This window comes from Mycobacterium sp. 663a-19 (assembly GCF_035616495.1).
Classification (GTDB): Bacteria; Actinomycetota; Actinomycetes; order Mycobacteriales; family Mycobacteriaceae; genus Mycobacterium.
Genome location: NZ_JAPJAV010000005.1, coordinates 229803 through 286857 on the forward strand (window position 1 = coordinate 229803; position 57055 = coordinate 286857).

Annotated in this window: 52 protein-coding genes, 1 tRNA gene and 1 pseudogene (2 of these 54 only partly in view); 27 read left to right on the top strand and 27 right to left on the bottom strand. The window is 68.1% G+C overall.

The window, feature by feature from the left end; translation table 11 throughout:
* The 4 genes in view from OQ968_RS11405 to infC are tightly spaced (at most 46 nt apart) and all read right to left on the bottom strand, a layout consistent with a single transcriptional unit that may run on beyond the window.
* Window positions 1-490: the 5' portion of an RNA methyltransferase gene (locus tag OQ968_RS11405; RefSeq protein ID WP_324677749.1), read on the bottom strand. Its footprint begins 302 nt before the window's first position; only the first 490 of its 792 coding nucleotides appear in the window; it begins with the start codon at window positions 488-490; its stop codon lies beyond the left edge, outside the window.
* 26 nt (window positions 491-516) lie between these two features.
* Entirely contained in the window at window positions 517-906 is a 390-nt protein-coding gene (gene rplT / locus OQ968_RS11410; RefSeq protein WP_324677751.1) for a 50S ribosomal protein L20, read from the bottom strand.
* 46 nt (window positions 907-952) lie between these two features.
* The gene (gene rpmI, locus OQ968_RS11415; protein ID WP_324677753.1) at window positions 953-1147 is read right to left on the bottom strand and encodes a 50S ribosomal protein L35; all 195 of its coding nucleotides are present in this window, start codon (window positions 1145-1147) and stop codon (window positions 953-955) included.
* A gap of 14 nt (window positions 1148-1161) precedes the next feature.
* Window positions 1162-1770, bottom strand: coding sequence for a translation initiation factor IF-3 (gene infC, locus OQ968_RS11420; protein WP_324678008.1), 609 nt, complete (start codon window positions 1768-1770; stop codon window positions 1162-1164).
* Window positions 1771-2227: 457 nt separating this feature from the next.
* On the opposite strand from infC, the gene lysX reads away from it, so the two are divergent.
* The 4 genes from lysX (at window position 2228) to OQ968_RS11440 (ending at window position 7803) form a co-directional block, all read left to right on the top strand.
* Window positions 2228-5569, top strand: coding sequence for a bifunctional lysylphosphatidylglycerol synthetase/lysine--tRNA ligase LysX (gene lysX, locus OQ968_RS11425; protein WP_324677755.1), 3342 nt, complete (start codon window positions 2228-2230; stop codon window positions 5567-5569).
* Window positions 5570-5645: 76 nt separating this feature from the next.
* A complete protein-coding gene (locus tag OQ968_RS11430) occupies window positions 5646-7139 on the top strand; it encodes an alpha/beta hydrolase (RefSeq protein ID WP_324677757.1) in 1494 nt (497 codons plus the stop codon).
* 7 nt (window positions 7140-7146) lie between these two features.
* Window positions 7147-7563 (top strand): DUF6653 family protein, encoded by a 417-nt coding sequence (locus OQ968_RS11435; RefSeq protein WP_324677759.1) that lies wholly within the window; start codon window positions 7147-7149, stop codon window positions 7561-7563.
* Window positions 7564-7572: 9 nt separating this feature from the next.
* Entirely contained in the window at window positions 7573-7803 is a 231-nt protein-coding gene (locus tag OQ968_RS11440) for a hypothetical protein (RefSeq protein ID WP_324677761.1), read from the top strand.
* Window positions 7804-7872: 69 nt separating this feature from the next.
* Here the strand turns inward: OQ968_RS11440 and uvrA are convergent, their stop codons facing one another.
* The gene (gene uvrA, locus OQ968_RS11445) at window positions 7873-10797 is read right to left on the bottom strand and encodes an excinuclease ABC subunit UvrA (RefSeq protein WP_324677764.1); all 2925 of its coding nucleotides are present in this window, start codon (window positions 10795-10797) and stop codon (window positions 7873-7875) included.
* Window positions 10798-10919: 122 nt separating this feature from the next.
* On the opposite strand from uvrA, the gene OQ968_RS11450 reads away from it, so the two are divergent.
* Complete coding sequence (locus OQ968_RS11450) at window positions 10920-11606, top strand: MBL fold metallo-hydrolase (protein ID WP_324677766.1); 687 nt, start codon at window positions 10920-10922, stop codon at window positions 11604-11606.
* A 14-nt stretch (window positions 11607-11620) separates the two neighbouring features.
* On the opposite strand, the gene OQ968_RS11455 is transcribed toward OQ968_RS11450, so the two are convergent.
* Window positions 11621-12064 (bottom strand): universal stress protein, encoded by a 444-nt coding sequence (locus OQ968_RS11455; protein ID WP_324677768.1) that lies wholly within the window; start codon window positions 12062-12064, stop codon window positions 11621-11623.
* Window positions 12065-12393: 329 nt separating this feature from the next.
* Between OQ968_RS11455 and OQ968_RS11460 the strand changes: the two genes are divergently transcribed.
* Entirely contained in the window at window positions 12394-13974 is a 1581-nt protein-coding gene (locus OQ968_RS11460) for a hypothetical protein (protein WP_324678010.1), read from the top strand.
* A gap of 7 nt (window positions 13975-13981) precedes the next feature.
* Here OQ968_RS11460 and OQ968_RS11465 read toward each other — a convergent pair whose 3' ends face one another.
* Both OQ968_RS11465 and uvrB read right to left on the bottom strand, forming a co-directional pair.
* Window positions 13982-15382, bottom strand: a complete 1401-nt coding sequence (locus OQ968_RS11465) for an MFS transporter (RefSeq protein WP_324677770.1) — start codon at window positions 15380-15382, stop codon at window positions 13982-13984.
* Window positions 15379-17547: an excinuclease ABC subunit UvrB gene (gene uvrB, locus OQ968_RS11470; protein ID WP_324677772.1), complete on the bottom strand. Its 2169-nt coding sequence runs from the start codon at window positions 17545-17547 to the stop codon at window positions 15379-15381. Before uvrB ends, OQ968_RS11465 begins: the two co-directional genes overlap by 4 nt.
* A 266-nt stretch (window positions 17548-17813) precedes the next feature.
* On the opposite strand from uvrB, the gene OQ968_RS11475 reads away from it, so the two are divergent.
* The 6 genes and pseudogenes from OQ968_RS11475 (at window position 17814) to OQ968_RS11500 (ending at window position 21092) form a co-directional block, all read left to right on the top strand.
* The gene (locus tag OQ968_RS11475) at window positions 17814-18254 is read left to right on the top strand and encodes a DUF402 domain-containing protein (protein WP_324678012.1); all 441 of its coding nucleotides are present in this window, start codon (window positions 17814-17816) and stop codon (window positions 18252-18254) included.
* 36 nt (window positions 18255-18290) lie between these two features.
* Entirely contained in the window at window positions 18291-18875 is a 585-nt protein-coding gene (locus OQ968_RS11480) for a DNA polymerase ligase N-terminal domain-containing protein (protein ID WP_324677774.1), read from the top strand.
* Window positions 18872-19870, top strand: coding sequence for a non-homologous end-joining DNA ligase (gene ligD, locus OQ968_RS11485; RefSeq protein ID WP_324677776.1), 999 nt, complete (start codon window positions 18872-18874; stop codon window positions 19868-19870). Before OQ968_RS11480 ends, ligD (OQ968_RS11485) begins: the two co-directional genes overlap by 4 nt.
* Window positions 19867-20769 (top strand): non-homologous end-joining DNA ligase, encoded by a 903-nt coding sequence (gene ligD, locus OQ968_RS11490; protein WP_324678014.1) that lies wholly within the window; start codon window positions 19867-19869, stop codon window positions 20767-20769. Before ligD (OQ968_RS11485) ends, ligD (OQ968_RS11490) begins: the two co-directional genes overlap by 4 nt.
* Window positions 20762-20884: pseudogene (locus tag OQ968_RS11495) on the top strand (Fpg/Nei family DNA glycosylase); the annotation flags it as partial. The gene ligD (OQ968_RS11490) and the pseudogene OQ968_RS11495, both read left to right, overlap by 8 nt.
* Before the next feature lie 55 nt (window positions 20885-20939).
* Window positions 20940-21092: a hypothetical protein gene (locus tag OQ968_RS11500; protein ID WP_324678036.1), complete on the top strand. Its 153-nt coding sequence runs from the start codon at window positions 20940-20942 to the stop codon at window positions 21090-21092.
* On the opposite strand, the gene OQ968_RS11505 is transcribed toward OQ968_RS11500, so the two are convergent.
* Entirely contained in the window at window positions 21050-21358 is a 309-nt protein-coding gene (locus tag OQ968_RS11505; RefSeq protein WP_324677778.1) for a hypothetical protein, read from the bottom strand. The genes OQ968_RS11500 and OQ968_RS11505 overlap by 43 nt on opposite strands.
* Before the next feature lie 172 nt (window positions 21359-21530).
* Window positions 21531-21908 carry a DUF732 domain-containing protein gene (locus tag OQ968_RS11510; protein ID WP_324677780.1) on the bottom strand — a complete coding sequence of 126 codons (378 nt, stop codon included), beginning with the start codon at window positions 21906-21908 and terminating at the stop codon, window positions 21531-21533.
* A 1144-nt stretch (window positions 21909-23052) separates the two neighbouring features.
* Here OQ968_RS11510 and OQ968_RS11515 point away from each other — a divergent pair.
* From OQ968_RS11515 to OQ968_RS11525, 3 genes are all read left to right on the top strand, one after another.
* Window positions 23053-23502 (top strand): hypothetical protein, encoded by a 450-nt coding sequence (locus OQ968_RS11515; protein ID WP_324677782.1) that lies wholly within the window; start codon window positions 23053-23055, stop codon window positions 23500-23502.
* Between the two features lie 314 nt (window positions 23503-23816).
* A complete protein-coding gene (locus OQ968_RS11520) occupies window positions 23817-24488 on the top strand; it encodes a DNA-formamidopyrimidine glycosylase family protein (protein ID WP_324677784.1) in 672 nt (223 codons plus the stop codon).
* Between the two features lie 29 nt (window positions 24489-24517).
* On the top strand, window positions 24518-24910 hold the full coding sequence (locus OQ968_RS11525; protein WP_420715890.1) for a hypothetical protein: 393 nt from the start codon (window positions 24518-24520) through the stop codon (window positions 24908-24910).
* Here the strand turns inward: OQ968_RS11525 and coaE are convergent.
* The 3 genes from coaE to polA form a co-directional block, all read right to left on the bottom strand.
* Window positions 24907-26121, bottom strand: a complete 1215-nt coding sequence (gene coaE, locus OQ968_RS11530; RefSeq protein ID WP_324677788.1) for a dephospho-CoA kinase — start codon at window positions 26119-26121, stop codon at window positions 24907-24909. The genes OQ968_RS11525 and coaE overlap by 4 nt on opposite strands.
* 24 nt (window positions 26122-26145) lie before the next feature.
* On the bottom strand, window positions 26146-27591 hold the full coding sequence (gene rpsA / locus OQ968_RS11535; RefSeq protein WP_324677789.1) for a 30S ribosomal protein S1: 1446 nt from the start codon (window positions 27589-27591) through the stop codon (window positions 26146-26148).
* 203 nt (window positions 27592-27794) lie between these two features.
* Complete coding sequence (polA, locus tag OQ968_RS11540) at window positions 27795-30455, bottom strand: DNA polymerase I (protein ID WP_324678016.1); 2661 nt, start codon at window positions 30453-30455, stop codon at window positions 27795-27797.
* A gap of 136 nt (window positions 30456-30591) precedes the next feature.
* Between polA and OQ968_RS11545 the strand changes: the two genes are divergently transcribed.
* On the top strand, window positions 30592-31098 hold the full coding sequence (locus OQ968_RS11545; RefSeq protein WP_324677791.1) for a Zn-ribbon domain-containing OB-fold protein: 507 nt from the start codon (window positions 30592-30594) through the stop codon (window positions 31096-31098).
* On the top strand, window positions 31095-32291 hold the full coding sequence (locus tag OQ968_RS11550; protein ID WP_324677793.1) for a lipid-transfer protein: 1197 nt from the start codon (window positions 31095-31097) through the stop codon (window positions 32289-32291). Before OQ968_RS11545 ends, OQ968_RS11550 begins: the two co-directional genes overlap by 4 nt.
* Before the next feature lie 72 nt (window positions 32292-32363).
* On the opposite strand, the gene OQ968_RS11555 is transcribed toward OQ968_RS11550, so the two are convergent.
* Window positions 32364-32975 carry an ANTAR domain-containing response regulator gene (locus tag OQ968_RS11555; protein WP_324677795.1) on the bottom strand — a complete coding sequence of 204 codons (612 nt, stop codon included), beginning with the start codon at window positions 32973-32975 and terminating at the stop codon, window positions 32364-32366.
* A 112-nt stretch (window positions 32976-33087) separates the two neighbouring features.
* Here OQ968_RS11555 and OQ968_RS11560 point away from each other — a divergent pair.
* Window positions 33088-33164 (top strand) — tRNA-Leu (locus OQ968_RS11560).
* Window positions 33165-33313: 149 nt separating this feature from the next.
* On the opposite strand, the gene OQ968_RS11565 is transcribed toward OQ968_RS11560, so the two are convergent.
* Window positions 33314-33946, bottom strand: coding sequence for a DUF732 domain-containing protein (locus OQ968_RS11565; RefSeq protein ID WP_324677797.1), 633 nt, complete (start codon window positions 33944-33946; stop codon window positions 33314-33316).
* A 192-nt stretch (window positions 33947-34138) separates the two neighbouring features.
* Here OQ968_RS11565 and OQ968_RS11570 point away from each other — a divergent pair, with 192 nt between their 5' ends.
* The 7 genes from OQ968_RS11570 to cydC all read left to right on the top strand — a co-directional run bounded on the left by OQ968_RS11570 (window position 34139) and on the right by cydC (window position 42601).
* The gene (locus OQ968_RS11570; protein ID WP_324677799.1) at window positions 34139-34636 is read left to right on the top strand and encodes a DUF488 domain-containing protein; all 498 of its coding nucleotides are present in this window, start codon (window positions 34139-34141) and stop codon (window positions 34634-34636) included.
* Window positions 34637-34676: 40 nt separating this feature from the next.
* On the top strand, window positions 34677-36008 hold the full coding sequence (locus tag OQ968_RS11575) for an adenylate/guanylate cyclase domain-containing protein (protein ID WP_324677801.1): 1332 nt from the start codon (window positions 34677-34679) through the stop codon (window positions 36006-36008).
* Window positions 36009-36044: 36 nt separating this feature from the next.
* Window positions 36045-36653: an HdeD family acid-resistance protein gene (locus tag OQ968_RS11580; RefSeq protein WP_420715891.1), complete on the top strand. Its 609-nt coding sequence runs from the start codon at window positions 36045-36047 to the stop codon at window positions 36651-36653.
* A gap of 95 nt (window positions 36654-36748) precedes the next feature.
* Entirely contained in the window at window positions 36749-38221 is a 1473-nt protein-coding gene (locus OQ968_RS11585; protein ID WP_324677805.1) for a cytochrome ubiquinol oxidase subunit I, read from the top strand.
* Between the two features lie 33 nt (window positions 38222-38254).
* A complete protein-coding gene (gene cydB, locus OQ968_RS11590) occupies window positions 38255-39295 on the top strand; it encodes a cytochrome d ubiquinol oxidase subunit II (RefSeq protein ID WP_324677807.1) in 1041 nt (346 codons plus the stop codon).
* A gap of 56 nt (window positions 39296-39351) precedes the next feature.
* The gene (gene cydD / locus OQ968_RS11595; RefSeq protein ID WP_324678018.1) at window positions 39352-40974 is read left to right on the top strand and encodes a thiol reductant ABC exporter subunit CydD; all 1623 of its coding nucleotides are present in this window, start codon (window positions 39352-39354) and stop codon (window positions 40972-40974) included.
* Window positions 40961-42601: a thiol reductant ABC exporter subunit CydC gene (gene cydC, locus OQ968_RS11600; RefSeq protein ID WP_324677809.1), complete on the top strand. Its 1641-nt coding sequence runs from the start codon at window positions 40961-40963 to the stop codon at window positions 42599-42601. The genes cydD and cydC overlap by 14 nt, the downstream gene beginning before the upstream one ends.
* Before the next feature lie 138 nt (window positions 42602-42739).
* Here cydC and OQ968_RS11605 read toward each other — a convergent pair whose 3' ends face one another.
* The 11 genes from OQ968_RS11605 to OQ968_RS11655 form a co-directional block, all read right to left on the bottom strand.
* A complete protein-coding gene (locus OQ968_RS11605) occupies window positions 42740-44158 on the bottom strand; it encodes a bifunctional lysylphosphatidylglycerol flippase/synthetase MprF (protein WP_324677811.1) in 1419 nt (472 codons plus the stop codon).
* Between the two features lie 144 nt (window positions 44159-44302).
* A complete protein-coding gene (locus OQ968_RS11610; RefSeq protein ID WP_324677813.1) occupies window positions 44303-45178 on the bottom strand; it encodes an acyl-CoA thioesterase II in 876 nt (291 codons plus the stop codon).
* 35 nt (window positions 45179-45213) lie between these two features.
* The gene (gene pyk / locus OQ968_RS11615) at window positions 45214-46632 is read right to left on the bottom strand and encodes a pyruvate kinase (protein ID WP_324677815.1); all 1419 of its coding nucleotides are present in this window, start codon (window positions 46630-46632) and stop codon (window positions 45214-45216) included.
* 47 nt (window positions 46633-46679) lie between these two features.
* Window positions 46680-47117 carry a DUF2752 domain-containing protein gene (locus tag OQ968_RS11620; RefSeq protein ID WP_324677817.1) on the bottom strand — a complete coding sequence of 146 codons (438 nt, stop codon included), beginning with the start codon at window positions 47115-47117 and terminating at the stop codon, window positions 46680-46682.
* The gene (locus tag OQ968_RS11625; protein ID WP_324677818.1) at window positions 47107-47487 is read right to left on the bottom strand and encodes a TM2 domain-containing protein; all 381 of its coding nucleotides are present in this window, start codon (window positions 47485-47487) and stop codon (window positions 47107-47109) included. The genes OQ968_RS11620 and OQ968_RS11625 overlap by 11 nt, the downstream gene beginning before the upstream one ends.
* 70 nt (window positions 47488-47557) lie before the next feature.
* On the bottom strand, window positions 47558-49378 hold the full coding sequence (locus OQ968_RS11630; RefSeq protein WP_324677820.1) for a prolipoprotein diacylglyceryl transferase: 1821 nt from the start codon (window positions 49376-49378) through the stop codon (window positions 47558-47560).
* Window positions 49375-50187, bottom strand: a complete 813-nt coding sequence (gene trpA, locus OQ968_RS11635) for a tryptophan synthase subunit alpha (protein WP_324677822.1) — start codon at window positions 50185-50187, stop codon at window positions 49375-49377. The genes OQ968_RS11630 and trpA overlap by 4 nt, the downstream gene beginning before the upstream one ends.
* Entirely contained in the window at window positions 50184-51458 is a 1275-nt protein-coding gene (gene trpB, locus OQ968_RS11640) for a tryptophan synthase subunit beta (RefSeq protein WP_324677824.1), read from the bottom strand. The genes trpA and trpB overlap by 4 nt, the downstream gene beginning before the upstream one ends.
* 68 nt (window positions 51459-51526) lie before the next feature.
* Window positions 51527-52345 (bottom strand): indole-3-glycerol phosphate synthase TrpC, encoded by an 819-nt coding sequence (gene trpC, locus OQ968_RS11645; RefSeq protein WP_324677826.1) that lies wholly within the window; start codon window positions 52343-52345, stop codon window positions 51527-51529.
* 80 nt (window positions 52346-52425) lie between these two features.
* The gene (locus tag OQ968_RS11650; RefSeq protein ID WP_324677828.1) at window positions 52426-53094 is read right to left on the bottom strand and encodes a TIGR02234 family membrane protein; all 669 of its coding nucleotides are present in this window, start codon (window positions 53092-53094) and stop codon (window positions 52426-52428) included.
* The gene (locus OQ968_RS11655; RefSeq protein ID WP_324677830.1) at window positions 53087-54637 is read right to left on the bottom strand and encodes an anthranilate synthase component I; all 1551 of its coding nucleotides are present in this window, start codon (window positions 54635-54637) and stop codon (window positions 53087-53089) included. Before OQ968_RS11655 ends, OQ968_RS11650 begins: the two co-directional genes overlap by 8 nt.
* 50 nt (window positions 54638-54687) lie before the next feature.
* Here OQ968_RS11655 and OQ968_RS11660 point away from each other — a divergent pair, with 50 nt between their 5' ends.
* On the top strand, window positions 54688-55152 hold the full coding sequence (locus OQ968_RS11660) for a peroxiredoxin (protein ID WP_324677832.1): 465 nt from the start codon (window positions 54688-54690) through the stop codon (window positions 55150-55152).
* 19 nt (window positions 55153-55171) lie between these two features.
* Here the strand turns inward: OQ968_RS11660 and OQ968_RS11665 are convergent, their stop codons facing one another.
* Window positions 55172-56266, bottom strand: coding sequence for a calcium:proton antiporter (locus OQ968_RS11665; RefSeq protein WP_324677834.1), 1095 nt, complete (start codon window positions 56264-56266; stop codon window positions 55172-55174).
* Window positions 56267-56340: 74 nt separating this feature from the next.
* Between OQ968_RS11665 and OQ968_RS11670 the strand changes: the two genes are divergently transcribed.
* Window positions 56341-57055, top strand: the 5' end (the start) of a protein-coding gene (locus OQ968_RS11670; RefSeq protein ID WP_324677836.1) for a serine/threonine-protein kinase. The gene runs 761 nt beyond the window's last position; only the first 715 of its 1476 coding nucleotides appear in the window; its start codon is at window positions 56341-56343; the stop codon falls past the right edge of the window.

A 57055-nucleotide genomic window follows, 5' to 3' on the forward strand; every position in this document is an offset into this window, starting at 1 on the left:
GGATCGAGAAGATGCTGCCGGCCGAGGCGCGCAGGCACTTGCCGTTGTACGGGTCGACGCTGTGTCCGGCCAGGATCACCGCCGCGGCGCCCATGGCGTCGGCGATGCGGATCAGGGTGCCCGCATTGCCCGGCTCGCCGATCTCGACGGCGACCGCGACCAGCCGGGGCGGGCCGGCGAGCGCGTCGTCGAGCCCGGTGGCCGGGATGTCGCAGACCGCCACCAGGCCCGCCGGAGTGACGGTGTCGGACAAGGCTTTTGCGGCCCGCTCGGTCACCAGGTGGACCGGCGGCCCGGTCAGGGAGGCGAGCAGCGACGCGTGCCTTTCGGCGGCGAACTCGGTGACGAACACCTCGCGGACCAGCCCGCGCGCCGCCGCGGCCTCGACGAGGTTGGGCCCCTCGGCCAGAAACCGCCCCGCCCGCCCGCGGCCGACGTGGCGATGCAATTTGACCGCCGCGGACACCCGGCCCGAGCGTTCGGTCAGCACCGAATCCCCCGGCCGGGAACGCGAACTCAGGCAGCCTCTCCCGAGGGGGCGTTGACGTCGTCGGGCAGCGCCGCCCGGGCGACGTCGACGAGCGCGGTGAACGCCGCCGGGTCGGTGATCGCGATGTCGGCGAGGTTCTTGCGGTCCACCTCGACGCCGGCGGCCTTGAGACCCTGGATCAGCCGGTTGTAGGTGATGTCGTTGGCGCGCGCCGCCGCGTTGATCCGCGAGATCCACAATTTGCGGAACTCACCCTTGCGGGCGCGGCGGTCGCGGTAGGCGTAGTTCAGCGAATGCAGTTGCTGCTCTTTGGCTTTGCGGTAGAGCCGGGATCGCTGGCCGCGATAGCCTTTCGAGGCCTTCAAGACGCTGCGCCTCTTCTTGTGGGCGTTGACCGCCCGCTTCACGCGTGCCATGGATGTTCCTACTCTCGTCAGACGTAAATGGTCGGGTGGGCCGCTGTCAGCCGTTCAGCAGCGACTTGATCCGCTTGGTGTCGTTGGCGGAAACCGTGGTGCGGCCGTCCAGCCGCCGGGTCCGTTTGGTGGGTTTGTGCTCGAGCAGATGCCGGCGATTGGCCTTTTGCCGGACGATCTTTCCGGTCCCGGTGCGCCGGAACCGCTTCGAAGCCCCACTGTGGGTCTTGGCCTTGGGCATATGTCCTCTGTTCTCTAGTTGGCCGACGGCTTGGTGTCGCCGGCCGCATCGGAATCGCGTGCCGGGCCGGCACCCGGGCCTTCCGGGTGACGCGCCCTGGCGCGAGTCTTCGCGCCGCGGTGCGGTGCCAGCACCATCGTCATGTTGCGTCCGTCCTGCTTGGCCGACGTCTCGACGAAGCCGTAGTCGGCGACGTCGGCGCCCAGCCGTTGCAGCAATCGGTAGCCCAGCTCGGGCCGGGACTGCTCACGTCCGCGGAACATGATGGTGACCTTTACCTTCGATCCCGCCTCCAGGAAGCGGACCACGTGGCCCTTCTTGGTCTCGTAGTCGTGATCGTCGATCTTGGGCCGGAGCTTTTGCTCCTTGACGACGGTCTGCTGCTGGTTGCGACGGGATTCGCGCGCCTTCTGCGCCGCCTCGTACTTGTACTTGCCGTAGTCCATGATCTTGCAGACCGGGGGCCTGGCGTTCGGGGCGACTTCGACGAGGTCGAGATCGGCGTCTGCGGCCACGCGCAGTGCGTCTTCGATACGCACGATGCCTACCTGCTCCCCCCCTGGGCCAATCAACCGGACTTCAGGTACGCGGATGCGCTCGTTGACGCGGGTCTCAGTGCTGATGGGGCCTCCCTTGTTGGGCTTCTGGTGTCCAATCACGACCAGTGCCCTGGGCCCGTCCGGAGTCAGCGGTGGAATCGCCACACCACCAGCAAAAAAGCCCTGCGCAAGCAGGGCCCAATGCCGACCGGTCGCGGCTTGACGCTTCGTCAAGCCGCCCGCGCCGCGCGCGGGGCGGGCATCGTGGCGATGCCCGCGACCGGACCGTGTCGCCGTGACAGGGGCAACAAACCCCTTCGTGGCTAGCGGTGGGAGTGGGACTCCACTTAACTGTCCCTGGCTTTCGCCGGGATGGTCGCGACGGCAAGTCTAGCAGCCGCGGCTCGCCTTCCAGCACTTCAGCCGTCGGGCGGCGACCGCACGGTGCGACGGCGGGCGCTTCGCGGCCCCGCAGACCCGGCCGACAAACTCTGCCCCATCGCCAGGCATTTCCCGGTCTGAGGGCTTATCCTCGCGGTCTGTGACACTCGCTTCTGCTGGCTCGGGGCCCCGGTCGGGCAGCCGGCCGCGCTCCCGGTATCACTGGGTACCGGCGGCGGCCGGCTGGACCGTCGGCGTCATCGCCACGGTGTCACTGGTGGGCAGCGTGTCGCCGCTGATCCGCTGGCTGATCAAGGTCCCGCGGGAATTCATCAACGACTACCTGTTCAACTTCCCCGACACCAGCATCGCGTGGTCGTTCGTGCTGGCCCTGCTGGCCGCGGCCCTGACCGCGCGCAAACGCATCGCCTGGCTGGTGCTGCTCGGCCAGATGATCCTCGCGGCGTTCTGGAATGCCGCCGACATCGCCGCGGGCGACAACACCGCGGCCGAGACCTTCGGCGAGAACCTCGGGTTCGCCGTGCACGTCGTGGTGATCGTGCTGCTGGTCCTGGCCTACCGGGAGTTCTGGGCCAAGGTCCGCAAGGCCGCGCTGTTCAAGGCGGCGGCGGTGCTGGTGGTCGGGGACGTCATCGGGATCCTGCTGTCCTGGGGTCTCGTCGAGCTGTTCCCCGGATCGCTTGCGCGCCAAGACCGCCTGCCCTACGTGGCCAACCGGGTGGTCGGATTCGCGCTCGCCGACCCCGACCTGTTCACCGGCAAGCCGCACGTATTGCTCAACGCGATCTTCGGGCTGTTCGGGGCGCTCGCGCTGATCGCCGCGACGATCATGCTGTTCCAGTCCCAGCGCGCCGACAACGCGCTGACCGGTGAGGACGAGTCGGCCATCCGCGGCCTGCTCGAGCTGTGGGGCAAGAACGACTCCCTGGGATACTTCGCCACCCGTCGGGACAAGTCGGTGGTGTTCGCGCACAGCGGCCGCGCCGCCATCACCTACCGGGTCGAAATCGGCGTCTGCCTGGCCAGCGGCGACCCGGTGGGCGACCCGAGGGCGTGGCCGCAGGCGGTGGACGCCTGGCTGGGCCTGTGCCAGACCTACGGCTGGGCGCCCGGCGTGATGGGCGCCAGTTCCGATGGCGCCCAGGTGTTTCGGGAGGCCGGCCTCAACGCCCTCGAGCTGGGCGACGAGGCGATCCTGCGAACCGCCGATTTCAAACTGTCCGGCCCGGAGATGCGCGGGGTGCGTCAGGCCGTGACGCGGGCCCGCCGGGCCGGGCTGACGGTGCGCATCCGGCGGCACCGCGACCTGTCCACCGAGGAGATGGCCGACACCATCTCGCGCGCCGACTCCTGGCGCGACACCCAGACCGAGCGCGGGTTTTCCATGGCGTTGGGCCGGCTGGGCGACCCGGCCGACGGGGATTGCCTGCTGGTGGAGGCGATCGATCGCGACGGCCGGGTGGTTGCCATGCTGTCGCTGGTCCCGTGGGGCACCACCGGCGCGTCCCTGGACCTGATGCGCCGTTCCCCGCAGTCCCCCAACGGCACCATCGAGCTGATGGTCTGCGATCTGGCCCTGAACGCCGAAGCCCTTGGCATCCACCGTATTTCGCTGAACTTCGCGATGTTCCGGTCCGCGTTCGAGCAGGGCGCCCAGCTCGGCGCCGGCCCGATCGCCCGGTTATGGCGGGGGCTGTTGTTGTTCTTCTCGCGGTGGTGGCAGCTGGAGTCGCTGTACCGCTCGAACATGAAGTACCAACCCGACTGGGTTCCCCGCTACGCCTGCTACGAGGACGCCCGGTTGATTCCGCGGGTGGGTGTGGCGTCGGTGATCGCCGAGGGCTTCCTCGTGTTGCCGTTCCGGCGGCGCGACAAGGTGCACACCGGGCATCACCCCGCGGTGCCGGCCCGGCTGGCGGAATCCGGGCTCCTGCACCACGACGGGTCCGCCCCGGACGTCAGCGGGCTGAGGCGCGGCGAGGGCTTCGACGAGGACGAGTTCCGGTCCCGCCTGCCCGAGCAGGTGCGGGTGCGGCTGACCAAGCTGAAAACGCTGCGGCGCACCGGAATTGACGCCTACCCGGTGGGCTCCCCGCCCAGCCACACCGTCACGCAGGCGCTGGACGCCGACGACCGGGACACCGTCTCGGTGTCCGGCCGGATGTTGCGGATACGCGACTTCGGTGGCGTGCTGTTCGCCCAGTTGCGCGACTGGTCGGGCGAAATGCAAGTGCTGCTGGACAATTCGCGTCTGGAGTGCGGCCGCATCGCCGACTTCACCGCGGCCATCGATCTGGGCGACCTGGTCGAGATGACCGGGCACATGGGTTTTTCCAAGAACGGAACCCGCTCGCTGATCGTGCGCGACTGGCGGATGATCGGAAAGTGCCTGCGGCCGTTGCCGAACAAGTGGAAGGGGCTGACCGACCCCGAGGCGCGGGTCCGGACCCGCTACGTCGACCTGGCGGTCAACAGCGAGTCGCGCGGCCTGATCACGGCCCGAAGCGCCGTGTTGCGTTCGGTCCGGGAGACGTTGTTCGCCAAGGGGTTCGTCGAAGTCGAGACCCCGATCCTGCAGCAGATCCACGGCGGGGCGGCCGCGCGGCCGTTCGTCACCCACATCAACACCTATGACATGGACCTGTTCCTGCGCATCGCGCCGGAGCTGTACCTGAAGCGGTTGTGCGTCGGCGGCGTGGAGCGGGTGTTCGAGCTGGGCCGGGCGTTCCGCAACGAGGGCGTGGACTTCAGCCACAACCCGGAGTTCACCCTGCTGGAGGCCTACCAGGCGCACGCCGACTACACGGTGTGGATCGACGGCTGCCGCGAGCTCATCCAGAACGCGGCCCAGGCGGCCAACGGCGCGCAGACCGTGCTGCGGCCCGGCGCGGACGCCGGATCCACCGGGGCCCGCCTGGAGCCGGTCGACATCTCCGGGGTGTGGACCGTGAAAACCGTGCACGACGCGGTGTCCGAGGCGCTCGGGGAACACATCGACCCCGACACGCCGCTGGCCGCGCTGCGCAAGCTCGCCGACGCCGCGCACATCGCCTACCGGGCGCAGTGGGACGCCGGCGCGGTGGTGCTGGAGCTCTACGAGCACCTGGTGGAGGACCGCACCGAGCGGCCGACGTTCTACATCGACTTTCCGACGTCGGTGTCGCCGCTCACCCGCCCGCACCGCAGCAAGCGCGGCGTCGCGGAGCGGTGGGACCTGGTGGCGTGGGGCATCGAGCTGGCCACCGCCTACAGCGAACTCACCGACCCGGTGGAACAGCGCCGCCGGCTGCGCGAGCAGTCGCTGTTGGCCGCCGGCGGGGACCCCGAGGCGATGGAGCTCGACGAGGACTTCCTGCAGGCGATGGAATACGCGATGCCACCCACCGGCGGGCTCGGCATGGGCATCGATCGCCTCGTGATGCTCATAACCGGCCGGAGCATCCGCGAGACGCTGCCATTTCCGCTGGCCAAGCCGCACTGACGGGATCGCGCGGACGCGGGCGCGACACGGCGAACATTCGGTGAATGTGTTCCGGGAAGGTTAACGATCCATCACAATGGAACCCGTGATCGCGTCGACCCCGCTTGCCTTGGCGCAGTCGCTGGCGACCAGTCACACCTCGCTGATGCATGGCTGGGTGCCCATCACGATCCAGCTGTTTGCGGGCCTGGTGCTGGCGTCGGCCATCGGCTGGCGCTCGCGGCGCTGGCGAACGGTGTGGCTGCCGGCGGCTGCGTCGGTCGGCGCCGCCGCGGCCTACGCGACGCACTGGTACATCGTCGACCGCGGCCTGTCGGACGAGCCCGCGCCGACGGCGCTGTGGCTGTGGATCGCGCTGACCGGCATGGCCGCGGCGGTGCTGACCATGGGCTGGCGCGGCGCGCAGCGCTGGCGGCGCGGCGCGGCGGTCGCGGCGGTGCCGCTGTGCCTGCTGAGCGCGGCGCTGGTGCTCAACCTGTGGGTCGGCTACTTCCCCACCGTGCAGTCCGCCTGGAACCAGCTCACCTCCGGTCCGCTGCCCGATCAGACCGACACGGCCACCATCACCGCGATGGCCACCAAGGGAGCCCGCCCCGCGCACGGCAGCGTGGTGCCGGTGGTGATCCCGGCCGACGGCTCGCACTTCAAGCATCGCGGGGAACTGGTCTACCTGCCGCCCGAGTGGTTCGCCACCAACCCGCCGCCGCGGCTGCCGACCGTGATGATGATCGGCGGGCAGTTCAACACCCCCGCGGACTGGACGCGCGCGGGCAACGCGATCAAGACGATCGACGACTTCGCGGCCGCCCACCACGGCCGGGCTCCGGTGCTGGTGTTCGTGGACTCCGGAGGGGCGTTCAACAACGACACCGAATGCGTCAACGGGGTCCGCGGTAACGCCGCCGATCATCTCACCAAAGACGTTGTCCCCTACATGGTTTCGAACTTCGGCGTCAGCCCCGCGCGGTCCGGCTGGGGCGTCGCGGGCTGGTCCATGGGTGGGACGTGCGCCCTGGACCTGACCGTCATGCACCCCGAGATGTTCAGCGCCTTCGTCGACATCGCCGGCGACTTCTTCCCCAACGCCGGGACCAAGGCGCAGACCATCGCCCGGCTGTTCGGCGGGAACGCGGACGCGTGGGCGGCCTTCGACCCGACCACCGTGATCACCCGGCACGGCCACTACGCCGACGTGGCCGGGTGGTTCGCGATCTCCTCCGACGCCGCGCCGATCCCGCGGCGCAACTTCGCGATCGCCGACACCGGCTCGATACGCCTGGCCGGCCGGGACGCCGCCGCCAACCCGAGCAACCAGACCGCGGCCGCCTATTCGCTGTGCGCGCTCGGCCGGGCCAACGGCATCGACTGCGCGGTGCTCCCGCAGCCGGGCAAGCACGACTGGCCGTTCGCGGACCGGGCCTTCGCGGCCGCGCTGCCGTGGCTGGCCGGCCAGCTCGGCACCCCGGGCGTTCCGCGGATCCCGTTGCCCGGCACGACGCCCCCGACCGTCGTCGCCGCGCCGACGGTCCCCGCCGTGCCCGCCGAGCGGCCCGCCACCGCGATGAAGTAGCCGCCCGGTGCCACTCGTTGCGCGCGCCCGCCGCGCGCTGTTCGCGCGGCACTGCAATCCGTGGAGCGCGTGGACCCGCTGGGCCAGCACGCCGCTGACGCTGGTGCCGGTGTGGACGCGGCGCTGGAGCCACGCGGTGGTGCTGGCGGTGTGGCTGGCGGTCAACCCGTTTCTCTTCGGCAAGCCCGCGCACCTGCGCGCCTGGTCGACCCGGGCGATGCTGGGCGAGGAGCTGTGGATCAGCCGTCGGCCCCGGGACGCGGCCATGCTCGTCAGCGCGCTGACGTCCGCGGCCGCGCTGACCGCCGTGGTGTCGGCCCGACGGCGCCGGCCGGTGCCGGCGGCCGTCGCGACCGTGGTCCAGATGGCGCTCACGCTGGTGTACTGGGAGCAGATGGCGCGCTATTTCGATCGCCAGCAGTAGCGTGACGATATGCCTGACGAACCAACCGAACCCGACCCCGGGTACGACGACGCGGGTGTGCCGACCTTCGAGCATGTCCGCGAGAAGATCGAGTCCCGGTACGGCACCTCGCTAGGTGCCGAGGAACTCGCGGCGGAAACCCCGGAGGGCCGTTCGGTCGAGGAGCAGTACGAAGAGCGTCAGCGCGCCGCCGCCGAGCGGCTGGCGCAGATCCGACAGTCGATGCCGCCCGCGCCCTAACCGCTTGACTCTGCGTCCAGGGCGCAAAAGTGCGAGTAGGGCGCGCCCTGAGCGCAGAGTCAACGCAACTCAGGCGGTGACCTTGCGGCGCTTCGTGCGCTGCGGCCCGCCCGCCGACGCGCCGGCGCGGGCCCCTATACCCGGGACATCGGCGAGGAACTTCCCGGTGTAGCTCTCCGGCACCGCGGCGACGTCCTCCGGGGTGCCCTCGGCGACGATGGTGCCGCCCTCGGCGCCGCCCTCGGGACCCATGTCCACGATCCAGTCCGACGTCTTGATCACGTCCAGGTTGTGCTCGATGACGATCACCGTATTGCCCTTGTCGACAAGGCCGTTGATCACGTTGAGCAGCTTGCGGATGTCGTCGAAATGCAAGCCGGTGGTCGGCTCGTCGAGGATGTAGATGGTGCGGCCCGTCGAGCGCTTTTGCAACTCCGCGGCCAGCTTGACGCGCTGCGCCTCGCCGCCGGACAGCGTGGGCGCGGGCTGCCCGAGCCGCACGTAGCCCAGGCCGACGTCGACCAGCGTGCGCAGGTAGCGGTGGATGCCGGTGATCGGCTCGAAGAACTCCGCCGCCTCTTCTATCGACATGTCCAGCACCTCGGAGATGGTCTTGCCCTTGTAGTGCACCTCCAGGGTCTCCCGGTTGTACCGGGCGCCGTGGCAGACCTCGCAGGGCACGTACACGTCGGGCAGGAAGTTCATCTCGATCTTGATGGTGCCGTCGCCCGTGCACGCCTCGCAGCGACCGCCCTTGACGTTGAACGAGAATCGGCCGGGCTGGTAACCGCGGACCTTCGCCTCGGTGGTGGCCGCGAACAGGGTGCGGATCTTGTCGAACACCCCGGTATAGGTAGCCGGGTTGGACCGGGGCGTGCGGCCGATCGGCGACTGATCCACCCGCACCAGCTTGTCCAGCCGATCCAGGCCGGTGACCCGGGTGTGCCGCCCCGGCACCTGCCGGGCGCCGTTGAGCCGGTTGGCCAGCACGGCCGCCAGGATGTCGTTGACGAGGGTCGACTTCCCGGACCCCGACACCCCGGTCACCGAGGTCAGCACACCGAGCGGGAACGACACGTCTATGCCGCGCAGGTTGTGCTCGCGGGCGCCGACGACGGTGAGTTGGCGCCGCCGGTCGACGGGGCGCCGGATCGCCGGCATCTCGATGCTCTCCTTGCCCGACAGGTAGGCGCCGGTGATCGAATCCTTGTTGGCCAGCAGATCGCCGTAGGTTCCGCTGTGCACGATCTGCCCGCCGTGCTCGCCGGCCCCGGGGCCGATGTCGACGATCCAGTCGGCGTGCGCGATGGTGTCCTCATCGTGCTCGACGACGATCAGCGTGTTCCCCAAATCCCTTAGCCGGGTTAGGGTTTCGATGAGCCGACGGTTGTCGCGCTGATGCAGCCCGATGGACGGCTCGTCGAGCACATAGAGCACGCCCACCAAACCGGACCCGATCTGCGTCGCCAGCCGGATGCGCTGGGCCTCCCCGCCGGACAGCGTGGCCGCGGCGCGGGACAGCGACAGGTACTCCAGCCCCACGTCGAGCAGAAAGCCCAGCCGCGACTGGATTTCCTTGAGCACCTGCCCGGCGATCGCCTGCTCGCGCGGGCCGAGGGTGAGCGCGTTGAGGAAGTCCGCGCAGTCCGAGATGGACAGCTCGCAGACCTCGGCGATGGACTTCTTGCCGCGCTGCCCCGCGGCCAGCGTCACGGCCAGGATCTCCGGCTTGAGCCGGGTGCCCTCGCAGACCGGGCACGGCACGTCGCGCATGAAGCCCTCGTAGCGCTCCTTCATCTGCTCGGACTCGGTCTGCGCCATCTTGCGCTGCAGGAAGGCCAGCACGCCCTCGAAGTCGGCGTAGTAGGAGCGGGTGCGGCCGTACCGGTTGCGGTAGCGCACGTGCACCTGGTGATCGGAGCCCTCCAGGATCGCCTTGCGCGCCTTGGCCGGCAGCTTGCGCCAGGGCGTGTCGACGTCGAATCCCAGCTCCTCGCCGAGGCCGGCCATCATCCGGGTGAAGTATTCGGCGGTGTGGCCGTTCGACCACGGCGCCACCGCGCCCTCGGCCAGTGTGCGGTCCGGGTCGGGGACCACCAGGTCGGGGTCGACCTCCTTGCGGATGCCCAGCCCGACGCACTCGGGGCAGGCGCCGTAGGGCGAGTTGAACGAGAACGACCGGGGTTCCAGGTCGTCGACCGCCAGGGGGTGCCCGTTGGGGCAGGCGAGCTTTTCGGAGAACCGTTGTTCGCGCGGGTGGCCGTGCTCGTCGTGATCGTCGGGGAACTCCAGCACCACGATGCCGTCGGCCAGGTTCAGCGCCGTTTCCACCGAGTCGGTGAGCCGCTGCTTGGCGGTGGGCTTGACGGTGAGGCGGTCCACCACCACCTCGATGTCGTGCTTTTCCTGCTTTTTCAGCTTCGGCGGATCGGTCAGCGGATGCACCACGCCGTCGACCCGCACCCGGCTGTAGCCCTGGGCGTTGAGCTTGTCGAACAGGTCGGCGAACTCGCCCTTGCGGGTGCGCACCACCGGGGCGAGCACCAGGAAGCGGGTGCCCTCCGGCATCGCCAGCACCTGGTCGACGATTTGCTGCGGCGTCTGCCGGGCGATCCGGTGGCCGCAGATCGGGCAGTGCGGCGTGCCCGCGCGCGCGTACAGCAGCCGCAGGTAGTCGTACACCTCGGTGATGGTTCCGACCGTCGACCGCGGGTTGCGGTTGGTGGACTTCTGGTCGATGGACACCGCCGGGGAGAGGCCCTCGATGAAGTCGACGTCCGGCTTGTCCATCTGGCCGAGGAATTGGCGCGCGTAGGCCGACAGCGACTCGACGTAGCGGCGCTGGCCCTCGGCGAAAATCGTGTCGAAGGCCAGCGACGACTTACCCGAACCGGACAGCCCGGTGAACACGATCAGCGAGTCGCGGGGCAGGTCGAGGTCGACGCCGCGCAGGTTGTGCTCGCGGGCGCCCTTGATGATCAGGCGGTCAGCCACGCTGCCCCTCTCACTGAGACTCTCCGTCGCCGATGGCGCTTCGTAGAACAGGATTGCGCACGGCGCATTCCATGCTAAGTGCCCATACCGACAACGAGCGGCCGACCAGTAACGTGGCCGCTATGAGTGCCTCCGTCGTGCCCACCGACAACTACACCGGACATGTCGATCCTGGTACCGCGGCCCGCCGGACCCTACCCGGCGCCACGATTCTAAAGGCGTCGGTGGGCCCCATGGACAACAATGCCTACCTGGTGACCTGTGCGGAGACCGGGGAAACGCTGCTGATCGACGCCGCCAACGACGCCGAGGTTCTGACCGACCTGATCCGCCGCTACGCCCCGAAGGTCTCGCTGATCGTGACGAGCCATCAGCACTTCGATCACTGGCAGGCGCTGGAGGCCGTCGCCGCGGCCACCGGCGCGCCGACCGCCGCCAACGAGATCGACGCCGGGCCGCTGCCGGTCAAACCGGACCGTTTGCTGTCGGGCGGCGACACCGTGCGGGTGGGCAACCTGACCTTCGACGTCATCCACCTGCGCGGGCACACGCCCGGATCGATCGCGCTGGCCCTCGACGGGCCCGCGACCGGCGGGGTCACCCAGCTGTTCACCGGCGACTGCCTGTTCCCGGGCGGCCTCGGGCGGACGACGAAACCGGCGGAGTTCGACTCCCTCTTCCAAGACGTCAAGACGAGGGTCTTCGATCGATTCGACGACGCGACGGTGGTCTACCCCGGCCACGGCGACGACACCACGCTGGGCGCCGAGCGGCCCCAGCTCGAGGAGTGGCGCCAGCGGCGCTGGTAGACCGAAAGAACGCGTCAGTTCGTGGTGTGCACGATCAGCACGTCGACCTTGGCGCGACGCGAGACGTTGGCTGGCACCGATCCCAGCAGCCGGCCCGCGATGGTGCTCAGCCCGACGTTGCCGACGACCAGCAGGTCGGCGTTTGCCTCCTCGGCGAGGTGCACCAGGGCGTCCACCGGGGCGCCGACGATCGGCTTCTCCTCCACGTTCTTGGCGCCGGCCTTGTGCGCCCGCTCCCTGGCGTCGTGCAGGATCTCGTAGATCGGGGCGGTGCCCGACACCTTGTAGCTCTCTTCCTTCAGGATGTCGGCGGCCCGGCCGTCCTCATGCTGGGGTAGGTACGCCGACGCGATGATCAACTTGGCGTTGGCCCCGGCGATGGTGGCTGCCCTGTCCACCGCACGCATCGACGAGTCCGAGCCGTCGGTCCCGACCACCACAGTCCGATAGGCGCTCATTTACCCTCCCAGTGTCGGTTGCTACGCCAACCCCAGACAGTATCGCGTTGCCGGAGAAGGATGGGTCAGATTACCCACACAGCGGCGGCGTGGCGCAACCCGCAAATTCCCCCGACACGCTGCGGCAACGCTGGGGCAACGTACGATTTTCCGGCCATCACGCGATCGGCGCGGCGCGCCGCGGACGGAAAGCGTTGCATCCCAGAGCTTCTCGCCAAACGCCGGCCTCCACTCGGCGCCGATCCGACGGCCCGTGGCGCCGCCAGGCTTCCGTCGACAAGATGGCTGGTGAGCAGGCCGGACGGGTGCGACTTAAAGTGACAAGCATCATGTCCATGCCCACCGTCGAGCGGCCCGCGCCCGACGTCGTCGACGCGCCCGCGCCCGTCCGCTCGCCCGGCAGGCTGCTCGACCCGTCCCTGATCGCGCTGATGGCCGCCGTGATCAGCGCCGCCTGGGCGTGCCGGCCCTCGCTGTGGTTCGACGAGGGGGCGACTATCTCGGCCTCGGCCAGCCGCACTCTGCCTGAGCTGTGGAAACTGCTGGGTCACATCGACGCGGTGCACGGCCTGTACTACCTGCTGATGCATGGCTGGTTCGCGATATTTCCGCCGACCGAGTTCTGGTCGCGGGTCCCCAGCGCGCTGGCGATCGGGGCCGCCGCCGCCGGCGTCACGGTGTTCACCAAGCAGTTCGTCCCCGGGCGCGCGACCGCGCTGTGCGCGGGCGCCGTCTTCGCGATCCTGCCGCGCACCACCTGGGCGGGTATGGAAGCGCGCCCCTACGCCTTCGCGGCGGCCGCGGCCGTCTGGCTGACCGTGCTGTTCGTGACCGCGGCCCGGCGCAACCGGCCGCGGTTGTGGTCGTGCTACGCGCTGGCATTGATGCTGTCGATCCTGCTGAACCTCAACCTGGTCCTGCTGGTGCTGGTGTACGCGGCGATGCTGCCGTTGTTGGCGCCCGCGAATTCGCGAAAGCTTCAGGTGATTTGGTGGGCGGCCGGTTCGGCCGTCGCCGTCGGGGTCATGGCGCCGTTCATGGTGTTCGCGCACGGGCAGGTGTTCCAGGTCAACTGGATCTACCCGGTCAGTTGGCATTACGCCTTCGACATCGTGCTGCGGCAGTATTTCGACCACAGCGTCCCGTTCGCGATCCTCACGGGAGTCCTCGTCGCCGGGGCGTTGGCGGCCCGGCTGACCGGCGCACGGGGCCCGGGCGGCGACGCGCGCGGGCTTCTGATCAGCTGCCTGGCCTGGATGGTCATTCCCACCGGGCTCATCGTCGCCTATTCGGCCGTCGGCGAACCGGTCTACTACCCGCGCTACCTGATCTTCACCGCGCCCGCCGCGGCCGTCGTGATGGCCGTGTGCATCGTGACGATCGCCCGGAGGCCGTGGCGCATCGCCGGCGTCGTGCTGGCGTTCGCGGTGGCGGCGTTGCCGAATTACCTGTTCACGCAACGTTGGCCGTACGCGAAGGAGGGGTGGGACTACAGCCAGGTGGCCGACCTGATCGGCTCGCATGCCGCCCCCGGGGACTGCCTGATCGCCGACAACACCGTGCCCTGGCGGCCCGGGCCGATCCGCGCCCTGCTGGCCACCCGGCCGGCGGCCTTCAAGTCGGTGATCGACGTCGAGCGCGGCGTCTACGGGCCCAAGGTCGGCTCGCTGTGGGACGGCCACGTCGCGGTGTGGCTGACGACGGCCAAGATCAACAAATGCTCCACCATCTGGACCATCACCGACAGGGACAAGTCGCTGCCCGACCACCAAGCCGGACAATCCGGACAAGCACTGCCGCCGGGGGCATTCGGGCGAACCCCGGCGTATCGATTCCCCAGCTACCTCGGCTTCCGCATCGTCGAGCGGTGGCAGTTCCACTATTCACAGGTGGTGAAGTCGACCCGGTGACCTGGGCTCAGCGGTCGCCGCGCACCGCCCCGTAGGCGGCCACCACGCCGGCGGCGGTCAGCGCGGTGAAGACGGCGAACAACCAGCGGGCCTCCACCGCGTCGCCGCCCGGGGTCGCGTTGACCACGACGCCGGCGAGGCCCGCCCCGAATGCCGCCGAGATGAGCTGCACGGTGTTGATCGCCGCGGCCGCCGCGCCGCCCTCGGCCGGGTCGGTGACGGAATCCATTGCGCGCACGGACAAATGGGGCCAGGCCATCCCGATGCCGATGCCGGCGACCAGGAGCGCCAGGGTCCAGAGCGCGACGGTCCCCGCCGACGCGTTGTCGCGCTGGGCGAAGGCGCCCAGCGCCAGGCCCGAGGCAACCACCACCGGCGCGGCCGCGATGACCCGCCCGATCGTCCGCTGGTTTTCCAGCGACGCGCTGACGATCTCGCTGACCGTCCAGCCCACCGCGAGCGCCGCGCCCAGGAATCCCGCCGCCACCGGGCTCAGGTGCGCCAGCCGCTGACCGAACAGCGGCACGTAGGTGTCCACCATCGCGCCGAGCATCAGCAGGCCCATGGTGAGGTAGATCCACTTCAACGGTCCGGCACGAAATACGCTGGGCGGCAACACCGCCGCGTGCATGCGCCAGTCGACGAGCACGAACATTCCGACCAGCGCAACGGCGGCGGCGAGCAGCCCCGCCGTGGCGACGATGTTGTGCGGGATCTGGGCGACGCTGATCGCCAACGCGGCCGCACCGATCAGCACCAGCGACCACACCGGCACCCTCATCGCCGGTGCCGCGGCGTGGGGGTTGACCCGGCCGGCGGTCAGCGCGACCGGTACCAGCGTGGCCATCAGGGCGGTGACGATCGCCATCGCGACGAACGCGAAGCGCCACAACCCGAATTGCGCGAACAGGCCGCCGGTCGCCGGCCCGACGACCGTGGCCACGCCCCACATCGCCGACACCAGCGCCGAGGCCCGGGTCCACAGCGCGCGGGGCAGCGCCGCGTTGATGACGGCGTAGCCGAGGCCGGCCAGCAGGCCGCCGGCCACGCCTTGCAGCGCGCGCCCGGCGATCAGGGTCTCCATGTTGGGCGCCATCCCGCAGGCCAGGCTGGAGACGGCGAACACGGCCAGCCCCATCAGGTACGACGCGCGCGCGCCGAGGCGCAGCAGCAGCGGGCTGACCATGGTCGCCGCGACCACCGACCCGACCAGGTACAGGGTCATCACCCACGCGTACAGGCGGCTGCCGCCGATTTCGGCGACGGTGTTGGGCAGCAGGCTGATGGTCAGGAACTCGTTGGTGGCGTAGAGCGCCACCCCGCCGGCCAGCACGACGGAGGTGCCCAGGTAGCGGGCGCCCAGCAGCTCGCGCCAGCTGCCGGTGGTGATGGTGGCGGTTTCCGTCACTTCAGCCCGGCGGCGTCCATTCCGCGCAGTTCCTTCTTGAGGTCCGCGATCTCGTCGCGGAACCGCGCGGCCAGCTCGAACTGCAGGTCACGGGCGGCGGCCATCATCTGCGCGGTGAGGTCCTTGATCAGGTCGGCCAGCTCGGCGCGCGGCATGTTGGTGGTGTCGCGGCCCTCGAACACGCCGGCGCTGACGACGCGGCCCGGCTCGCCCTGGGCGCGCCGGCCGCGGGACATGCTGCGCCCGGAGCCAATCTCGATGGCCTCGGAATCGTCGGCCTCGCGGTAGACCTGGTCGAGGATGTCGGCGATCTTCTTGCGCAGCGGCTGCGGGTCGATGCCGTTGGCCTCGTTGTAGGCGATCTGCTTGGCCCGGCGCCGTTCGGTCTCGTCGATGGCCTCCTTCATCGAGTCGGTCATCGAGTCGGCGTACATGTGCACCTCGCCGGAGACGTTGCGGGCGGCACGGCCGATGGTCTGGATCAGGCTGCGCGACGACCGCAAGAAGCCCTCCTTGTCGGCGTCGAGGATCGCCACCAGCGACACCTCCGGCAGGTCGAGCCCCTCGCGCAGCAGGTTGATGCCGACCAGCACGTCGTAGTCGCCGAGCCGCAGCTGGCGCAGCAGCTCCACCCGGCGCAACGTGTCGACCTCGGAGTGCAGATAGCGCACCCGGATGCCCATCTCGAGCAGGTAGTCGGTGAGGTCCTCGGCCATCTTCTTGGTCAGCGTCGTCACCAGCACCCGCTCGTCGGCGGCGGCGCGCTTGCGGATCTCCCCGATCAGGTCGTCGATCTGCCCCTTGGTCGGCTTGACCACCACCTTGGGGTCCACCAGCCCGGTCGGCCGGATCACCTGCTCGACGAACTCGCCCTGCGTCTGGCTCAGCTCGTACGGTCCCGGGGTGGCCGACAGGTACACGGTCTGCCCGATCCGGTCGGCGAACTCCTCCCAGGTCAGCGGCCGGTTGTCGCAGGCCGACGGCAGGCGGAAGCCGTACTCGACCAGGTTGCGTTTCCTGGACATGTCGCCCTCGTACATGCCGCCGATCTGCGGCACGGTCACGTGGGACTCGTCGATGACGAGCAGGAAGTCCTCCGGGAAGTAGTCGAGCAGCGTCGCCGGCGGCGAGCCCGGGCCCCGGCCGTCGATGTGGCGGGAGTAGTTCTCGATGCCCGAGCAGAACCCCACCTGCCGCATCATCTCGATGTCGTAATTCGTGCGCATCCGCAGGCGTTGCGCCTCCAGCAGCTTGCCCTGCCCTTCGAGTTCGGCGAGCCGCTCCGCGAGCTCCTGCTCGATCGTGGAGATCGCGTGCGCCATCCGCTCGGGGCCGGCCACGTAGTGGGTGGCGGGGAAGATCCGCAGCGAGTCGACCTGGCGGATCACCTCGCCGGTCAGCGGGTGCAGGTAGTACAGGGCCTCGATCTCGTCGCCGAAGAACTCGATGCGGACGGCCAGCTCCTCGTAGGACGGGATGATCTCCACGGTGTCGCCGCGCACCCGGAACGAGCCGCGGGTGAAGGAAAGGTCGTTGCGGGTGTACTGCACGTCGACCAGCAGCCGCAGCAGCCCGTCCCGGGGCACCTCGGTGCCGACCCGCAGCTCCACCGACCGGTCGAGGTAGGACTGCGGCGTCCCCAGGCCGTAGATGCACGACACCGACGCCACCACCACCACGTCGCGACGGGACAGCAGCGCCGACGTCGCGGAGTGCCGCAGCCGCTCCACGTCGTCGTTGATCGAGCTGTCCTTCTCGATGTAGGTGTCGGTCTGCGCGATGTACGCCTCCGGCTGGTAGTAGTCGTAGTACGACACGAAGTACTCAACCGCGTTGTGCGGCAACATCTCTCGCAGCTCATTGGCCAGCTGCGCGGCCAGCGTCTTGTTGGGCGCCATCACCAGCGTGGGCCGCTGCAGCCGCTCGATGAGCCAGGCGGTGGTGGCCGACTTCCCGGTTCCGGTGGCGCCGAGCAGCACGACGTCGCGCTCCCCCGCCTGGATGCGGCGCTCCAGCTCGTCGATGGCGGCCGGCTGGTCGCCGGCGGGCGCGTGCGGGCTGACGACCTCGAAGCGGCCGCCGGCGCGCACCAGCCCTTCCACGTCCTCCGCGGCTGGGCGGTATTCCGAATGCGCGACTACCGGATGTTCGGTGGCGAAAGCCATGTCACCAGGGTAGAGCCACGCACCGACAAGGTCTTCCCGCGAGTATCCGGGGCACCGCGGGGAGGGCCCCACCCGATCCCGGAAAGTGATATCGCCGGGTGCTTCGTTGCGGACCGATACTTGGGGGGTGAGTCGACCTGCCCCGGCCGTTCGGACGTCCCTGGTGCAAGATCCGCCGTTGACCCCGGTGACGTGACGCCATGCATCCGCCCAAGCACGAGACGTTCGACCTGGTCGCCCGCACCAACACCGACCCCAAGGGCATCGTGCGGGCCGTCGACGAGTACGCCGTGCACCCGTGGGGCCTCTACGTCGCCCGGCCCACCCCGGGCCGGGCCCAGTTCCACTACCTGGAGTCGTGGCTGCTGCCGTCGCTGGGCCTGCGCGCCACGGTGTTCCACTTCAACCCCGGCCACGAACGCGACCACGACTATTACCTGGACGTGGGCGAATTCACGCCGGGCCCCCGGTTGTGGCACGCCGAGGACCACTACCTCGACATCGAGGTCCGCACCGGGTCGGGAGCGGACCTGGCCGACGTCGACGAGCTGCTCGACGCCGTCCGCCACGGCCTGCTGACCCCCGAGGTCGCCGAGCGGGCGGTGCGGCGCGCCGTGGCGGCCGTCGACGGCCTCGCCCGCAACGGCTACGACCTGTCGCGCTGGCTGGCGGGCAACGGCATGCGGCTCACCTGGCGCGGCGGCTAGCAGTTTTCCGAACCCGCCGACGGGTATGCCTCCGACATGCCCCTGAGCGAATACCGGCGCAAACGGCGCTCCGGCCGCAGCCCCGAGCCGCGCGGCGAGCGGGGACGAAAGCGCGGGAAAGCCGCCCCGTCGGGCGATGGGCCCATTTTCGTCATCCAGCACCACGCGGCGCGCAGCGACCACTACGACTTTCGCCTCGAGATCGACGGCGTGCTCGTATCCTGGGCCATACCCAAGGGGCCGTCGACAAACCCGAAGGACAGGCGGATGGCGCGCCGCACCGAGGATCACCCGCTGGAGTACTCGGACTTCGAGGGAGTGATCCCCGAAGGCGAGTACGGCGCGGGCGGCGTCATCGTCTGGGACCGCGGAACCTACGACAACGCCACCCAACATGACATGTCCGAATGCCTTGAGCGCGGCCATCTTTCGTTCCGCCTACACGGCGAAAAGCTGGAGGGCGGTTTCGCGCTCACCCGGATTCGTGAGGGCAAAGACGAGACCTGGCTGCTGGTCAAACGCAGGGACGAGGACGCCGACGCGCGGCGAAAGCCGGTCAAGAGCCAGCCGGAATCGGTGCTGACCGGCCGCACGCTGGACGACCTGGACGAGTCGTCGTGACCGGTCTGGCCGACCTGCCCGATTCGGTGCGGGCGGCGTTGCACGACGAGGCGGTGCCCGAGTGGCGGTCGCCCACCCTGGCCACGCTGACCGAGAAGCGGTTCTCCGACCCGCAATGGATCTTCGAGCGCAAGTTCGACGGGATGCGCTGCCTGGCGTTCCGCGACGGCGACCGGGTGCGGCTGTTGTCGCGAAACCGCCAGCCGCTCAACGGAACCTACCCCGAGCTCGTCGACGCGTTCGTGGCCCAGCGCACCACCCGGTTCGTCGTCGACGGCGAGGTGGTCGCGTTCGAGGGACGGCGCACCAGCTTCGCCCGGCTGCAGGGCCGGCTGGGCATCACCAAGCCCGACGCGGCCCTGGTGTCGCGGATTCCGGTCTTCTACTACCTGCTCGACCTGCTGCACCTGGACGGTTCGCGCATCACCGACGTGCCGCTGTCGTGGCGTAAAAGACTGCTGCGCAACGCGATCGACTTCGGCGGCCCGCTGCGCTACGCGCCGCACCGCGTCGAGGATGGCATCGCCGCCTACCGGGCTGCCTGCGCCCGCGGCGACGAGGGAGTGATCGCCAAGCGGGCCGACTCTGTCTACGACGGGCGCCGCTCGCCGAACTGGCTGAAGTTCAAATGCGTTCGCGACCAGGAGTTCGTGGTCGGCGGCTACACCAGCCCCAAGGGCAGCCGAATCGAGTTGGGCGCGCTGCTGCTCGGCTACCACGAGGGCCGCGATTTCGTCTATGCCGGCAAGGTGGGCACCGGATTCGACGACGCCACGCTGCACAGCCTGCACGAGCGGCTGTCGCCCATCGAGCAGGACGCGCCCCCGTTCACCCGCGGCCTGGTGCACGAGAAGGGCGCCCACTGGGTGCGCCCGGAGCTGGTGGCGCAGATCGGGTTCACCGAGTGGACGCGCGACGGCAAGCTGCGCCACCCCCGCTACCAAGGGCTGCGCATCGACAAGGACCCCGGCGACGTTGTACGGGAGACACGCTGATGGCAGTTGAAGTCGAAATCACCCACCCGGACCGGGTGCTGTTCCCCGGCTCGTCCTCGCACAAGGAAATCACCAAGCGCGAACTGGTCGACTATTACGGCGAGGTGGCCGGCACGATGCTGCCGCACCTGCGGGACCGGCCGCTGAGCGTGCAACGGTTTCCCCGCGGCATCGACCAACAGGGGTTCGTGCAACAGGATTTCGCCGATTCGCTGCCGGACTGGATGAGCGCTGTCGAGGTCGCCAAGGAGGGCGGCACCGTCGTGCATCCGGTGGCCGACGGCCGGGAGGCGCTGCAATGGCTGGCCAACCAGAACTGCATCACGTTGCACGTGTGGCAGTCGCGCCGCGGTCGGCTGCACAACCCCGACAGGCTGGTGTTCGACCTCGACCCGTCCGACACCGACTTCGCGGTGGTGCGCGCGACGGCCCGCGCGACGGCCGGGGTGCTGGATGACCTCGGGCTGGCGTGCTACGTCCAGACCACCGGCTCGCGGGGGCTGCACGTGGTGGTCCCGGTGCGTCCCGACACCGATTTCGACACCGCCCGGCAGTTCGCCCGCGACGTCGCCGAGGTGGTCGCGGCCGACGACGCCGCGCACCGCACCGTGGAGGTGCGCAAGGACAAGCGGGCCGGCCGGGTGTATCTCGACGTGATGCGAAACGTGTACGCGCAGACCGCGGTTGCGCCGTATTCGGTGCGGGCCCGCCCGGGTGCGCCGGTGGCCACCCCGCTGGAGTGGGACGAGTTGAACAGCCGCGGCCTGCGGTCCGACCGGTTCACCATCCGCGACATCCCGAAACAGCTTGCCGGGCAACGTGATCCGTGGGCCGACATGTCGCGTCACGCCCGCTCGCTGAGCGGGCCCGCCGAGCGGCTGGCCAAACGTCGTGCCTGAACTGCCCGACGTGGAAGGGTTTCGGCGCGAGCTGGCCGGCCGTCACATCGAACGCGTGCAGGTTCACGGCCCGGGCATCCTGCGCAACACCACCGCCGCCGCGCTCGGACGCAGAAGACCTCCCGGAAGAAGCACAACGCGGTGTCGGTTGCCCCTATTACTGGCACGATGTGACCGATCGCCTACCAATTGATTTCGGCATCGCCCGCGCCGCCGATGAAACCCGGATGACCAAGTCCGGCCACCTGATCGGGACCTTCCAATACATCGCCAAAAGCTGCTACCTTGCTGCGGCAACAGGTTGGATGGAAAATCCAAATTGACTGAGCGGCTCAAGTGCTGCAGCCCCGCCCGCCTCCGTGGCAACGAAGTCTGTAATTGTTTTACCCTTGATGCACGATGCATAGTACCCGTTGCGGAAAATTGAGATATCGTTGCGCATCAAAAAGTTATCGTTCCATTCGCCAATTAAGATAGGTCCTGAGTGGTCCTTGGCGCCGCAGAATCCTCCTCCGCTTGCGTTTCGGAAAGCATTTCTTCCATTATTAAATGTTCCTTGCGCACATATAGCCGCTAGCCAGTCGTCCATAGACCCGCTGATCGAGCCCGGCGCAGATCCCCCCGCACCGGTGTCTCGTGGTGACGGCGACGAGGCCGGTGACGGCGATGAGCATCCCGCCAGTATCGCGATGGCTGAGATGACGGTCACTAGTAGCTTATTCATCTGGATGCTCCTTCGGGTTGTCGCGCGGCAAGCAAAACTAGCAACCGGGTGACTGGGGAAGATCGGCGCAAACCCATGGCAACTGATGCTTTGAAGCAACGTCTCCGCAGTAGCTATTCACCGCTACCGAGATGGGGGACTGGATTTGTTCGGTACTCAGATTCGGTAACGACCGCCCCATGTTGGTGACGCGTTCATTAGGGCTTGCCCCACCGCCTGCAGGACCCAAGTCAAGGCCAATACGGTGGCCTAATGCGATCTCCGAAGCGAGGTTCGGCTCGTGAAGGGTCGCCGGGTTCATGCCCAGCATGTTCAACTCCTGCAGATAATCAATGTCGTTCTGATCGGCATGTGCGATGGGAGCCAGAGCCAGCGTTGCGGAGACGACGGCGATGGTGGGAATGGTGATGTTCATCGGTCACCTCTCTGTGCCGATGTGGCGTTGATATCGGATACCAGCCTCCTCGATGAAGGCGCGTAGTGTATCGATTATTGAGAAATCAGCGCTCAGCTATGCCGCAGCCTGCCCTCGTGCTCTCTTAACGCCTGCCTTTCCCAAGCCAAGATCTTCGTTCGTGGACCAGCTAGTTCAAAACGATCACATTGCTGCATGAGGCGGAGCAGAATCTATGCGGCCGAAGCTAGGCCGCCAAAGGGGCGGGGGGACCACCCGTACCCGCCTCCGCACGGGAGGGAGCAGATAGATGACCAGAGGTGTAGTGACCTGTCCAAACGGCCACGAGAATCCTGCGAGTCAGCATTTTTGTGGTCGATGCGGGCTTCGGATTAATGAGACCGATCAGGCCGATGTTCCTGGGCGTGCATCGCCGAACACCGCTTGGCCGTCGGATTCCGCAACGCCCACACTCGGCGCTAAAGCATCTTCACTACCGCGATGGCTAATCATCGCAGCGATCGCGATCATCGCATTGGTGATATTCCTGGTGACGCAGAAACCGTGGGAGAGCCAGCAGTACAAGGATTGCGTGCGCGCTAATCAGAGCCAGGTCAACGGCACAACCATAACGGAGGCGGGCATAGAACAGTACTGCCACCAACTGTACGGCTAACTATGCGTTTAGGCCTCCGTGGCTGCGTTGTCTTGATGCCGAAGGAATGCGCGACGCTGGGAGACTTTTATGACTGACGAGTTGCGGGTTACAGGCGGAATCGCGATGGATTGTTCGCTGTGTGGTGCGGGTAGCGTCGCGGACCCGGCGGCGTCGGAACATCGTTGTCCGACGTGCGGTGGACTGACATCGTTCAGGCGCTGTAAACGGTGTAAAAAAGCACTCTATTTCGGGCCGAGCCTGACACTCCCTGGCATTAAGCGATGGAAGTGCCTGGCTTGTGGTAAGCAGGACTGGCGGGTCTACTGGCAAGCTGCTCCGATCTCTGATTTCGGCAAACCCCAGTGGATTCTTAGTCTCTACGGGGGCCGCGTGCGAGATGTTTTGTCGGATCCCCAGCGCAGACGTATCGACGGCCCGATACTCTCGTTGACCGGCGTATCTGGTATTGCAACCGGCGGATGCACTGTCATATTTGACTGCGACTTGGTGACCGTGATGGTCGGGGATGTGTCCAACCAAATGCGGCTTAACTACTCAGATATCACTTCGCTACAGGTGGCAGGTCGTGGAGATTTCGTGAACACATGCGGCGGTGGTTGGTGGGGAGGGGGCTTTGGCGCTAAGGGAATCCTTGAAGGTGTCGCGTTCGCCACGGTCATGAATGCGTTGACCACTCGCAAGCAAAAGTTCACAGAAACGATAATCCATCTCAACTGGAACGCAGGAAGCCTGACGCTTCTCAACACGCAGCTCCCACCGGGCCAGTGGGCATCGCTTTTGTCGCCTGTGGTCCAGCGGATAGAAGCGCATCAGCAATCTGCGCCAACGGCAGCTGCGCAGGGCGAACTAACCGCTGATGAGAAGGTGTGTCCGTACTGTGCGGAGACAATCAAGGCAGCGGCCATAAAGTGCCGTTACTGCGGATCTGACGTGTAGAAATCGCTGATCCCGCGCCCCCACCAACCCCGATGCTGTCTTGGTTCGACGTTCTGTGAACTCGCATGTCTCCCAAAGCTTTTCCCTCCTGTCGGGTCGCAACTCCATTAGCGGCGGGACGGTCAGGATGGCATCGAGCAGTTTTCGCGCTTCTCATCGTCGTAGGTGTTCTCGGCGGTGAGAGCCAGAAGAGCTTGGATCGCCGCATCACCGGTGTCAACTACGCCGTCGGATTTCACACTCGTCACCATTGACCTGGATACAGACATTAGAGGAGCCACGGCAGCACCAGGGTCGTCAAGCACAATGCCCTAATGCGACACCGACAGCTCGGACGCAGCTGCGCGGGGCACCGTTTCAAGGGTCCACGCCGGCACGGCAAGTGGCTGATCCTGCCCACCGACGGCCCAACCCTGCTGGTGCACAGAGGCATGACCGGCCACCCCTACCACGCCGAGGACGGCGCCGAGCCGCAGCGCTTCGAGCGGCTGACGGTGTCGCTGGACAGCGGCGAGCTGCGCTACGCCGACATGCGCAAGCTGCGCGGCGTGTGGCTGGCCGCCGACGAGGATGACATCGGGCACATCACCGGCCCGCTGGGCCCCGACGCGTTGGGCCTGAGCCTGCGGGAGTTTCGCGACGTGCTGTCGGGGCGACGCGGCGCGCTCAAGCCGACGCTCATGGACCAGTCGGTGATCGCCGGGCTCGGCAACCTGCTCACCGACGAGATCTGCTGGCGGGCCAGGCTGCGGCCGGCTCACCCGGTCGCCGAGCTGGACGACGACGACATCAAGCGCCTTCATGCCGCGATGACCCGGGTGCTGCGCACCGCGGTTCGGCACGGCCGGGTGCCCGGCCTGCCCCGCTGGCTGACCGCGGTGCGCGACGAGCCGGACCCTAGCTGCCCGCGCTGCGGCACCCGGCTCGCGCGCGGGCGGGCCGGCGGCCGGATGTCGTTGTGGTGCCCGCGCTGCCAGCCCGAGTAATCTCAGCAGCTATGAGCAAGCGTCGATGGATGCCGATCGCCGCCCTGACGGTTATCGCCGCCGGCTTCCAGCTAACTCCCGCGACTGCGCACGCGGACCTGCACAACATCACCTACCGGGCCAGGGTCGACGCGATGACCACCGGCAGCCAGGTCGCCTTCATGGTCAAGGACGGCCAGACGATGAGCACCGGCCTGAGCTCGTTGCCCGGCAACGTATTCGAGGCCGACACCGTGCTGCCCGATCCGGCGCAGGCCGGCATGCGGGTCGTGCTTCATTGGCCCTATGCGGCGAACGTGCACTGCGAGATCGCCGTGGATGACAACATTGCCACCCAGGCTGATCGGATGGTCGCGCCGGCGCCAAACAGCAGCGATCCGATGAACGGCGTACTGGCTTGCGGCGCACCACTGCCCGGCTAGGGCCGCCAGCCCGTGGCGTCGGCCCATTCCCACGCCCGCCGGTACGCGTCGAGGTACCACGGCTCCTTGGCGGCGACGTAGCGCGCGGTGTCACCCTTGCCCCGCTTTTCGGCGTCGCGCTTGACGGCCAGGTAGTCGGCGCGCACGCCGGGGTTGGCGACCAGCCAGTCCACGAGCAGCAGGGCGAACTGCTGATTGGGCCAGCCGTCGACGCGGATGTGCACCTGGGTGGGGCGGCCGGGGTCGGCCGAGGCGTGAATCCGCTTGTGCCACAACGCCGGATCGTCGCTGTGGTCGTAGCGCGCGACGGAGCTGCGGGCGTCGCGTTTCGCGACGTCGTCGGTGATCCCTTCGATGCGCGGGTAGCCGGCCGCCAGCAACGGTTCGGCGAGTTCGTCCGCCGCCGCCAGTGATTCGACGGTGATCTGGATGTCGATGACGTCCTTGGCGTCGAAGTCGGGCACCGCGGTCGACCCGATGTGGTCCACCCGAATCGCGCGGTGACCGCAGGCGGTGCGCAACCGATTGATGATCCGGCGCGCCTGCTCGGGCCAGGTCGGGTCGGCCGGCGCCAACCGGGCCGGGGCCCGCGCGACCCGATGCTGGGCCACGTTGTGCGCGAACGGCAGTATCCGGTTGTGCCACGCGTCGCGCGCCCGGCGCACGAAATCCGCTGGGCTGCCCGAGTTGTCCAGCCAGATGTCGGCGACGGCGCGGCGCTGCTCGTCATCGGCCTGCGCGGCGATCCTGGCGCGGGCGTCCTGTTCGGACATGCCGCGCTGCTCGACCAGCCGTCGCACCCGCAGCTCGACGTCGGCGTGCACCACGACAACGAGTGGGAACAGCGGCGCCATCCCGGATTCCACCAGCAACGGGATGTCCTCGACGACGACGGCGTCCTCGGACACCGCCGCGATGATCTCCGCGCGGCGCTTGGCCACCAGGGGGTGGACGATCCCGTTGAGCACCTTGCGCGCGTCGTCGTCGGCGAAAGCCTTGGCGGCCAGGGCCGGCCGGTCCAGCGAGCCGTCGGGGAGCAGGATGTCCTCGCCAAACGCCGCGACGAGCGAGGCCAGCCCCTCGGTTCCGGGCCGCACCACCTCTCGCGCGATGACGTCGCCGTCGACGATGATCCCGCCGCACTCGGCGAACGTGGCGGACAGCAGGGATTTCCCGGCGCCGATGCCGCCGGTCAACCCGATGCGAAGCATTACGCGGACGCGACCCGGAAAAGGTTATGCGTTGCCGGCGAGCTTTTCCCGCAGCGCGGCCAGCTGGGCGTCGCTGGCCAACGACCCGCCGGCGGCCTTCTCGGCGGGAGCGCCGTTGCCCGGCGGCTGTTCGCCACCGCTGGGCGCGGCCGCCTCGGCGGCGGCGAACTTCTCCATCTGCGCGGTGTGCATCTTGTGCCGGCGCTCGGCCTCGGCGTAGCGGGCCTCCCACTCGGTGCGCTGGGCGTCGTATCCTTCCAGCCACTCGTTGGTTTCCGGGTCGAAGCCCTCGGGGAAGATGTAGTTGCCCTGCTCGTCGTAGCTGTCGGCCATGCCGTACTTGGCGGGGTCGAACTCCTCGGTGTAGTCCTCGTTGGCCTGCTTGAGTGACAACGAGATTCGGCGCCGCTCCAGGTCGATGTCGATGACCTTGACCATCGCGTCGTCGCCGACCGCGACCACCTGGTCGGGCACCTCCACGTGCCGCTCGGCCAGCTCGGAGATGTGCACCAGGCCCTCGATGCCCTCCTCGACGCGGACGAACGCGCCGAACGGCACCAGCTTGGTGACCTTGCCCGGCACGATCTGGCCGATGGCGTGGGTGCGGGCGAAGTGCCGCCACGGGTCTTCCTGAGTCGCCTTGAGCGACAACGAAACCCGCTCGCGGTCCATGTCGACGTCGAGCACCTCGACGGTGACCTCGTCGCCGACCTGGACCACCTCGGACGGGTGATCGATGTGCTTCCAGGACAACTCGGAGACGTGCACCAGGCCGTCCACACCGCCGAGGTCGACGAACGCGCCGAAGTTGACGATCGAGGAGACCACGCCCTTGCGGATGGCGCCCTTCTGCAGCTGGTTGAGGAACTCGCTGCGCACCTCGGACTGGGTCTGCTCGAGCCACGCCCGCCGCGACAGCACCACGTTGTTGCGGTTCTTGTCCAGCTCGATGATCTTGGCCTCGATCTCCTTGCCGATGTAGGGCTGCAGGTCTCGGACCCGGCGCATCTCGACCAGCGAGGCGGGCAGGAAGCCGCGCAACCCGATGTCGAGGATCAGCCCGCCCTTGACGACCTCGATCACCGTGCCCTTGACGGCCTCGTCCTTCTCCTTGAGCGCCTCGATGGTGCCCCAGGCGCGCTCGTACTGCGCGCGCTTCTTGGACAGGATCAGCCGGCCCTCTTTGTCCTCCTTGGTCAGAACCAGGGCCTCGACCTCGTCACCGACGGAAACGACCTCGTTGGGGTCGACATCGTGCTTGATGGAGAGCTCGCGGGCGGGGATGACGCCCTCGGTCTTGTAGCCGATGTCGAGGAGCACCTCGTCCCGGTCCACTTTGACGATCGTGCCCTCGACGATGTCGCCATCGTTGAAGTACTTGATCGTTTTGTCTATTGCGGCGAGAAAATCCTCGCTCGAGCCAATGTCGTTGACGGCTACTTGCGGCGAGGTGACGGCGGGACTCGGCATGTTGTTGGGTTGCTCCGGACAGGTTGGGTCGTAGGGACAATTCGGGATTTACCTGTTGAGGCTACTCGACGTGGCGCACGCTGGACAAACCGGTCGGCCGCCGCCGGCCGCGGCGACCTGGCCGAACGTCGACCGCGAACGCGACGTGGCACCCAATTGACCAGCTGGTAAGGCCAATTGACCAGCCAGTAATGCGTGGCCCGCTAGTGCGCGGCGGCGTCCCAACTGCGGCCGTAACCCACCGAAACCTCCAGCGGCACGTCCAGCGGGTAGGCGCCGCCCATTTTTTCGCGCGCCAGCGCCTCGAGTTGCTCGTGCTCCCCGGGCGCGACTTCGAACAGCAATTCGTCGTGTACCTGCAACAGCATGCGCGACGACAGCCCGGCCTCCTTGATCGCGGTCTCGACCTCGATCATCGCCACCTTGATGATGTCGGCCGCGCTGCCCTGGATCGGCGCGTTGAGCGCCGCCCGCTCGGCGGCCTCCCGCACCTGCCGATTGCTGCTGTCCAGCTCGGGCAGATAACGCCGGCGGCCCAACACCGTTGAGGTGTAGCCGTCCTTGCGAGCCTGCTCGACGACGTCCATCAGGTAGTCGCGCACCCCGCCGAACCGGGCGAAGTAGGCGTCCATCTGTTCCTTCGCTTCCTCGGTGGAGATTTTCAGCTGCTGCGACAGGCCGTACGCGCTCAGCCCGTAGGCCAATCCGTAGGACATCGCCTTGACCCGGCGGCGCAACTCGGCGGTGACCTCCTCGATCGGCACGCCGAACGCGCGCGATGCCACGAACGAGTGCAGGTCCTCGCCTGTGTTGAACGCCTCGATGAGGCCCTCGTCGCGGGACAGGTGCGCCATGATGCGCATTTCGATCTGGCTGTAGTCGGCCGTCATCAGCTCGGCGTAACCCTCGCCGACCACGAATGCGTCGCGGATCCGCCGGCCGGCCTCGGTGCGGATCGGAATGTTCTGCAAATTCGGCTCGGTCGACGACAGCCTGCCCGTCGCCGCGATGGTCTGGTTGAACGTGGTGTGGATGCGCCCGTCGGAGGCAATGGAGTTCAGCAACCCGTCCACGGTGACTTTGAGCCGGGTGGCGTCCCGGTGGGCGAGCAGATGCTGCAGGAACGGGTGTGCGGTCTTGTCGAACAGCGACTGCAGGGCGTCCGCGTCGGTCGTGTATCCGGTCTTGGTGCGCTTGGTCTTCGGCATGCCCAGCTCGTCGAACAGCACCGCCTGCAATTGTTTTGGCGAGCCCAGGTTGATCTGCTTGCCGATCACCGCGTAGGCCGCCTCGGCCGCGTCGCGGATCTGGTGGGCGAAGTCGCTTTGCAGCTCGCTGAGCAACTTCAAATCGACTGCGATACCGGCGTTTTCCATGCCCGCCAGCACCCGCTGCACCGGCAGCTCCATGCCGCTCAGCAGCGAGGTTGAGTTGATGCGGGCCAGCTCCTCGTCGAGCGCGTCGGCCAGGTCCAGCACCGCCACGGCGCGCAGCATCAGCGTCTGCACCGCCTGGTCGTCCGTACCCTCGGGGTCGTCGAGCAGCGAAAGCTGTTGCTGCTCAGGGTTTTCGGCGCGCAACTCCCGGCGCAGGTAGCGCAGCGAAAGGTCGTCGAGGGAGAAGCTGCGCTGCCCGGGCCGCACCAGGTAGGCCGCCAGCGCGGTATCGGAGGTGACGCCCGCGAGTGTCCAGCCCCGCCCGCCGAGGTCGTGCATCGCCAGCTTGGCCTCGTGCAGCGCCTTGGGCGAGCCGGGATCGGCCAGCCAGGACGCCAGCGCCGCCTCGTCGTCGGGGCCCAGCGTCGAGGTGTCGATGTAGCGGCCGTCGCGGTCGGCGGACACGATGGCCAGCGCGGTGGCGTCGGCGTCGTAGGCCAGGTGGGTGCCCACGACGGCCAGGCCGAACCGCTTGCCCGAGTCGCGCTCGGCCAGCCAGGCCGCCAGCTCACCGGGCTCGAGCGCGCCGCCGCGCACGTCGAAACCCTCCTCGACCTCGGGTTCGACGGCGGCCAGCGTTTCGAACAACCGGTCGCGCAGCACCCGGAACTCCAGGTCGTCGAAGAGCCGGTGGATCTGGTCACGATTCCAGGGCAGCAACCGCAGCGTGTCGGGGGTCTGCGCCAGCGGCACGTCCTTGACGAGGTCGGTGAGCTCCCGGTTGCGCACCACGCTGGCCAGGTGCGCGCGCAGCGCGTCACCCACCTTGCCGCGCACCGAGTCGACGTTGTCGACCAGCCCCTGCAGCGAGCCGTATTCGGCGATCCACTTCGACGCGGTCTTCTCCCCCACGCCGGGGATGCCGGGCAGGTTGTCGCTGGGATCGCCACGCAGCGCGGCGAAGTCGGGGTATTGCGTGGGCGTCAGCCCGTACTTCTCGACGACGGCGTCCGGGGTGAAGCGGGTGAGTTCGCTGACGCCCTTGCGCGGATACAGCACCGTCACGTCGTCGCTGACCAACTGCAGCGCGTCGCGGTCGCCGGTGACCACCAGCACGCGGTACCCCTCGTTCTCGGCCTGGGTGGCCAGCGTCGCGATGAGGTCGTCGGCTTCGAATCCGGGCTCCGCGAGCACCGTGATGCCCAGCGCGCCCAGCACTTCCTTGGTGATGTCGATCTGCCCGTGGAACTCGTCCGGCGTTGCCGTCCGTGTCGCCTTGTACTCCGGGTAACGCTCGGAGCGGAAGGTCTGCCGCGACACGTCGAACGCCGCCGCGATGTGCGTCGGGGCCTCGTCGCGCAGCAGGTTGATCAGCATGGCGGTGAAGCCGTACACCGCGTTGGTGGTCAGCCCGCCGCGCGTCTTGAAGTTCTCGGCGGGCAGCGCGTAGAACGCCCGGAAGGCCAGCGAGTTGCCGTCCAGCAGCATCAGCGTGGGCTTCGTTTGTTCCTCGGTCTTCCGGTCGGGCACGCTCTCACTCTAGGCACCCGGTGTGACGGGTCGCGGCCTGCGGCAGAACTGCAACACGTTTCAGTTTTGCGGCTTCGCTGGGTACGCTGGCCCGGTGCCAGAGGTCACCCGCCAAGAACCGGCGATCGAGGGATGGTTCGCCACCGATGCCGGCGGCGACGCGCATCTGATCGGCGCCCAGTGCCCCCAGTGCCGCACCTACGTCTTCCCGCCGCGAGAAAACAACTGCCCCAATCCGGCCTGCGCCGGCGACGCGCTGCAGCCCGTCGCGCTGTCGAGGCGCGGAAAGCTGTGGAGCTACACCGAGAACCGCTACGCGCCGCCCCCGCCGTATCCTTCGCCGGATCCCTTCGAGCCGTTCGCCGTTGCGGCGGTGGAGCTGGCCGAGGAGGGGCTGATCATCCTGGGCAAGGTGGTCGAGGGCACGCTGGCGGCCGACCTGAGGGTCGGCATGGAGATGGAGCTGACGACGATGCCGCTGTTCACCGACGACGACGGCGTGCAGCGCGTCGTGCACGCGTGGAAGCGCGCCGGCGACGATAAACAGAGCAGTGCGATCGAAAAAGGGGTGGAGGAGCGGCGCAAAGGGAGGGCCTCATGACGGAGCCGCTCTACATCCTGGGTGCCGGCATGCACCCCTGGGGCAAGTGGGGCCGAGACTTCACCGAATACGGCGTGGTCGCCGCCCGCGCCGCGCTCGCCGAGGCCGGCCTGGACTGGCGGCAGATCCAGCTCGTCGCGGGCGCGGACACCATCCGCAACGGTTATCCGGGATTCGTCGCCGGCGCGACGTTCGCGCAGAAGCTGGGGTGGAACGGCATTCCCGTCAGCTCGAGCTACGCCGCGTGCGCCAGCGGTTCGCAGGCCCTGCAGAGCGCCCGGGCCCAGATCCTGGCCGGGTTCTGTGACGTCGCGCTGGTGATCGGCGCCGACACCACCCCGAAGGGCTTCTTCGCGCCCGTCGGCGGCGAGCGCAAAAACGACCCCGACTGGCAGCGGTTTCATCTGATCGGCGCGACCAACACGGTGTACTTCGCGCTGCTGGCGCGCCGGCGGATGGACCTGTACGGCGCCACGCTGGAGGACTTCGCCCAGGTGAAGGTCAAGAACTCCAGGCATGGCCTGAACAACCCGAATGCCCGCTACCGCAAAGAGAACTCGATCGACGACGTGCTGGCCAGCCCCGTGGTCTCGGACCCGCTTCGGCTGCTGGACATCTGCGCCACCTCCGACGGCGCGGCGGCGCTGATCGTGGCCAGCGCCGACTTCGCCCGCAAGCACCTCGGCTCGCTCGACGGTGTGCCGTCGGTGCGCGCGGTCAGCACGGTGACGCCGCGCTACCCCCAGCATCTGCCCGAATTGCCGGACATCGCAACGGATTCCACCGCCGCGGTGCCCGCGCCGGACCGGGTGTTCAAGGACCAGATCCTCGATGCGGCCTACGCCGAGGCGGGCATCGGGCCCGAGGACCTGAGCCTGGCCGAGGTCTACGACCTGTCCACCGCGCTGGAGCTGGACTGGTACGAGCACTTGGGCTTGTGCCCCAAAGGTGAAGCCGAGGCCCTTCTCCGCAGCGGCGCCACCGCGATCGGCGGCCGCGTCCCGGTCAACCCGTCGGGCGGGCTGGCCTGCTTCGGCGAGGCAATCCCCGCCCAGGCCATCGCGCAGGTCTGCGAGCTGACCTGGCAACTGCGCGGGCAGGCCACCGGCCGGCAGGTGGAGAACGCCACCGTCGGCGTCACCGCCAACCAGGGCCTGTTCGGCCACGGCTCCTCGGTGATCGTCGCGCGGTAATTACTGCCGAGCAGACGCAAAAGCCCCCGACACGCCGACGTTTTGGGTGCTTTTGCGTCTGCTCGCGGGGGGTTAGTCTTCCGCGTCGAGGGTTTCCAGGACGACCTCGGCCACCCGTTTCATGGTGGTCCGCCGGTCCATGGCGGCACGCTGAATCCACTTGAACGCCTCGGGCTCGGTCATGCCCTGCTTGGTCTGCAGCACGCCCTTGGCGCGCTCGACGAGCTTGCGGGTCTCCAGCCGGTCCGACAACGTGGCCACCTCGTGTTCCAGCGCGCTGATCTCGCTGAACCGGCTGACGGCCAACTCGATGGCGGGGATCAGGTCGCTGATGGTGAAGGGCTTCACCAGGTAGGCCATCGCCCCGGCGTCGCGGGCGCGTTCGACCAGATCGCGCTGACTGAAGGCGGTCAGCACCACGATCGGCGCGATGCGCTTGCTGGCGATTTCCGACGCGGCGTCGATCCCGTCGCGGCGCGGCATCTTGACGTCCATGATCACCAGGTCGGGCTTGTGCCGCTCGGCCAGTTCGACGGCCTCCTGGCCGTCGCCGGCCTCGCCGACAATCTCGTAACCCTCTTCCCGAAGCATCTCGGCCAAGTCCAGTCGGATGAGCGCTTCGTCTTCCGCGATCAGGACCCGGCGCGGAGCGGCGGCGTCGGTGTCGGTCGTGGAGCCTGTCATGACGGACATTGTGTCGTGGACCTACGCAACCAGCGACGTCGGGGGCGGCGAGGCACCGGACCGCGCCAGATTCTCTATGGTGGGAGGCTGCCTTTAAGGTAGGAGCCGAGAAGCCCTCGTATCCCAACTGGCAGAGGAAACGGACTCAAAACCCGTACAGTGTGGGTTCGAATCCCACCGAGGGCACCAAGCGAGGCTCGGACATGCGGATTCGTTGCGGTACAACCAATTCGAGATGGCACCAGAGGCTGGACGCGACGAGTTCACCGTCGGCACAGGCGATTTGACCTCGTGCCGTTTGTCGCGCGCCCGCAGGGCCTAGCAGGCTGGCCGAGCGGTCATGGTGCGAGCGTGACGATGCCGGGTTCCATCGGCGGTGTCGGGGTCACCCCGCCGGTACCACCACCATTGCCGCCCCCACCGCCACCGGCTCCTGGTGGAGGACCGACAACGGGAGGCGCCTTCTTCGCCGGGGCGGGCGCCGCCGCCTGTGGCGGATTCAGCGTCTTGGCGTTCGGCACCTGTGGTAGCGGCGGGACCGGATTGGCGGCATTGGCTCCGTCGATGAAGGCGGTCAACGTCACCCGGTGCCGTGATCCATTCCGGTTGATGAAGCCCACCTGGTGGTTGGGGCAGTAGGCTCCCGCTGACGCCCTGACGAATCTGATCGCCGTCCGATGAAGACGGCCGGGGTCGGCGCCGGGGGTGGCGGAATTGGCGAAGTTCTCGAATTCGTTCACGACGGTGCCCGTTGGGACGCCACTGTTCAACTCGCCACAAACCTGATGGGCCGTCTTTTCGAGGTCGGGTATGCCCGACACGGCCGGGATACCTTCCTGACTGAGTAGCGCCAGGAACTGGTCATCCTGGCCGGAGTCAGCCGCTGCGGGGGCGGCTCGCAGAATTGCGGCGCCTGTCAGCACCACGATGGGGGCAACCAGGGAGCCGAGGTGGGTAATGCCGGTCAACATGGCAAGGATTTCCTTTCTGCTAGCTCACCCGATAGGTGTTGGATTGCGATCTATGCCACACGCGTGGCTCTCGATCGGTTTCCCCGCCGGCCTGAGAATTAACTGGTCATTTCCCGTTAATTGGCCATTTGTTGGTGTGCAAATGGTCGATCGGCCGCTAAACTGCGCGGCGCGCTCAGGGGCGCCTACTTGATGCTGTACACAATCGGCCACGGCCCGAAAACCGCCCAGCAACTCACTGCCGTGCTTCGCCAGCACGGCATCACGCTGCTGGTCGATGTGCGGAGTTTCCCGGGCTCACGGCGCAATCCCGATGTGTCAAAGCAAGCAATGCCGGGCTGGCTGAATGCCGCCGGGATCGACTACCGGCATGAACCGGATCTTGGTGGACGACGCAAGCCGCCGGCCAACCCGGTACCGCGGGACCAATGGTGGGAGAACCCGGCGTTCGCCAATTACGCCGCGCACACCCGCACGCCCGAGTTCCAGGCGGCATACCGGCGGCTCCTGCAAGATGCCGAGGCCCGCGACGTGGCCGTGATGTGCGGGGAACCGACCTGGTGGCGTTGCCACCGGCGGATGATCGCCGACCTGGCCACCCGGGATGGTCATCCGGTGCAGCACATCATGCCCAACGGCTCGCTGTCACCGCACCGCGCTTCCGATTGGCTCACCCGCGACCTGGACTAGATGGCCGACAAACACCGAGGTCAGCGGTTAGGCTTGCACCATGGCCGCGAAAGCATGCGGTGCCTCATCGAGTGGAGCGGACGGCGTCGCACGACGCGCAGACTGCGTCGCGGCCGTGCGGGCGCAAACCCGCGACCGCAATCAGCACTACGCCGACAGCGCCGCGCGCCGGGCCCGAATCCTCACCATCAGCGCATGGCTGGCCGTCATAGTCAGCGCCAGCTTCGTGTGCGTGCAAGTCATCACCGGGGCCTGGTCCTGGCAGATCAGCTCGATCAACGTCGTCGCCGCGACGATCTTCGCGTTTGTGCCGTGGTTGCAGCGATTCGGCGGATTGGTTGCGCCGCTTACGTTTTTGGGTGCGGCGTATGTCTCGGTCTTCGCCAGCGTCTGGGACGTCGGCACCGCTTCGGGATCGCAGTTCTTCTTCCTGGTCGGCGCCTGCATCGTCGTGCTGTTGCTGGGAATCGAACACATCGTGTTGGCGTCCGTGCTGGCGGCCGTTTCCGCCGGCCTGATCATCGTGGTCGAGTTTCGGGTGCCGCGTGACACCGGCCTGCAGCCGGCCTGGGCCACGTCGCTGGGCTTTGTCATCACCGCCGTCTCGAGTGTGGTGATGGTGGTCGTCACGGTGTGGTTCGCCCTGCGCGACACCGACCGCGCCGAGGCGATCATGGAGGCCCAGTACGAACGTTCCGAGGCGCTGCTGACGAACATGTTGCCGGCGAGCATCGCCGAGCGGCTCAAGGAGTCCGAGCGAAGCATCATCGCCGACAAGTACGACGACGCCTCGGTGCTGTTCGCCGACATCGTCGGCTTCACCGAACGCGCCAGTGGCACGGCGCCGGCCGAGCTGGTGCGCTTCCTCAACCGCCTCTACAGCGATTTCGACGCGCTGGTCGACAAGCACGGGCTGGAGAAGATCAAAGTCAGCGGCGACTCCTACATGGTGGTCAGCGGGGTTCCGCGGCCCCGGCCCGACCACGTGCAGGCGCTGGCGGACTTCGCGCTCGAGATGGTCGATGTTGCTGCCGGACTGAAGGATCCGCACGGACTCCCGCTGCCCTTGCGGGTCGGCATGGCGTGCGGCCCGGTGGTCGCGGGGGTCGTCGGCTCGCGGCGATTCTTCTACGACGTGTGGGGCGACGCGGTCAACGTCGCGTCGCGCATGGAATCCACCGACTCGGCCGGACGGATCCAGGTGCCCGAGGACGTCTACGAGCGCCTCAAGGACGAGTTCGTGCTGCAGGAGCGCGGTCGCATCGAGGTCAAGGGCAAGGGCACCATGCGCACCTGGTATCTGGTCGGCCGCAAGGCCCCGGCCGACGACACGGCCGATCGAGTCGAGGAATCGCACACGGCCCGCGTCTGATTCGTTGGTCTTCGGTCCCTATACGCGAACCGGCGTTTGTGCCAGACTGCGGCCATGACTACCTCCCCTGAGACAAGTCCTGGAAACCCGCCCACTCCGAGCTTGTTGCCCCACCTGTGGAAGTCCACGCTGGTATCGGGAATTCTGTCGCTGATCCTCGGCGTTCTGGTGCTGGCCTGGCCGGGAATATCCATCCTGGTCGCCGCCATCTGGTTCGGCGTCTATCTGGTGATCACCGGCATCGCGCAGGTCGTGTTCGCGTTCAGCCTGCACGTCACCGCCGGGAGCCGAATCCTGTTGTTCATCAGTGGCGCAGCGGCATTGATCCTGGCCTTGCTGGCGTTTCGGCATTTCGGCCAGGGGTACGCGGTCTTGTTGCTGGCCATCTGGATTGGCGTCGGGTTCATCTTCCGCGGTGTGGCCACGACGATTTCGGCGATCCAGGACCCGCACCTGCCGGGACGCGGGTGGTCGATCTTCGTCGGCGTGATCAGCCTGCTCGCCGGCATCATCATCATCGCGTCGCCGTTCGACTCGATCGTGACCCTGACGTTGGTCGTCGGCGTCTGGTTCGTCGTCATCGGCGTCTTCGAGATCGTCTCGTCGTTCGGGATCCGTAAGGCCTCAACCACCCTCGGCCGCTGAGGCCGCGTGCGCTCGGCCGTAGCATCAGTCCAGCCGATCTACTACACTGCGTCGTAGATGGCGGGTACGCCCTCGTAGTCTTCGGGAGATGACACATGAATGTCGTCGACATTTCGCGGTGGCAGTTCGGCATCACCACCGTCTACCACTTCATCTTCGTGCCGCTGACCATCGGTTTGGCTCCCCTGCTCGCCGTCATGCAGACGGTGTGGGTGGCCACCGGCAACACCGCTTGGTACCGCCTGACCAAGTTCTTCGGCAAGCTGTTCCTGATCAACTTCGCCATCGGCGTGGCAACGGGAATCGTGCAGGAATTCCAGTTCGGCATGAACTGGAGCGAGTACTCCCGCTTCGTCGGCGACATCTTCGGCGCGCCGCTGGCCATGGAAGGACTGTTCGCCTTCTTCTTCGAATCCACCTTCATCGGATTGTGGATCTTCGGCTGGAGCCGGCTGCCCAAACTGGTTCACTTGGCGTGCATCTGGATCGTCGCGATCGGTGTCAACGTTTCGGCGTTCTTCATCATCGTGGCGAACTCGTTCATGCAGCACCCGGTCGGCGCGCACTACAATCCCGTGACGCACCGCGCCGAATTGAACAGCATCACCGCGCTGCTCTCCAACAACACTGCGCGCTGGGCGTTTTTGCACACGGTGACCGGGGCCTTGCTGACGGCCGCGACGTTCGTCGCCGCCGTCGGCGCGTGGTGGCTGGTCCGTTCCCGCAACGCCGCATCCGCGACCCCTACCGTTGAGTCGAACGGCCGCACCATGTTTCGCCCGGCGGTCATCCTGGGGTGCTGGGTTGCGCTGGCCGCGGCCCTCGCCTTGTTCTTCACCGGTGACCAGCAGGGCAAGCTGATGTTCGTTCAGCAACCGATGAAAATGGCGTCGGCGGAATCGCTTTGCGACACCCAAACGGATCCGGAGTTCTCCATCCTCACGGTCGGCCGGCAGAACAACTGCGACAGCCTCTACCGCGTGATCGAGGTGCCCAACGTGCTGCCGATCCTGGCTCAAGGCCGAATCAGCGGCGTCACCTTGCAGGGTGTGCGCGACATCCAGCGGGACTACCAACTCCGATTCGGGCCAAACGACTACCGCCCCAACCTCTTTGTCACCTACTGGTCGTTCCGCGCGATGATCGGGCTGCTGGCGATCCCACTGCTGTTCGCCCTCACGGCGTTGTGGCTGACCCGCGGTGGCCGGATCCCCGACCAGCGGTGGTTCTCCCGGTTCGCGCTGGTGACCATTCCCACCCCATTCCTGGCCAACATCTCCGGGTGGGTGTTCACCGAGATGGGCCGCCAGCCCTGGATCGTGGCCCCCAATCCGACCGGTGACCAACAGGTGCGGTTCACCGTCCACGAGGCGGTCTCGAACCACGATTCCGGGATCGTTATCACCTCGCTGGTGACGTTCACCCTGGTGTACGCCGTGCTCGCCGTCGTGTGGTTCTACCTGCTCAAGCGCTACATCGTCGAAGGGCCACAGGAACACGACGCCGAACCGGCCGCGCCGGCGGCACCCGGCGAGCACGAAGTGGCACCACTTTCCTTCGCCTACTAGGCCGCCTACTAGGCATAAGAAAGGAGCTGACCGGTGCAACTGCAAGAGGTGTGGTTCGGCATCATCGGGCTGCTGTTCCTCGGTTTCTTCATCTTGGAGGGCTTCGACTTCGGCGTCGGCATGTTGATGGAGCCGCTCGCCCGGCTCGGCTCGGGCGACCGGGAAATCAACCGACGCGCCACGCTCAACACCATCGGGCCGGTGTGGGACGGCAACGAGGTCTGGCTGATCACCGGCGGCGCGGCAATGTTCGCCGCGTTCCCCGGCTGGTACGCCACGGTGTTCTCGACGCTGTACCTGCCGCTGCTGGCCATCCTGTTCGGCATGATCCTGCGCGCCGTGGCGATCGAATGGCGCGGCAAGGTCGACGACTCGAAATGGCGCGGCTGGGCCGATTTCGGGATCGCGGCCGGATCCTGGCTACCCGGTGTGCTGTGGGGGGTGGCATTCGCCATCCTGGTCCGCGGGCTGCCGGTGGACGGCGCCGGCCACATCCGCCCGTCGATCACCGATATCCTCAACGCCTACACCCTGCTGGGTGGCCTGGCCACCGCGGGACTGTTCCTGCTCTACGGCGCGGTGTTCATCGCTTTGAAGACGTCGGGCCCGCTGCGTGACGACGCGCACCGATCCGCGGTGCGGCTATCGCTTCCGGTGACCGGACTGGTTGCGGCATTTGGGCTTTGGACACAGCTGGCGCACGGCAAGGGCTGGACCTGGGTGGTGCTGGGGGTCGCGGTCGTGGCGCAGCTCGCCGCGGTGCTGCTGGTGTGGCGTCGCGTGTCGGACGGGTGGGCATTTGCGTGCACCGCGTTGGTCGTCGCGGCCGTGGTGGTGCTGCTGTTCGGCGTCCTGTATCCGAACCTGGTGCCCTCGACGCTCAACGACCAATGGAACGTGACGATCTACAACGCCTCGTCGACCCCGTACACCCTCAAGATCATGACGTGGGTGACCGCCTTCATGGCCCCGCTGACGGTCGTGTATCAGGCGTGGACGTATTGGGTGTTCCGGCAACGGATCTCGGCCGAGCAGATCCCGCCGCCCATCGGCCTGGCGAGGCGCGCCTCCTGAGCGCACAGGGCTCCCGCGCGCCGCTGGACCCGAGACTGTGGCGGGCGTCGACCGCGCTGCGCCGGTTCCTGGCGGCCGCGGTGGGGTGCGGGGTGGTGATCTCCGGCTGCGCGATCGGCTCGGCGATTGTGCTGGCGGGCATCGTCGCACGCGTGATCACCGATCCCTCGGCGCGAGGCCTGCGCGGCTGGCTGGGGCCGCTGTCGATCCTGTTGGCGCTGTGGGCCGTCCGCACCGTGACGCACTGGCTGCAGGCGCGGCTGGGCCAGCGGGGAGCCAGCGCGGTGATCGCCGATCTCAACGGGCAGGTGCTGGCGGCGGTGACCGCCCGGCAGCCCCATGAGCTCGCCGCGCAGCGTGATGCCGCCGCGGTTGTGGTCACCCGCGGCCTCGACGGCCTGCGGCCCCATTTCACCGGCTACCTGCCCACCCTGCTGCTCGCCGCGATCCTGACCCCGGCCACCGTCGCCGTCATCGCCCTCTACGACCTGAAATCGACGCTCGTCGTGGTGATCACCCTGCCGCTGATCCCGATTTTCATGGTGCTGATCGGGCTGGCAACGGCCGAGCGGTCGGCGGCCGCGCTGACCGCGATGACGACCCTGCAGGGGCGGCTGCTGGATCTGATCGCCGGCATCCCCACGCTGCGAGCGCTGGGCCGCGCCTCGGGCCCCGAACACCGGATCGCCGAACTCGCTGCCGCGCACCGGCGCTCGGCGATGGCGACGCTACGGATCGCCTTCCTGTCGGCGCTGGTGCTCGAATTGCTGGCCACCCTCGGCGTGGCGCTGATCGCGGTCGGCATCGGCCTTCGCCTGGTGTTCGGCGAAATGACCCTGGCCACCGGCCTGACCGTCCTGCTGCTGGCCCCCGACGTGTATTGGCCGCTGCGTCGCATCGGGGTGGAATTCCATGCCGCCCAAGACGGTAGAGCCGCCGCCGACAGGGCGTTCGACCTCATCGGCGAACCGACCGCGCCCGTGGTGCGCACCGGGACGGTAACCGCGCGGGGCGCACAGATACGGCTCGAGAAGCTCAGCGTGGCCGGCCGAGACGGCCACTCGCCGTGCGATCTCTCCGCGGTGATCGAGCCCGGTCGGGTGACGGTGCTGACCGGACACAATGGCGCGGGAAAGACCACCACCCTGCAGGCGATCGCCGGCCTCGCCGTCCCGTCGTCGGGCCGGGTCACGGTGGCCCGGGTCGACGTCGCCGACCTCGAGCCCGCCGGATGGTGGCGGCAACTGTCCTGGCTGCCGCAGCGTCCGGTGCTGATCCCCGGCACCGTCGGCGACAACCTGCGCCTGCTCGGCGGCCTCGGCGGTCCGCGAGACCTCGAAAGTGCCTGCGCCGCTTCCGGATTCGATGCGGTGCTGGCCGAGCTGCCCGACGGGCTGGACACCGTGCTCGGGCGCGGCGGCGTCGGCCTGTCCCTGGGACAGCGGCAGCGGCTGGGCCTCGCCCGGGCGCTCGGATCGCCGGCCCCGGTGCTGCTGCTCGACGAGCCGACCGCGCACCTGGACGCCGACACCGAGGATCGGGTGCTGCGCGCCATCGTCGGGCGCGCCCGCGCCGGTGCGACCGTCGTGGTCGTCGGGCATCGCGCGCCCGTCGTGGCAATCGGTGACCAACTCGTCGAGGTGGTCTCGGACGCTCAGGTGCGTTATGCGCCGGCCTGACCCGCTGCTGGCCGCCGCGGGCTTGTTGCGGCCCCGGCTGCCGCGGCTGGTGGCCGCCGTCGCGCTGGGCGTGCTGTCGCTGGGCAGCGCGCTGGCCCTCGCCGGGATTTCGGCGTGGCTGATCACGCGGGCGTGGCAGATGCCGCCCGTGCTGGACCTGTCGGTCGCGGTCGTCCTGGTGCGCACGTTCGCGATTTCGCGGGGCGTGCTGCACTACTGCGAGCGACTAGCCACCCACGACACCGCGCTGCGCGCCGCCGGCACCGCGCGGGCACGCATCTACCGCCGGCTGGCCCACGGGCCGGCTTCGGCCGCCGTTCGGCTGCCCAGCGGTGAGTTGGTGGCGCGGGTGGGTGCCGACGTCGACGAACTGGCCGACGTCCTGGTCCGTGCCCTGGTCCCGATGTGTGTCGCGGCGGTGCTGGGGCTGGCGGCGACCGTTGCCATCGCGGTCATCTCGCCGCCGGCCGCCGCGGTGTTGGCGATCTGCCTGTTGATCGCCGGCGTGGTGGCACCCCGGCTCGCGGGAAGAGCCGCCGCCACCCGGGAAGAGGTTGCCCGGCAACATCATTCCGAGCGCGACACGTCGGCGATGATCGCCCTCGAACACGCGCCCGAGCTTCGTGTCGCCGGCGTGCTCCCCGACCTCATCGCCGAATCGCAACGCCGCCAACACGCCTGGGGTGACGCGCTCGACGCCGCCGCCCGGCCGGCCGCCGTCGCCGAGGCGGTGCCCACCGCCGCGGTCGGGGTCAGCGTGCTCGGCGCGGTGGCGGCCGGGATCGGGATGGCGGCCACCGTCGCGCCCACCACGCTGGCGGTGCTGATGCTGTTGCCGCTGTCCGCGTTCGAAGCGATGACTCCCCTGCCGGCCGCCGCCGTTCAGTTGACCCGGTCGCGGATCGCGGCGCGCCGCCTGCTCAGCCTGGCCCCGGCCTCCCGCCAGGCGCGGCCCACGAAGGCCCCGCCAGTGCCGGTAGACGCCGAGCGGTTGTCCGCCGACGTCCGTTCCGGTCACGCGGGTTCGGCGCGGTCCACCCGGGTGAGGCTTGACCTGCCGCCCGGCGCGCGGCTGGCGGTCACCGGGCCCAGCGGCTCGGGCAAGACGACGCTGCTGATGACGCTCGCCCGACTGCTGCCCGCATTGCAGGGCGAGGTGACGCTGGACGGCGTCGACCTGTGCCTGTTCGACGAAGACGAATTGCACCGCGCCGTCACATTTTTCGCCGAGGACGCGCACATCTTCGCCACCACCGTCCGGGACAACCTGCTGGTTGCCCGCGGCGACTGCCGCGACGACGAACTGGAGGCGGCGCTGGGGGCGGTCGGGCTCGGCGACTGGCTCGCCGGCTTGCCCGAGGGCCTGTCCACGGTGCTCACCGGTGGCGCGCAAGCGGTTTCGGCCGGACAGCGCAGGAGGCTGCTGCTGGCGAGGGCCGTGCTCTCACCCGCCCGGATCGTGCTGCTCGACGAGCCCACCGAGCACCTCGACGCGGCCGACTCCGAACGGGTTGTGCGCGACCTGCTGGTTCAGGGCCACGGGCTGATGCCCGGCGACCGGACGGTGGTGGTGGCCACCCATCACCTGCCCAGCGACGTTGGCTGTCCCGAGATACGGCTCGGCTAGCCGAATTGACTGTGAATCCTGGGCGTCGGGGGTGAATCGTGGGCGGGAAAATCCCGCCGAAATCCCGCCGTAGGTTCACACCGAAAGCCGTCGGCTCACACTCGAAGCCGTGGGTTCACACCGAAACACCGAAAGCCCCTAGGCGTGATGCGCCAACCGCTCGAAGTGCCGCCGCCGCGGCATGAACTCCAGCGTGAGCAACACGAACACCAGCGGAACCAACTGCGTCATCGATACCAGCGCGTAGCGCCGGGCGTCCATCGCGTGGAACTTGCGCACGTAACGGTACAACGACTCGAGCGCGATCAGCGGGTCCAGCACATGGATCAGCCGGTAGAAGATGCGCTTGGGCCAACCGCGATTCTTGTCCTCGAAGATCTCCGGGAAGGCCGCGAACGACAGCGATACCCGTTGTGCGCCAGCCTCTTTGCCGGCCATGATCATGTCGACGCTGAGCCGTTCGTCGATCCCGTTGGGGGCGCCGCGGCGACGCCACGGCACGTCGAGGCTGATGTCGCGGCCGCCGCCGGCCGTCGCATACCGGTGGAAGCCCTGAACTTTCCCGGCGGCGTCCCTGGCGATGATCAGCCGGATTCCGGGGAACCGGCCCTCCAGCACCCCGTCCAGGTTCATGTAGAAGCCGCGATCGGTGTGGGCGCCGCTGGGCGACGCCCGCACCACGTCGGAAAGTTCTTCCAGCAGCTTGTCGTCGAGTGCCTGCTCGTCCACGATCTCGGTGGTGATGCCGAAGTTGTGCGTCCGCTGCACGGCCTGACGCAGGTTGCGGAACTTGCGCCCGACCATCTCGAAGTTGGACACGTCGACGACGACATCGCGGCCGATCGGCACCGCCCGCAGCGATTGTCCGACGACCGTGCGGTCGGTCCACAATTCGAGGCGCCGTTCGCTGCAACCCACCACGGCGATGCGCCAGCCGTGCGCGCGACACATCGCGGCGAAGTCCGCGACCAGTTCGGGGAATCGCGCCTCGTCGCCGATCGGGTCCCCGCCGACGGCCGCGAACCCCAGCCGGGTCCGGTACGCCAGCGCCGCGGTGCCGTCCGCGGTGAAGTGGTAGCACTTGCCCGTCTGCATCGCGAACGGCGCCAACGGGTCATCGCTGGTGGCGTCGATCAGCGCCCACGCCCGGGGCAGGTCCTCGGGCCGCGGATGCGACGACATCGGCCACATCAGCACCAGGCCCGAGCCGGCGATCAGCACGTCACCGAGCAGGTCGAAGGACAACACGTGCGAGCCCAGGCCCGCCAGCACGAAAAAAGCGGCGGTAGCCGCGTGCGTGGCCGTGACGGGGCGGCCCAGGAAGATGCCGCGTGCGATCAATGTCACAGCCGCCAGCACGGTGAGCGACCAGCCCAGCCGACCGGCGTAGTGCCACTCGGGGTTCTGGTGGTGGCGGGCGAGCACCGCGATCAGCCAGCACGTGGCGCACAGCAACGCCAAGGCGCCGACGCAGCGGGCCACGAGCGAATCGACGTGAACGACAACACGTTCGCGAGCGCGCAGTCTTGGGGCGACGTCCACCGGCGGGCCGTTCACATCTCACCTCCCGATGCGCTGACTTTCAGCTGGGCGGCTGGTTTGCCGCTGCTCCCATCGAATACCCGGCTGCTACGAACTTACGCCTGATCATGGCCGTTCGGAGGCCAAATCGGACGCATGTTCGCCTGTATCCTGTGGTGTCTATCGGCGCCGGGGCGCAAAGTATTTCAGCACGCCTTCCTGGACCACCGTCGCGACGACTTGGCCGGAGCGGTCGAAGAAATGGCCGGTGCCCAGCCCGCGCGAATCCGCGGCCACCGGCGAAGACGTCGAATACAGCAGCCAGTCGTTGACGTTGACCTGCCGATGAAACCACACCGAGTGGTTGGCGGACGCCGCAAAGATGCGGTCGAAACCCCACGACAGCCCGTGGGTGGTGATGACCGAGTCCAGCACGGTGGTGTCCGAGGAGTACACCATCGTCGCGGTGTGCAACACCGGGTCGTCGGGCACCACGCCGAGGGCCTTGACCCACACCCGGTTGTAGGAGAGCCGGTCGCCCTTGTCCCGCATCACCCAGGCCGGGTCGTTGGTGTAGCGCCATTCGATCGGTTGCAGGGCGTTGACGAAGTGCGGGACGGTCTCCTCGTAGCCGCGCAGCAGCTCGCCGATCGTCGGCTGGGTGTGCGGCTCCGCCACCGGCGGCGGTTCGACGGCGTGCTCGAGGCCGCGGCCGCCGGACATGTACGAAATCATCGCCGAGGACAGCAGCGTGCCGTCCTGCACCGCGTCGACGCGCCGGTTGGCGAAGCGCCGCTCGTCGCGCAGCGCGACGACGTGGAATTCGATGTCCTTAGCGGTGTCGCCACCGTTGATGAAGTGCACCGAAAGCGCGCTGGGGGGTAGGTCCTCGCGGATCAGCGTGCGGCTGCTCGCGACGAACGACTGCGCCATGAGCTGGCCGCCGAATGTGCGCATCGGGTTCTTGCTGGGGTGCGATCCGATGAACAGTTCAGCGGAGATGCGGTTGAGGTCCAGTATCGACAGCAGTTCCTCGAAGTCGTTGCCAGCCGGCACAGGCCTGCTCTCCCCTGTCGATTGGGCGTCGCCGATCAGACGTCGTCCTCGCCGATCCGGTGCACATGGATCAGGTTGGTCGAGCCTACTGTGCCCGGCGGAGCGCCCGCGACGATGACCACCAGGTCGCCGCGCTTGTAGCGGCCCAGCTCGAGCAGCGACTTGTCGACCTGGCGGATCATGCCGTCGGTGGAGGTCATCATCGGGACGATGAACGTTTCCGTGCCCCAGGTCATGGCAAGCTGGCTGCGCACCTCGGGCCACGCGGTGAACGCGAGCAACGGCAGCGGGGTGTGCAGGCGCGCTAGTCGCTTGACGGTGTCGCCCGATTGGGTGAAGGCGACCAGGGCCTTGGCGTCGAGCCGCTCGCCGATGTCGCGGGCGGCGTAGGAGATCACCCCGCGCTTGGTGCGCGGCACGTGCGTCAACGGCGGGGCGGCGGTGGAATTCTCCTCGACCGCGCACACGATCCGCGACATCGTCCGCACGGCCGCCAGCGGGTACTTCCCCACCGCGGTCTCGCCGGACAGCATCAGCGCGTCGGCGCCGTCGAGCACCGCGTTGGCGACGTCGGAGGCCTCGGCCCGCGTCGGCCGCGAGTTCTCGATCATCGAGTCGAGCATCTGGGTCGCCACGATGACGGGTTTCGCGTTCTCCCTGGCGATCTGGATGGCCCGCTTCTGCACCAGCGGCACCTCTTCCAGCGGCAGCTCGACACCCAGGTCGCCGCGGGCCACCATGATGGCGTCGAACGCCAGCACGATGGCTTCGAGATTGTCGACGGCCTCCGGCTTTTCGAGCTTGGCGATCACCGGTACCCGGCGGCCGATCCGGTCCATCACCTCGTGCACGAGCTCGACGTCGGACGGCGAGCGCACGAAGGACAGCGCGACGAGGTCGACGCCGAGGTTCAGCGCGAAGGTGAGATCCTCGATGTCCTTGTCCGACAAGGCGGGCGCGGACACGTTCATGCCGGGCAGCGACATGCCCTTGTTGTTGCTCACCGGGCCGCCCTCGACGACGGTGCAGACCACGTCGTCGCCGTCGATGTCGTCGACCACGAGGCCGACCTTGCCGTCGTCGATCAGAATCCGGTCACCGACGACGGCGTCCTGGGCCAATTTCTTGTACGCGGTCGACACCCGGTCGTGGCTGCCCTCGCAGTCGGCGACGGTGATCCGGACCGTTTCGCCGTCGGCCCAGTAGGTTGGTCCGGTGGCGAAGCGCCCGAGCCGGATCTTCGGGCCCTGGAGGTCGGCCAGCAGGCCGACGGCGCGGCCGGTGGCGTCCGAGGCGTTGCGTACCCGGTCGTAGGCGGCTTTGTGATCGGCGTAGTCACCGTGGCTGAAGTTCATTCGGGCGACGTCCATTCCGGCCTCGACGAGCGCCAGGATCATCTCGTCCGAGTCGGTGGCGGGGCCAAGGGTGCAGACGATCTTCCCGCGTCTACTCACGGCGACCCAGCATAGTCGTGCTCTTCGTCATCCGGATGACTCGGCGCTCACCCGCTGAGAAGCGTCGGGACCAGCGGAAATCCGGGCAGGTTGCGCGTCAGCGTCCACGCCGTCGCGGCGACTGTGAACGTCACCACCGCCGGCAGCGACAGCCACGGCCGGCCGTGGCGCCGCCGCAGCACCATCAATCCGGCCAGCACCGGGATGCCGACCAGCAGGAAGAGGTTGTCATTGATGGCGGCCACCAGATCGCCGTGCAGCAGGTCGTGTGTCATCCGCAGCCCACCGCAGAACGGGCAATTCCAGCCGGTCAGCCACTTGAACGGGCACAGGGGATATGGCGAATGCGCGTGGTGCGGGTCGACGAAACCCACGTAGCCCAGCGCGCCGGCCAGCAGCACACCGGTTCCGCCCGACACGTAGAGGCGACGACGGCGGTCCTCATGGCACTGCCCCGACGCCCGGTTTGACGGATCAGGTGCCATCGCGCAACGGGCGGCCCTGCGGGTCGGGGACCTTGTCGGTCAGTATCAAGATCGCGTCGACGATGCTCCAAATCAGCCCGATCCCGCAGGTAAACCAGCCCACCAGCAACTGCGCGACGCCCACGCCGACGTCGCCGATGTAGAAGCGCCCGATCCCGCCGATGCCGACCAGACTGAGCAGCTGCAGGAGACCCGCGATGGTCTTCGACTTGTCCGAGAGCGGTTGCCCGGTCACCGGATGGCGGCCGAACGGAGCGGCCGGGTCGTAGTAGGGCGCGGGATATTGCGGATACGGCGGTGGAGGGCCGGGCGGGGGCGGCTGCTGAGGCGGCTGATGGTCTGCAGCGTCGTGCGACGACGGGTCTGTCACGTTTTCAGCATGCCAGACCAATGGCGTTTCCGCCCCGGCCGCGAGCGATGGATTTTGAGTTGCCCGACGGCTATCGGCCCCGTCGGCCCCTCAACCGGAAGCTCAAGCGGCGCCTTATTGCGCCGCCAGTGGCGGGCGTCGTCGTGTCGTCAGGAGTTTCCTCGGCGGCCTTGGGTTGTGCCGCCTCTTCCGCGATGTCCGACTCCGCGGACGACTCGGCTTGCGGCTCTTCAACTTTCGGCTCGGCGGTTTCGGACTCGGGTTCAAGCTCTTCGGCTTCTGCCTCTTCGGCTTCGGTCACGACGGCGTCGGCCTCCGCGGCGTCGGGCCCCGAAGCTTCAGCCTCTTCTCCCTCCGCCACAGCCTCCTCCGCCTGCGCGACTTCAGGTTCGGCGGTCTCGGACTCGTCGGCGTCGGCCTCCGCAACCTCGGGCTCTTCGGCCTCCGGCTCTTCGACTTCTTCGGCCTCTGGCTCTTCAACTTCAGCCTCTTCAGCTTCGACCTCGGCAACCTCAGCCTCACGTCCTTCGGCTTCAGCGTCTTCTTCGGCTTCAGCTTCTTCTTTGGCTTCAGCCTCTTCGTCGGCTTCGGGTTCTTCGACTTCGGCTTCTTCGGCCTCTGGCTCTTCAGCTTCGCCTTCAGCCTCTTCAGCTTCAGCTTCCGCCGGTTCAGCTTCGGCTTCAGCCTCTTCAGCTTCGGGTTCCGCGGGTTCGGCTTCAGCTTTCTCGGCCTCCGGCTCCTCGGTCTCACCGGCTTCGGCCTCCGCGGTTTCAGCCTCTTCGGCCTCCGGTTCCGCGACCGCGGCGACGACGGTTTCAGGCTCTTCGGCCGCGGCCTCCACGACCTCCGGCTCCGCGACCTCCGCCGGTTTCGACCGCCGACGCGGAATCAGCCTCTTCGCCGTCTTACCCGCCGCCATAACCCCAGCCACCGCGGCCGCCCCCATAACCGAAACGCCGGTTACCCGCTCGGGTTCCGGCTTTCGCTCTGGCTCACCTTCCGGCAATGGCTCGCCAACAACATCCGCGGTGCCGCGCAGGCTGGCGGGATCCTCTCGGCCCTTCGGCGCCAGAACGAGGTAAACCACGGCCCCGATGAACACGAACGTCGATGTGAACGAATTGATCCGGATCCCCGCGATGTGCGTGGCCGTGTCGTCACGCAGCAACTCGACGCCGAAGCGTCCGATGCAGTAGCCCGCCACGTAAATCGCGAACAACCGCCCGTGGCCCAGCGTGAAGCGCCGGTCGAGATAGATCAGCGCGACGAAAACCAGGACATTCCAAATCAACTCGTACAGAAACGTCGGCTGTACCACCAGCGCCAGCTGCCCGGTCGACACGCCGTCGAGCGAGTGCGGATCGATGTAGCCCGCCGGATCTCGCCGGTAGAAGATCTCCAGGCCCCACGGCAGCGTCGTTTCCCTGCCGTAGAGCTCCTGATTGAAGTAATTCCCGAGCCGACCGATGGCCTGCGCCAAAATGATTCCGGGAGCGATCGCGTCTCCGAAGGCCGGCAGCGGAATCCCGCGACGCCGGCACGCGATCCACGCCCCGACTCCACCGAGAGCCACCGCACCCCAGATGCCCAGGCCGCCGTCCCAGATGCGCAGCGCCGCAGCGAGTCCCGCACCGCTGGGGCCGAAGTAGGTTCGCCAATCGGTGGCGAGGTGATAGAGCCTGCCACCAATCAAACCGAAAGGCACCGCCCACAGCGCGATGTCATAGATCACCCCGCGCTCGCCGCCGCGCGCCTCCCAGCGCCGGTCTCCGATCACCAGGCCGACCACGATGCCGGCGATGATGAACAGCGCGTAGGCGCGAATGGGCACCGGCCCCAGGTACCAGACGCCCCGCGGCGGGCTGGGGAAATACGTGGGCAACATCGTCATGGCGCGGAAACCCCCTGTCGCACACCAGCGGCCAGTTCCTCTGTCAGGGCGCGCAGCCGCGGCAAACCGTCGCCCAGCGCCGACACCAACGCCGAACCGACGATCACACCATCGGCATAACTTCCGATCTGCGCGGCCTGCTCTCCCGATCGCACCCCCAGGCCGACGCCGACGGGTATGTCGGACACCGCCCTGACCCTGCTCACCAATTCGGGTGCGGCCTGCGATACCGCGTCGCGTGCCCCGGTCACGCCCATCGTCGATGCCGCGTAGACGAATCCGCGCGATGCCTCGACCGTGCTCACCAACCGCTGCGGCGTCGACGATGGCGCCACGAGGAATACGCGATCCAGGCGATGCTCATCGGACGCCGCGATCCACTCCCGGGCTTCCTCGGGTATCAGGTCGGGGGTGATCAGGCCGTGCCCGCCGGCCGACGCCAGGTCCCGCGCGAACGCGTCAACCCCGTAGCGCAGCACCGGGTTCCAGTAGGTCATCACCACCGCTCGCCCGCCGGCCGAACTGATCGCCTCGACCGCGGCCAGCGTGTCGCGGACCCGCACGCCCCCGCGCAGCGCGGCCTCGGTGGCCCTGGCGATGGTTGGACCGTCCATCCCGGGATCCGAATACGGCACCCCCACTTCGATGAGGTCGCAACCGGATTCGACCAGCGCGGTCATCGCGTCCACGGAAGTCGGCACGTCCGGGTAACCGGTGGGCAGATATCCGATCAGCGCCGCCCGGTTGTCGCCGCGGCAGGCCTCGAACAGCGGTCCCAGCCTGCTCGCTTCGCTTTGCTCCACCGTCATTTCGTGCCCGCGTCGCCCAACAGCCCGAACCACTTTGCGGCGGTCTCGACGTCCTTGTCGCCGCGCCCCGACAAGTTCACCACGATGACGGCGCCGGCCCCCAGCTCGACGCCGAGCTTGAGCGCACCGGCGACCGCATGCGCGGATTCGATGGCCGGGATGATGCCCTCCGCGCGGCACAGCAGGCCGAACGCCTCCATCGCCTCGGAGTCGGTGATGGGCTGGTACTCGGCGCGTCCGGTCTCCCTCAGCCACGCGTGTTCGGGTCCCACCCCCGGATAATCCAGACCCGCTGAGATCGAATGGGATTCGATGGTCTGGCCGTCCTCGTCCTGCAGCAGATAGGAAAACGATCCCTGGAACGCACCCGGCGAGCCTCCGGTGAATGTCGCTGCGTGCCTGCCGGTCTCGACACCGTCGCCCGCCGCCTCGTATCCGATCAGGCGCACGCCGGGATCGTCGAGAAACGCGTGGAAGATCCCGATGGCGTTGGACCCGCCGCCGACGCAGGCCACGACCGCGTCGGGCAACCGGCCCGCCTGCGACTGAATCTGCGCGCGCGTCTCGAGGCCGATGATCCGCTGAAAATCGCGAACCATGGTGGGAAACGGGTGCGGACCGGCCGCGGTTCCGAAGCAGTAGTAAGTGTTCTCGGCGTTGGTGACCCAATCCCGGAACGCCTCGTTGATCGCGTCCTTGAGCGTCTGCGAACCGGTCTCGACCGACACCACCTCGGCGCCCAGCAGCCGCATCCGCGCCACATTGAGGGCCTGGCGGTCGGTGTCGACGGCGCCCATGTAGATCACGCACTGCAGGCCGAGCAACGCGCACGCAGTGGCCGTCGCCACCCCGTGTTGGCCGGCGCCCGTCTCCGCGATCACCCGGTTCTTGCCCATTCTCTTGGCCAGCAGGGCCTGGCCGAGCACGTTGTTGATCTTGTGAGAACCGGTGTGGTTCAGGTCTTCTCGCTTGAGGAAGATGCGCGCCGAGCCGGCGTGCTCACCCAGGCGGGTCGCCTCGTACAGCGGCGACGGCCGTCCCGCGTAGTTCGCCAACAGGCTGTCCAGGGTGTCCAGGAAATCCGGGTTGACGCGCTCCTTTTCGTAGGCGGCGGTGACCTCTTCGATCACCGCCATCAGCGCCTCGGCCACATAACGGCCGCCATAGCCACGGGGGCCGCCGAAATGACCACCCTGGTCTGGGTCGTGCCGGGTGGGTTCTGCGATGGCCGCACTCGGAAGCGGGAGGTCCGGGCGGGATAGCTCTACCATCACCAAGGCTCAACGCGCGGGCGGCTCATTTGGGTTCAATGTTTCCGGGGCTGTTCGGTCATCGATGACTAGCGAGCCGGTTTCGGACAGGACGGATGGGTGCCCGCGGTGACAAGGTCGGCAACCGCGGCGCGCGGGTCGCCACTCTTAACGAGACCCTCGCCCACCAACACGGCGTCGGCGCCCGCACCGGCATACGCCAACAGATCTCCGGTACCGCGCACACCGGACTCGGCGATCCTGATCACGTTGCTGGGCAACCCGGGAGCGATTCGCGCGAAGCAATCCCGGTCCACCTCCAGCGTCGCGAGATCGCGGGCGTTGACGCCGATCACGTTGGCCCCGGCCTTCAGCGCCCGGTCGGCTTCCTCTTCGGTGTGCACCTCGACAAGCGCTGTCATGCCCAATGATTCGGTGCGATCCAGCATCGACACCAACGCGGACTGATCCAGCGCGGCGACGATGAGCAACAACATGTCGGCGCCGTGCGCGCGCGCCTCATGGATCTGATATGGCTGCACCACAAAGTCTTTGCGCAATATCGGTATCGAAACCGCGGCGCGCACCGCATCGAGGTCGTCGAGTGAGCCGTTGAAACGCCGTTCCTCGGTGAGCACGCTGATGATCCGGGCGCCGCCGTCCTCGTAGGCGCGGGCCAGTTTTGCCGGATCGGCAATGGCCGCTAGCTGACCCGCCGACGGGCTGGCCCGCTTGACCTCGGCGATGACGCCGATTCCGGGCTCGCGCAGGGCGGCCATCACGTCCAGCGGCGGCGGCGCGGCCGCGGCGGCCGCTTTGATTTCGGAAAGGCTGACAAGCGCTTCGCGCGCGGCAACGTCGGCCCGGACTCCCTCGAGAATGGAGTCAAGCACGGTTGCCGGACTCATGCCTGTTGTTTCCCTTCCCACGGTCCCCAGCCGATTTCGACGACGTCAATGAAGGGTAGCGACCGTCGGCTTGCGGTCCGTCACCGACCCTCGGTGTCGGACTCGCGGGGCCGAGCGGTCGGGTCGCGTCCCTCGTCGAGCGCGTCCCAGATCATCCGCTCCGACATCTCCGGCGTCTCCGGCGTCTCCAGCATCGCCCCGTCGGCGGCTTCGCGTAGCGCATTTGAACGACGTGTCGCCGGCGCGGCATATTTTGTTGCGCCCGAGCGGTCCGAGCCCAAGATCGACGCCGAGCGCATCAGCAAGACGGCGGCGATCAGGGTGCACGCCGCGGCCAGCACCGCGATTGCGGCCCCCCAGTAGCGCCGCTCGCTCCCCACCAGCGACACCAGCGAGACGTGCGCCAGGTCGGCTCCGCGCGCCGCGACGTCGGGAATCACCCACAGGCTCACGCCGAGGTAGCCGACGGCCAGGCTCACCGCGGCCAGCAGCCCCGCCAGCGCGCGCAGCGGCCAGCCGCGCACCGCCAGCGCCGCGACCGCGGTAGCCAGCATGAGCAGCGCCAACGGCAGCAGGGCCGTCGACCACGACGCGCCGGTCAGGGTCACCTGTCTGGGCGGCCCCAGCCCGTCGAACGAGCGGATCACCACCCACGGCAGCCGCGACGCCACCCACAACGCCACCGCCGCGATGACCAGCAGTAACTGGGCCACCCGCACCGTCAGCCCGGCGCGCCTTGGGTCAGCCATCGCGGCCCACGTCCGGCGCGGTCAGCGTCTCGGCGGCGGCGATCGCGTTGAGCACCGCGCGCGCCTTGTTGGTCGCCTCGGTGTGCTCGTAGGGACCGTTGGAGTCGGCGACGACGCCGCCCCCGGCCTGCACATAGGCGGTTCCGTCGCGCATCAGCGCGGTGCGGATGGCGATCGCGAAGTCGGCGTTGCCGGCGAAGTCGAGGTAGCCGACCACGCCGCCGTAGAGGCCGCGGCGCGTCTTCTCCACCTCTTCGATGAGCTCCATGGCCCGCACCTTCGGGGCCCCCGACAGCGTGCCGGCCGGGAAGCAGGCCGTCACCGCGTCCAGCGCGGTGCGGCCCTCGCCCAGCATCCCGGTCACCGTCGACACCAGGTGCATGACGTGGCTGTAGCGCTCGATGTGGCTGTAGTCCTCGACGCGAACCGTGCCCGGCGTGCACACCCGGCCGAGGTCGTTGCGGCCGAGGTCGACCAGCATCAGATGCTCGGCGCGTTCCTTGTCGTCGGCCAGCAGCTCCTTCTCCAGCAGCTGATCCTCTTCCTCGTTCTGGCCGCGCCACCGGGTCCCGGCGATCGGATGCGTCCTCGCCCGGCCCTCGGTGACCGTGACCAGCGCCTCCGGACTGGACCCGACGATCGAAAAGTCCGTTGCCCCAGCACTATTCGGCACGTGCATCAGGTACATGTAGGGGCTGGGGTTGGTCACCCGCAGAATGCGGTAGACGTCGATCGGGTCGACGCCGGTGTCCATCTCGAAGCGCTGGGACGGCACCACCTGAAACGCCTCGCCGGCCGCGATCTGCTCGACGAGGTACTCCACGATCTTGCCGTACTCCTCGACGGTGCGCTGGGCTCGATACCGCGGCTCGGGCCTGCTGAAGGTGGCAACCGTCGACGGCAGCGGCTGACCCAGCGCCGTGGTCATCACATCCAGCCGCGCGATCGCGTCGTCGTAGGCCTCGTCGACCCGCTCGTCGGTGCCGTTCCAGTTCACCGCGTTGGCGATCAGCGTGATGGTGCCCTCGTGGTGGTCGACCGCCGCCAGGTCGGTGGCCAGCAGCAACAGCATGTCCGGCAGCTGAAGGTCGTCGACGGCCAGCTCGGGCAGCCGCTCCAGACGCCGCACCAGGTCATAGGCGAAAAAGCCGACCATGCCGCCCGACAGCGGCGGAAGCCCCGGCTTGATCTCGTCGGGGGCCGCCGTGGCCAGCAGCTCCAGGGTGGCCCGAAGCGCGTGCAGCGGGTCGCCTCCGGTGGGCGCGTCGCGAGGCACCGCACCCAGCCACACCGCTTCGCCGTCGCGCACGGTCAGCGCCGACGGCGAACCCGCGCCGATGAACGACCACCGCGACCAGGAGCGGCCGGTCTCGGCGGACTCGAGCAGGAACGTGCCGGGGCGGTCGGCGGCGAGTTTGCGGTAGGCCGACAGCGGCGTCTCGGCGTCGGCCAGGACCTTGCGGGTCACCGGAACCACCCGATGCTCGGCCGCGAGCTGGCGAAATTCCTCCCGTGAGGTGGTGGCGGCGAGGTGGGCGTGCACCGAACCATCCTCGCAGATGGGGCGGGGCGGCTCGGGCGTAACCTGACGCAATGAAAACCGGTGACACCGTGGCGGACTTCGAGCTTCCCGATCAGACGGGAACGCCACGCAAGCTCAGCGCCCTGCTCTCCGACGGACCCGTGGTCCTGTTCTTTTATCCGGCCGCGATGACGCCCGGCTGCACCAAGGAGGCTTGCCACTTCCGCGACCTGGCCTCGGAATTCGCCGCGGTGGGGGCGAACCGGGTGGGCATCAGCGTCGACCCCGTGCAGAAGCAGGCCAAATTCGCCGACACACAGAACTTCGACTACCCGCTGCTGTCGGACACCGACGGCGCCGTCGCCAGCCAGTTCGGCGTCAAGCGCGGCCTGCTGGGCAAGCTGATCCCCGTCAAACGCACGACGTTCGTCATCGACACCGACCGCACCGTGCTCGACGTGATCTCCAGCGAGCTCAGCATGGACACCCACGCCGACAAGGCGCTGCAGACGCTGCGGGCCCGATCGTCGGCTTAATCGGTTGCGCCAGTTAGCCTTACGGATTGATCGCCAGAAAAACGAACGCGGCTAGCAGCACCAGATGCACCTCGCCCTGCAGCCGGGTGGCCCGGCCGGGCACCACTGTCAACATGCTGATCACGACGGTCAGCGCGAGCAGCACCAACTGGGTTGGGCCGAGGCCCAGGATCAGCGGTCCTTGCAGCCAGACCGATGCCAACGCGATAACCGGGATGGTGAGCCCGATGCTTGCCATCGCCGAGCCATAAGCCAGGTTCAGGCTGGTCTGGATGCGGCCGCGCCGCGCCGCGCGCGCCGCGGCGAGCGTCTCCGGCAGCAGCACCAGCGAGGCAATGACCACGCCCACGAACGACTGCGGGAATCCGGCCGCCGCCACCGCACGCTCGATGACGGGCGATTCCACGTTGGCCAGGCCCACCACCGCGACCAGCGCGACGAGCAGCAGCGCCAGGCTGATCAGCGCAGACCGCGTGGTCGGCGGCGCGGCATGGCTTTCATCCTCCGCGTACAGGCTTTTCTGGCCCTTCTGCGCGATCGGCAGAAAGAAGTTGCGGTGCCGAACGGTCTGGGTGAACACGAACAGCAGGTACACCAAGAGCGTGGCGATCGCGGCGAAGGCCAGCTGGCTGGGGGTGAACTCCTGGCCCTGATGGCCGGTGGTGACGGCGGGCAGTACCAGGCTCAACGTGGCCACCGTCGTGAGCGTGGCCAGCACGGCTCCAGTGCCCTCGGCGTTGAACAGTGTCTCGCCGTAGCGCCGGGAGCCGAGCAGCAGCGACAAACCGGCGATTCCGTTGGTGGTGATCATCAGAGCGGCGAACGCGGTGTCCCTGGCCAGCGTCGCGGCCTCGTTGCCGCCGGACGCCATCAGAGTGACGATGAGGGCCACCTCGATGACCGTCACCGCGACCGCGAGGATCAGCGAACCGAACGGTTCGCCGACCCGGTGCGCGACCACCTCCGCGTGGTGCACCGCGGCCAGTACCGCACCGGTCAGAAGTGCGCCCTCGACCGTGGCGAGTACCGGCCCGGGCTTATCACCCCAGGTCGCTGCCAGCGCGATGAGGGCAACCAGCGGTACCAGCACGGTCCAGGACACGCGTCTCGACATCGCCCACCATTCCCATCGAAGTCATCCGCCCGCGCCTTCGCACAAGCGCGCGGCATCGTCAGTAGCATGCTCACATGCCGCAAAGCGAGGGCTTGGCAGAAGGAGAGGTTTTTGCCGGGTACACCATCGTTCGCCGGCTGGGGACCGGCGGCATGGGCCAGGTGTATCTGGCCCAGCACCCGCGACTGCCCCGCCGCGACGCCCTCAAAATCCTGCCCCGCGAACTGACCGCGAACGACGAATTCCGCCAGCGCTTCAACCGCGAGGCCGACCTGGCCGCCAACCTGTATCACGAGCACATCGTCGGCATCCACGACCGCGGCGAATATCAAGGGCGACTGTGGATCTCGATGGACTACGTGGAGGGCACCGACGCCGCTGAGCTGCTGCGCGCCCACTACCCGTCCGGGATGCCGAAAACCCAAGTCGTCGAGATCATTTCGGCCGTCGCCGACGCGCTCGACTACGCCCACTCACGCGGGCTGCTGCACCGCGACGTCAAACCCGCCAACATCCTGCTGACCGATGCCGCCCGGAGACGGATCCTGCTCGCCGATTTCGGCATCGCCCGCGAACTCGGCGAGATCAGCGGCCTCACCGCGACGAACATGCTGGTGGGGACCACCGCCTACTGCGCGCCCGAGCAACTGCAGGGCTTGAACCTGGACGGACGGGCCGACCAATACGCGCTGGGCTGCACCGCATTCAACCTGTTGACCGGGTCCGCCCCGTTTCAGCATTCCAACCCGGCGGTGGTCATCACCCAGCATCTGTCCGCGCCGCCGCCGC

What these genes read in the sequence shown, in the direction of transcription:
- rplT (WP_324677751.1), bottom strand. Translation starts at nt 906, where the DNA reads ATGGCACGCGTGAAGCGGGCGGTCAACGCCCACAAGAAGAGGCGCAGC.
- rpmI (WP_324677753.1), bottom strand. Translation starts at nt 1,147, where the DNA reads ATGCCCAAGGCCAAGACCCACAGTGGGGCTTCGAAGCGGTTCCGGCGC.
- OQ968_RS11430 (WP_324677757.1), top strand. Translation starts at nt 5,646, where the DNA reads ATGGAACCCGTGATCGCGTCGACCCCGCTTGCCTTGGCGCAGTCGCTG.
- OQ968_RS11440 (WP_324677761.1), top strand. Translation starts at nt 7,573, where the DNA reads ATGCCTGACGAACCAACCGAACCCGACCCCGGGTACGACGACGCGGGT.
- OQ968_RS11450 (WP_324677766.1), top strand. Translation starts at nt 10,920, where the DNA reads ATGAGTGCCTCCGTCGTGCCCACCGACAACTACACCGGACATGTCGAT.
- OQ968_RS11455 (WP_324677768.1), bottom strand. Translation starts at nt 12,064, where the DNA reads ATGAGCGCCTATCGGACTGTGGTGGTCGGGACCGACGGCTCGGACTCG.
- OQ968_RS11460 (WP_324678010.1), top strand. Translation starts at nt 12,394, where the DNA reads ATGTCCATGCCCACCGTCGAGCGGCCCGCGCCCGACGTCGTCGACGCG.
- uvrB (WP_324677772.1), bottom strand. Translation starts at nt 17,547, where the DNA reads ATGGCTTTCGCCACCGAACATCCGGTAGTCGCGCATTCGGAATACCGC.
- OQ968_RS11480 (WP_324677774.1), top strand. Translation starts at nt 18,291, where the DNA reads ATGCCCCTGAGCGAATACCGGCGCAAACGGCGCTCCGGCCGCAGCCCC.
- OQ968_RS11505 (WP_324677778.1), bottom strand. Translation starts at nt 21,358, where the DNA reads ATGGACGACTGGCTAGCGGCTATATGTGCGCAAGGAACATTTAATAAT.
- OQ968_RS11510 (WP_324677780.1), bottom strand. Translation starts at nt 21,908, where the DNA reads ATGAACATCACCATTCCCACCATCGCCGTCGTCTCCGCAACGCTGGCT.
- OQ968_RS11520 (WP_324677784.1), top strand. Translation starts at nt 23,817, where the DNA reads ATGCGACACCGACAGCTCGGACGCAGCTGCGCGGGGCACCGTTTCAAG.
- OQ968_RS11525 (WP_420715890.1), top strand. Translation starts at nt 24,518, where the DNA reads ATGCCGATCGCCGCCCTGACGGTTATCGCCGCCGGCTTCCAGCTAACT.
- coaE (WP_324677788.1), bottom strand. Translation starts at nt 26,121, where the DNA reads ATGCTTCGCATCGGGTTGACCGGCGGCATCGGCGCCGGGAAATCCCTG.
- rpsA (WP_324677789.1), bottom strand. Translation starts at nt 27,591, where the DNA reads ATGCCGAGTCCCGCCGTCACCTCGCCGCAAGTAGCCGTCAACGACATT.
- polA (WP_324678016.1), bottom strand. Translation starts at nt 30,455, where the DNA reads ATGCTGCTGGACGGCAACTCGCTGGCCTTCCGGGCGTTCTACGCGCTG.
- OQ968_RS11550 (WP_324677793.1), top strand. Translation starts at nt 31,095, where the DNA reads ATGACGGAGCCGCTCTACATCCTGGGTGCCGGCATGCACCCCTGGGGC.
- OQ968_RS11555 (WP_324677795.1), bottom strand. Translation starts at nt 32,975, where the DNA reads ATGACAGGCTCCACGACCGACACCGACGCCGCCGCTCCGCGCCGGGTC.
- OQ968_RS11565 (WP_324677797.1), bottom strand. Translation starts at nt 33,946, where the DNA reads ATGTTGACCGGCATTACCCACCTCGGCTCCCTGGTTGCCCCCATCGTG.
- OQ968_RS11570 (WP_324677799.1), top strand. Translation starts at nt 34,139, where the DNA reads ATGCTGTACACAATCGGCCACGGCCCGAAAACCGCCCAGCAACTCACT.
- OQ968_RS11575 (WP_324677801.1), top strand. Translation starts at nt 34,677, where the DNA reads ATGGCCGCGAAAGCATGCGGTGCCTCATCGAGTGGAGCGGACGGCGTC.
- OQ968_RS11585 (WP_324677805.1), top strand. Translation starts at nt 36,749, where the DNA reads ATGAATGTCGTCGACATTTCGCGGTGGCAGTTCGGCATCACCACCGTC.
- cydC (WP_324677809.1), top strand. Translation starts at nt 40,961, where the DNA reads ATGCGCCGGCCTGACCCGCTGCTGGCCGCCGCGGGCTTGTTGCGGCCC.
- OQ968_RS11620 (WP_324677817.1), bottom strand. Translation starts at nt 47,117, where the DNA reads ATGGCACCTGATCCGTCAAACCGGGCGTCGGGGCAGTGCCATGAGGAC.
- OQ968_RS11630 (WP_324677820.1), bottom strand. Translation starts at nt 49,378, where the DNA reads ATGACGATGTTGCCCACGTATTTCCCCAGCCCGCCGCGGGGCGTCTGG.
- trpA (WP_324677822.1), bottom strand. Translation starts at nt 50,187, where the DNA reads ATGACGGTGGAGCAAAGCGAAGCGAGCAGGCTGGGACCGCTGTTCGAG.
- trpB (WP_324677824.1), bottom strand. Translation starts at nt 51,458, where the DNA reads ATGGTAGAGCTATCCCGCCCGGACCTCCCGCTTCCGAGTGCGGCCATC.
- trpC (WP_324677826.1), bottom strand. Translation starts at nt 52,345, where the DNA reads ATGAGTCCGGCAACCGTGCTTGACTCCATTCTCGAGGGAGTCCGGGCC.
- OQ968_RS11650 (WP_324677828.1), bottom strand. Translation starts at nt 53,094, where the DNA reads ATGGCTGACCCAAGGCGCGCCGGGCTGACGGTGCGGGTGGCCCAGTTA.
- OQ968_RS11660 (WP_324677832.1), top strand. Translation starts at nt 54,688, where the DNA reads ATGAAAACCGGTGACACCGTGGCGGACTTCGAGCTTCCCGATCAGACG.
- OQ968_RS11665 (WP_324677834.1), bottom strand. Translation starts at nt 56,266, where the DNA reads ATGTCGAGACGCGTGTCCTGGACCGTGCTGGTACCGCTGGTTGCCCTC.